The 57,364-nt window shown below is 62.8% G+C and carries 51 protein-coding genes and 1 riboswitch (2 of these 52 cut by a window edge); of the genes, 30 read left to right on the top strand and 21 right to left on the bottom strand.

Annotated elements, in window-relative coordinates; translation table 11 throughout:
• Window positions 1–2,307, top strand: the 3' portion of a protein-coding gene (locus tag FF124_RS06865) for a glycoside hydrolase family 94 protein (RefSeq protein WP_138747737.1). Its footprint begins 138 nt before the window's first position; only the last 2,307 of its 2,445 coding nucleotides appear in the window; the start codon falls outside the window, past its left edge; its stop codon occupies window positions 2,305–2,307.
• 185 nt (window positions 2,308–2,492) lie between these two features.
• Here FF124_RS06865 and rpmF read toward each other — a convergent pair whose 3' ends face one another.
• The 3 genes from rpmF to FF124_RS06850 all read right to left on the bottom strand — a co-directional run bounded on the left by rpmF (window position 2,493) and on the right by FF124_RS06850 (window position 4,282).
• A complete protein-coding gene (rpmF, locus tag FF124_RS06860) occupies window positions 2,493–2,675 on the bottom strand; it encodes a 50S ribosomal protein L32 (RefSeq protein ID WP_024709968.1) in 183 nt (60 codons plus the stop codon).
• Window positions 2,676–2,835: 160 nt separating this feature from the next.
• Window positions 2,836–3,483 (bottom strand): glutathione S-transferase family protein, encoded by a 648-nt coding sequence (locus tag FF124_RS06855; protein WP_138747736.1) that lies wholly within the window; start codon window positions 3,481–3,483, stop codon window positions 2,836–2,838.
• 79 nt (window positions 3,484–3,562) lie between these two features.
• Window positions 3,563–4,282, bottom strand: coding sequence for a biosynthetic peptidoglycan transglycosylase (locus tag FF124_RS06850; RefSeq protein WP_138747735.1), 720 nt, complete (start codon window positions 4,280–4,282; stop codon window positions 3,563–3,565).
• 122 nt (window positions 4,283–4,404) lie between these two features.
• Here FF124_RS06850 and FF124_RS06845 point away from each other — a divergent pair, with 122 nt between their 5' ends.
• A complete protein-coding gene (locus tag FF124_RS06845; protein WP_138747734.1) occupies window positions 4,405–5,313 on the top strand; it encodes a polyprenyl synthetase family protein in 909 nt (302 codons plus the stop codon).
• Window positions 5,314–5,315: 2 nt separating this feature from the next.
• The gene (locus FF124_RS06840; protein WP_138747733.1) at window positions 5,316–6,149 is read left to right on the top strand and encodes a glycerophosphodiester phosphodiesterase; all 834 of its coding nucleotides are present in this window, start codon (window positions 5,316–5,318) and stop codon (window positions 6,147–6,149) included.
• A gap of 300 nt (window positions 6,150–6,449) precedes the next feature.
• Here the strand turns inward: FF124_RS06840 and FF124_RS06830 are convergent, their stop codons facing one another.
• Window positions 6,450–7,457: a 2-hydroxyacid dehydrogenase gene (locus FF124_RS06830; RefSeq protein WP_138747732.1), complete on the bottom strand. Its 1,008-nt coding sequence runs from the start codon at window positions 7,455–7,457 to the stop codon at window positions 6,450–6,452.
• 173 nt (window positions 7,458–7,630) lie between these two features.
• Between FF124_RS06830 and FF124_RS06825 the strand changes: the two genes are divergently transcribed.
• Entirely contained in the window at window positions 7,631–8,170 is a 540-nt protein-coding gene (locus tag FF124_RS06825) for an SH3 domain-containing protein (protein ID WP_138747731.1), read from the top strand.
• Between the two features lie 24 nt (window positions 8,171–8,194).
• Here the strand turns inward: FF124_RS06825 and ubiG are convergent, their stop codons facing one another.
• The 7 genes from ubiG to infC form a co-directional block, all read right to left on the bottom strand.
• Window positions 8,195–8,944, bottom strand: a complete 750-nt coding sequence (ubiG, locus tag FF124_RS06820) for a bifunctional 2-polyprenyl-6-hydroxyphenol methylase/3-demethylubiquinol 3-O-methyltransferase UbiG (RefSeq protein ID WP_138747730.1) — start codon at window positions 8,942–8,944, stop codon at window positions 8,195–8,197.
• Between the two features lie 307 nt (window positions 8,945–9,251).
• Complete coding sequence (pheT, locus tag FF124_RS06815) at window positions 9,252–11,693, bottom strand: phenylalanine--tRNA ligase subunit beta (RefSeq protein ID WP_138747729.1); 2,442 nt, start codon at window positions 11,691–11,693, stop codon at window positions 9,252–9,254.
• Between the two features lie 72 nt (window positions 11,694–11,765).
• The gene (locus FF124_RS06810; protein ID WP_138747728.1) at window positions 11,766–12,188 is read right to left on the bottom strand and encodes an ASCH domain-containing protein; all 423 of its coding nucleotides are present in this window, start codon (window positions 12,186–12,188) and stop codon (window positions 11,766–11,768) included.
• The gene (gene pheS / locus FF124_RS06805) at window positions 12,185–13,267 is read right to left on the bottom strand and encodes a phenylalanine--tRNA ligase subunit alpha (RefSeq protein ID WP_138747727.1); all 1,083 of its coding nucleotides are present in this window, start codon (window positions 13,265–13,267) and stop codon (window positions 12,185–12,187) included. The genes FF124_RS06810 and pheS overlap by 4 nt, the downstream gene beginning before the upstream one ends.
• Before the next feature lie 149 nt (window positions 13,268–13,416).
• Window positions 13,417–13,821, bottom strand: a complete 405-nt coding sequence (gene rplT / locus FF124_RS06800; protein WP_024709980.1) for a 50S ribosomal protein L20 — start codon at window positions 13,819–13,821, stop codon at window positions 13,417–13,419.
• Window positions 13,822–13,871: 50 nt separating this feature from the next.
• The gene (gene rpmI, locus FF124_RS06795) at window positions 13,872–14,072 is read right to left on the bottom strand and encodes a 50S ribosomal protein L35 (RefSeq protein WP_024709981.1); all 201 of its coding nucleotides are present in this window, start codon (window positions 14,070–14,072) and stop codon (window positions 13,872–13,874) included.
• A 249-nt stretch (window positions 14,073–14,321) separates the two neighbouring features.
• Window positions 14,322–14,858: a translation initiation factor IF-3 gene (gene infC, locus FF124_RS06790; RefSeq protein WP_138747841.1), complete on the bottom strand. Its 537-nt coding sequence runs from the start codon at window positions 14,856–14,858 to the stop codon at window positions 14,322–14,324.
• 190 nt (window positions 14,859–15,048) lie between these two features.
• On the opposite strand from infC, the gene FF124_RS06785 reads away from it, so the two are divergent.
• The 5 genes from FF124_RS06785 to mbfA all read left to right on the top strand — a co-directional run bounded on the left by FF124_RS06785 (window position 15,049) and on the right by mbfA (window position 19,415).
• Entirely contained in the window at window positions 15,049–15,849 is an 801-nt protein-coding gene (locus FF124_RS06785; RefSeq protein ID WP_138747726.1) for an alpha/beta hydrolase, read from the top strand.
• A 131-nt stretch (window positions 15,850–15,980) separates the two neighbouring features.
• The gene (locus FF124_RS06780; protein ID WP_138747840.1) at window positions 15,981–16,574 is read left to right on the top strand and encodes a transglutaminase-like cysteine peptidase; all 594 of its coding nucleotides are present in this window, start codon (window positions 15,981–15,983) and stop codon (window positions 16,572–16,574) included.
• Window positions 16,575–16,715: 141 nt separating this feature from the next.
• Entirely contained in the window at window positions 16,716–17,423 is a 708-nt protein-coding gene (locus tag FF124_RS06775) for an NAD-dependent deacylase (protein WP_138747725.1), read from the top strand.
• 122 nt (window positions 17,424–17,545) lie between these two features.
• Window positions 17,546–18,310, top strand: coding sequence for a siderophore-interacting protein (locus FF124_RS06770; RefSeq protein WP_138747724.1), 765 nt, complete (start codon window positions 17,546–17,548; stop codon window positions 18,308–18,310).
• Between the two features lie 121 nt (window positions 18,311–18,431).
• Window positions 18,432–19,415 carry an iron exporter MbfA gene (gene mbfA, locus FF124_RS06765; protein ID WP_138747723.1) on the top strand — a complete coding sequence of 328 codons (984 nt, stop codon included), beginning with the start codon at window positions 18,432–18,434 and terminating at the stop codon, window positions 19,413–19,415.
• Here mbfA and rocF read toward each other — a convergent pair whose 3' ends face one another.
• Complete coding sequence (gene rocF / locus FF124_RS06760; protein ID WP_138747722.1) at window positions 19,416–20,339, bottom strand: arginase; 924 nt, start codon at window positions 20,337–20,339, stop codon at window positions 19,416–19,418.
• Window positions 20,340–20,691: 352 nt separating this feature from the next.
• Between rocF and FF124_RS06755 the strand changes: the two genes are divergently transcribed.
• From FF124_RS06755 to FF124_RS06725, 7 genes are all read left to right on the top strand, one after another.
• Complete coding sequence (locus tag FF124_RS06755) at window positions 20,692–23,646, top strand: diguanylate cyclase (RefSeq protein WP_138747721.1); 2,955 nt, start codon at window positions 20,692–20,694, stop codon at window positions 23,644–23,646.
• 264 nt (window positions 23,647–23,910) lie between these two features.
• Window positions 23,911–25,452, top strand: a complete 1,542-nt coding sequence (locus FF124_RS06750) for a sugar ABC transporter ATP-binding protein (RefSeq protein ID WP_138747720.1) — start codon at window positions 23,911–23,913, stop codon at window positions 25,450–25,452.
• Window positions 25,449–26,450 (top strand): ABC transporter permease, encoded by a 1,002-nt coding sequence (locus FF124_RS06745; RefSeq protein ID WP_138747719.1) that lies wholly within the window; start codon window positions 25,449–25,451, stop codon window positions 26,448–26,450. The genes FF124_RS06750 and FF124_RS06745 overlap by 4 nt, the downstream gene beginning before the upstream one ends.
• 96 nt (window positions 26,451–26,546) lie before the next feature.
• Window positions 26,547–27,476 (top strand): substrate-binding domain-containing protein, encoded by a 930-nt coding sequence (locus tag FF124_RS06740; protein ID WP_246072272.1) that lies wholly within the window; start codon window positions 26,547–26,549, stop codon window positions 27,474–27,476.
• Between the two features lie 261 nt (window positions 27,477–27,737).
• The gene (locus FF124_RS06735; RefSeq protein ID WP_138747717.1) at window positions 27,738–28,790 is read left to right on the top strand and encodes a sugar phosphate isomerase/epimerase family protein; all 1,053 of its coding nucleotides are present in this window, start codon (window positions 27,738–27,740) and stop codon (window positions 28,788–28,790) included.
• A 168-nt stretch (window positions 28,791–28,958) separates the two neighbouring features.
• Window positions 28,959–30,143, top strand: a complete 1,185-nt coding sequence (locus FF124_RS06730; protein WP_138747716.1) for a Gfo/Idh/MocA family protein — start codon at window positions 28,959–28,961, stop codon at window positions 30,141–30,143.
• A 293-nt stretch (window positions 30,144–30,436) separates the two neighbouring features.
• The gene (locus FF124_RS06725; RefSeq protein ID WP_138747715.1) at window positions 30,437–31,807 is read left to right on the top strand and encodes a GH1 family beta-glucosidase; all 1,371 of its coding nucleotides are present in this window, start codon (window positions 30,437–30,439) and stop codon (window positions 31,805–31,807) included.
• A 469-nt stretch (window positions 31,808–32,276) separates the two neighbouring features.
• Here FF124_RS06725 and phaR read toward each other — a convergent pair whose 3' ends face one another.
• The 4 genes from phaR to FF124_RS06705 all read right to left on the bottom strand — a co-directional run bounded on the left by phaR (window position 32,277) and on the right by FF124_RS06705 (window position 34,342).
• Window positions 32,277–32,834, bottom strand: coding sequence for a polyhydroxyalkanoate synthesis repressor PhaR (phaR, locus tag FF124_RS06720; RefSeq protein ID WP_138747714.1), 558 nt, complete (start codon window positions 32,832–32,834; stop codon window positions 32,277–32,279).
• Between the two features lie 384 nt (window positions 32,835–33,218).
• A complete protein-coding gene (locus FF124_RS06715; RefSeq protein ID WP_138747713.1) occupies window positions 33,219–33,407 on the bottom strand; it encodes a hypothetical protein in 189 nt (62 codons plus the stop codon).
• Between the two features lie 16 nt (window positions 33,408–33,423).
• On the bottom strand, window positions 33,424–33,579 hold the full coding sequence (locus tag FF124_RS06710; protein ID WP_081725892.1) for a DUF3309 family protein: 156 nt from the start codon (window positions 33,577–33,579) through the stop codon (window positions 33,424–33,426).
• 259 nt (window positions 33,580–33,838) lie between these two features.
• A complete protein-coding gene (locus FF124_RS06705; protein ID WP_138747712.1) occupies window positions 33,839–34,342 on the bottom strand; it encodes a DUF6622 family protein in 504 nt (167 codons plus the stop codon).
• Between the two features lie 81 nt (window positions 34,343–34,423).
• Between FF124_RS06705 and FF124_RS06700 the strand changes: the two genes are divergently transcribed.
• From FF124_RS06700 to FF124_RS06675, 6 genes are all read left to right on the top strand, one after another.
• Window positions 34,424–35,242 (top strand): LytTR family DNA-binding domain-containing protein, encoded by an 819-nt coding sequence (locus FF124_RS06700; protein ID WP_138747711.1) that lies wholly within the window; start codon window positions 34,424–34,426, stop codon window positions 35,240–35,242.
• A 365-nt stretch (window positions 35,243–35,607) separates the two neighbouring features.
• Window positions 35,608–38,649 (top strand): helicase-related protein, encoded by a 3,042-nt coding sequence (locus FF124_RS06695; protein ID WP_138747839.1) that lies wholly within the window; start codon window positions 35,608–35,610, stop codon window positions 38,647–38,649.
• Window positions 38,650–38,652: 3 nt separating this feature from the next.
• A complete protein-coding gene (locus tag FF124_RS06690) occupies window positions 38,653–39,045 on the top strand; it encodes an RNA-binding S4 domain-containing protein (RefSeq protein WP_138747710.1) in 393 nt (130 codons plus the stop codon).
• A gap of 158 nt (window positions 39,046–39,203) precedes the next feature.
• The gene (gene fdxA / locus FF124_RS06685) at window positions 39,204–39,542 is read left to right on the top strand and encodes a ferredoxin FdxA (RefSeq protein ID WP_138747709.1); all 339 of its coding nucleotides are present in this window, start codon (window positions 39,204–39,206) and stop codon (window positions 39,540–39,542) included.
• Between the two features lie 420 nt (window positions 39,543–39,962).
• Window positions 39,963–40,535, top strand: a complete 573-nt coding sequence (locus tag FF124_RS06680; RefSeq protein ID WP_138747708.1) for a CarD family transcriptional regulator — start codon at window positions 39,963–39,965, stop codon at window positions 40,533–40,535.
• A 244-nt stretch (window positions 40,536–40,779) separates the two neighbouring features.
• A complete protein-coding gene (locus FF124_RS06675) occupies window positions 40,780–41,643 on the top strand; it encodes an RNA polymerase factor sigma-32 (RefSeq protein ID WP_138747707.1) in 864 nt (287 codons plus the stop codon).
• Between the two features lie 10 nt (window positions 41,644–41,653).
• Here the strand turns inward: FF124_RS06675 and FF124_RS06670 are convergent, their stop codons facing one another.
• The 4 genes from FF124_RS06670 to thiB all read right to left on the bottom strand — a co-directional run bounded on the left by FF124_RS06670 (window position 41,654) and on the right by thiB (window position 46,571).
• Entirely contained in the window at window positions 41,654–43,147 is a 1,494-nt protein-coding gene (locus tag FF124_RS06670) for a M48 family metalloprotease (RefSeq protein ID WP_138747706.1), read from the bottom strand.
• Between the two features lie 100 nt (window positions 43,148–43,247).
• Complete coding sequence (locus tag FF124_RS06665) at window positions 43,248–43,901, bottom strand: thiamine ABC transporter ATP-binding protein (protein ID WP_138747705.1); 654 nt, start codon at window positions 43,899–43,901, stop codon at window positions 43,248–43,250.
• Window positions 43,898–45,538, bottom strand: coding sequence for a thiamine/thiamine pyrophosphate ABC transporter permease (gene thiP / locus FF124_RS06660; protein ID WP_187326841.1), 1,641 nt, complete (start codon window positions 45,536–45,538; stop codon window positions 43,898–43,900). Before thiP ends, FF124_RS06665 begins: the two co-directional genes overlap by 4 nt.
• Window positions 45,539–45,557: 19 nt before the next feature.
• Complete coding sequence (thiB, locus tag FF124_RS06655) at window positions 45,558–46,571, bottom strand: thiamine ABC transporter substrate binding subunit (protein WP_138747704.1); 1,014 nt, start codon at window positions 46,569–46,571, stop codon at window positions 45,558–45,560.
• 47 nt (window positions 46,572–46,618) lie between these two features.
• Window positions 46,619–46,735: riboswitch (TPP riboswitch) on the bottom strand.
• A gap of 266 nt (window positions 46,736–47,001) precedes the next feature.
• Here thiB and FF124_RS06650 point away from each other — a divergent pair.
• The 5 genes from FF124_RS06650 to FF124_RS06635 all read left to right on the top strand — a co-directional run bounded on the left by FF124_RS06650 (window position 47,002) and on the right by FF124_RS06635 (window position 52,723).
• The gene (locus tag FF124_RS06650; RefSeq protein ID WP_138747703.1) at window positions 47,002–47,439 is read left to right on the top strand and encodes an FKBP-type peptidyl-prolyl cis-trans isomerase; all 438 of its coding nucleotides are present in this window, start codon (window positions 47,002–47,004) and stop codon (window positions 47,437–47,439) included.
• A gap of 400 nt (window positions 47,440–47,839) precedes the next feature.
• Window positions 47,840–49,459, top strand: coding sequence for an OpgD/OpgG family glucan biosynthesis protein (locus FF124_RS06645; RefSeq protein WP_138747702.1), 1,620 nt, complete (start codon window positions 47,840–47,842; stop codon window positions 49,457–49,459).
• A 13-nt stretch (window positions 49,460–49,472) separates the two neighbouring features.
• On the top strand, window positions 49,473–49,622 hold the full coding sequence (locus tag FF124_RS20515) for a hypothetical protein (protein WP_187326840.1): 150 nt from the start codon (window positions 49,473–49,475) through the stop codon (window positions 49,620–49,622).
• A gap of 60 nt (window positions 49,623–49,682) precedes the next feature.
• Complete coding sequence (gene mdoH / locus FF124_RS06640) at window positions 49,683–51,509, top strand: glucans biosynthesis glucosyltransferase MdoH (RefSeq protein WP_138747701.1); 1,827 nt, start codon at window positions 49,683–49,685, stop codon at window positions 51,507–51,509.
• Between the two features lie 32 nt (window positions 51,510–51,541).
• Window positions 51,542–52,723, top strand: coding sequence for an OpgC family protein (locus FF124_RS06635; RefSeq protein ID WP_187326839.1), 1,182 nt, complete (start codon window positions 51,542–51,544; stop codon window positions 52,721–52,723).
• A gap of 6 nt (window positions 52,724–52,729) precedes the next feature.
• Here the strand turns inward: FF124_RS06635 and FF124_RS06630 are convergent, their stop codons facing one another.
• A complete protein-coding gene (locus FF124_RS06630; protein ID WP_138747699.1) occupies window positions 52,730–54,268 on the bottom strand; it encodes an MDR family MFS transporter in 1,539 nt (512 codons plus the stop codon).
• Between the two features lie 95 nt (window positions 54,269–54,363).
• On the opposite strand from FF124_RS06630, the gene FF124_RS06625 reads away from it, so the two are divergent.
• The 3 genes from FF124_RS06625 to FF124_RS06615 all read left to right on the top strand — a co-directional run.
• On the top strand, window positions 54,364–54,915 hold the full coding sequence (locus FF124_RS06625; RefSeq protein WP_138747698.1) for a MarR family winged helix-turn-helix transcriptional regulator: 552 nt from the start codon (window positions 54,364–54,366) through the stop codon (window positions 54,913–54,915).
• Between the two features lie 63 nt (window positions 54,916–54,978).
• Entirely contained in the window at window positions 54,979–55,641 is a 663-nt protein-coding gene (locus tag FF124_RS06620) for a thiamine diphosphokinase (protein ID WP_138747697.1), read from the top strand.
• 3 nt (window positions 55,642–55,644) lie between these two features.
• A protein-coding gene (locus FF124_RS06615; RefSeq protein WP_138747696.1) for an ABC-F family ATP-binding cassette domain-containing protein crosses the window boundary here: on the top strand, window positions 55,645–57,364 show its 5' portion. Its footprint extends 107 nt past the window's final position; the window shows 1,720 of its 1,827 coding nt (coding positions 1–1,720); its start codon is at window positions 55,645–55,647; the stop codon falls past the right edge of the window.

Genomic DNA, 57,364 nt, shown 5'->3' with positions numbered 1-57,364 from the left:
TACCGCGACGCGCGCCTGCGCCGCCTCACCCGCGGCCGCTACAACAACGTGCCTTATGACAATGGCGGCCGGTACGTCTATGTCCGCGACAATGAGGACGGCGATTTCTGGTCGCCGACCTGGATGCCGACGCAGTCGGCGGTCGAGGATTTTGCCTGCCGCCACGGCATGGGCTATTCGACGATCGGTTCAAAACGTAATGGCATCCGCGTGTCGAACCGCTATTTCGTGCCGCTTGGCGAGACGCTGGAAATCTGGCAGCTGACCGTGACCAATGAGCGCCTTGTGCCCGCCGACATTTCGCTGTTCTCCTCGGTCGAGTTCTGCCTGTGGGATGCGCTGGACGACCAGAGCAACTTCCAGCGCAACCTGTCGACCGGGCAGGTCGAGGTCGAAGACGAGGTTATCTACCACAAGACCGAATATCGCGAGCGCCGCAACCATTTCGCCTATTTCGCCTGCTCGGAGAAACTCGCCGGATACGATACCGCCCGCGAGGAATTCCTCGGCCCCTGGCGCGGCTGGGACAAGCCCGTTGCCGTTGCCGAGGGCAAGTCGCGCAATTCGGTTGCCCATGGCTGGTCGCCGATGGGCTCGCATCACGTCAAGCTGACTCTTCAGCCCGGCGAAACCCGCCAGGTGGTTTTCGTCCTTGGCTATCATGAGAACGACAAGGCCGAGAAGTTTGATCCGCCCGGTTCGCAGACGATCAACAAGAAGACGGTGAGGCCCGTCATCGACAAATATCTCGACGTCGAAAACGTGGAAGCGGCTTTTGCCGCGCTTGCCAGGCACTGGGACGACCTGCTCGGCGTCTATCAGGCCGAAACGCCCGATATCCATACCGACCGCATGGTCAATATCTGGAACGCCTATCAGTGCATGGCGACCTTCAACATGTCGCGCTCGGCGTCTTCCTTCGAAAGCGGCATCGGCCGGGGCCTCGGCTTCCGCGATTCCAACCAGGACCTGCTCGGCTTCGTCCATATGGTGCCGGCGCGGGCCCGCGAACGCATTCTTGATATCGCCGCAACGCAATTGTCGTCCGGCGGCGCCTATCATCAGTACCAGCCGCTGACGAAGAAGGGCAATAACGACATCGGCGGCGACTTCAATGACGATCCGCACTGGCTGATCATCGGCGTTGCCGCCTATCTCAAGGAAACCGGCGATTTTTCCATCCTTGAAGAGCCCGTCGTGTTCGACAACAAACCTGGCACGGAAGAGCCGCTTTACGTGCACCTGCAGCGCTCCATGCAATATGCGCTCGACCGCATCGGCCCGCACGGCCTGCCGCTGATCGGGCGTGCCGACTGGAACGACTGCCTCAACCTCAACTGCTTCTCCGACACGCCCGGCGAAAGCTTCCAGACCACCACCAGCAAGGATGGCAAGGTTGCCGAAAGCGTCTTCATTGCCGGCCTGATGGTGCTCTCGGCGAAGGAGCTTTCCGACATCGCGAAGGAAACCGGCAAGGCCGAGGACGCCGACTTCTACGCAAAGGTGTCGAAGGACATGGACGCGACGATCCGCGAACATGGCTGGGACGGCGAGTGGTTCATCCGCGCCTATGATGATTTCGGCCGACCGGTCGGCTCGAAGGAGAACGCGGAAGGCAAGATCTACATCGAAAGCCAGGGTTTCTGCACGCTCGCAGGCGTTGGCGTGGAAGACGGCAAGGCGCGCAAGGCGCTCGACTCGGTGGCAAAACACCTGGCGACGCCGCATGGCATCGTCGTTCTGCAGCCCGCCTATACCAAATACTATATCGAATACGGCGAGATCTCGACCTATCCGCCGGGCTACAAGGAAAATGCCGGCATCTTCTGCCACAACAATCCCTGGGTGGTGATCGGCGAGACCGTGCTTGGCAACGGCGATGCGGCGTTCGACTATTACACCCGCATCAATCCGTCGGCGCGCGAAGGCATTTCCGATACGCACCGGCTGGAGCCCTATGTCTACGCCCAGATGATCGCAGGCCGCGATGCCACCCGCCACGGCGAGGCCAAAAACTCCTGGCTGACGGGCACGGCGGCCTGGAACTACTATGCTGCGACCCAGTTCATCCTCGGCATTCGTCCGGAATATGAGGGCCTGCGCGTCGCGCCGGTGATCCCGGAACGCTGGACCGGCTTTTCAGTAAAGCGCACCTGGCGCGGCGTCACCTACGACATAACCGTTACCCGCAAGGGCCCCGGCAACGAGGTGGCGCTGACCATCGACGGTGCTCCGATCGAGGGCAATCTGATCGCCCCGCCGGCTGCGGGCGTCACCGGCGTGAAGGTCGAGGCCGTGATCGGCTGACCGGAATATGAGGGGCCGGCATCGGCGCGCGGCCCCGCATGATGATGCGGCATTTTGAGTGCCGCATTCATTTGGCCCGCATTCCGGTTCGTCCGGTGTGCGGGCTTTTTTGTTCTGCACCGCGGCGGCAACAAAAAAAGCCGCCCCGAGGGGCGGCTTTTTTCATAAGGTCTGCAAGAAACCGATCAGGCTTCCTTCGGCGTCAGAACCTGGCGGCCGCGATACATGCCGGTCTTCAGATCGATATGGTGCGGGCGGCGCAGTTCGCCGGAGTTCTTGTCCTCGACATAGGTCGGGTTCTTCAGAGCGTCTGCAGCACGGCGCATACCGCGCTTGGACGGGGTCGTTTTTCTTTTCGGTACAGCCATTGGACTACTCCAGTTTCGGCAAGGCTCAGTCACCGGCGGGCATGACCACCGCGATTTCGGCCTTAAAATTCATGAAATTTGGCGCGCTTATACAGGTCTTGCGCCCGTTTGACCAGTCCCTGCGGCATTTTTTTGCACCATGCGGCAGGAAGCCTCCTTCTCACACCTCGTCTTCGGGAACAACCCAGCTTTCGGCGAGCGCTCCGTCGCGCCAGCGCTGGAAGGCGGGCAGGCTTTTCACCGCGTTCATATAGGCAAGCGTCGGCGTTGAATCGGCCAGTTCATAGATCTCGAAGCGGTTGACGACCGGCGCATACATGGCGTCTGCCGCCGTGAAAGACCCGAACAGGAAAGGCCCGCCGGAGGCTTCCAGCGCATCGCGCCACATGGTCTTTATCCTTGCAACATCGGCCTTCACCGCATCATCGATGGCAAGCGGAGCCGGTTTGCGGCCGAAATTCATCGGGCAGGCGCCACGCAGCGCGCGGAAGCCCGCATGCATTTCGGCGGAAAGCGCGCGGGCGGCGGCGCGTTCGATCCGGTCTTCCGGCCAGAGCTGGGCCTCCGGATAAAGCTCGGCGACATATTCGATGATGGCGAGCGATTCCCAGATCCTCGCCTTGCCGTGATGCAGCACGGGAACCATGCCGACCGGCGAAATTTCCCGGAAACGCGGATTGCCGGCGGGAAAATCAAACGGGATCAGCACTTCCTTGAAGGGAATGCCCGAGGCCTCCATGGCGAGCCATGGCCTCAGCGACCAGGATGAATAGCGCTTGTTGCCGATAAAAAGCGTCAGATCGCTCATCAGGGTATCCTTTTCGATACTAAACCGCGGCGGGAGTTAACCTCAAATGCTCGCAATACGCCAATGGATTTATCGGATGTCAGTCATAAAGACAGCTAATATAGGCGCCGGATCGCGCGGCCAGCCGTTCAACCCGGTCGGCAAGCCGGTTCATGTGGGCGCTCGGGGCTGCCGCCTGCCGGCCCGTAGGGTTCGGCAGTGAGACGGCAAGGAGCGCCGCCTGGCGGCGCGAGAGGGCGGAGGCGGGGATGCCGAACTGTTCGCGGGCGGCCGCCTCGATGCCGAAGGTTTCCGGACCCCACTGGGCGATGTTGAGATAGATCTCCATCATCCGCTCCTTCGACCAGAAGGCGTCGGCGGCAACGGCGAGCGGCAGTTCCAGGACCTTGCGCACATAGGAGCGCCCGTTCCAGAGGAACAGGTTCTTCACCGTCTGCATGGGAATGGTGCTGGCGCCGCGCGTCTTCTCGCCGGACAGCGCGTCTTCGATCACCGCCTTGTATTCGCGCCAGTCGACGCCGTAGTGATTGCAGAACTGCCCGTCCTCCGACATCAGCACCGATTGCACCAGAACCGGGGCGATGTCGTCGAAGGTGACCCATTGACGGTCATAGCCGGTCAGTGCCCGCGTCATCATCAGCGTCGACACCGGATGGACGAAGGCCGGGCGGTAGAGCGGCAGGAACAGGTAGGGCAGCAGCACGAATACGGCGAGCGCAAGGAGCGCGATACGGAGCCACCGGCGGAGAAGGCCCTTTCGCGGCAGCGCCTCCTCGTTCAAATCCGGCCTCTCGCCCATATATCAACCAGTCCTCATGAATGCTCCCCTCTCCATAGCGCGAAATCGGCTTGCTTGAAAAGAAGGCAGAGGCTTGATCATTGCGGCTTGAATGGCGCCGGGCGGCATGCCAAGACAAGCGCATGACCGCACCGTTTTTCACCGACCGTCTTGATGACGCGCGCGCCCGTGTCGAAGCCTGCCTTGCAGGGCTTCTCGGCCCCGATCCGCGTGCAGGAGAAACCACGCGACCGCCGACGCTGATGGCGGCGATCCGCCACGGCGTGCTGAACGGCGGCAAGCGCTTTCGCCCGTTTCTGGTGATCGAGAGCACAAGGCTCTTCGACGGTCCTGCGCAGGCCGCGCTGAGGGTCGGCGCGGCGCTGGAATGCATTCATTGCTATTCGCTGATCCATGACGACCTGCCGGCCATGGATGACGATGATCTGAGGCGCGGCCGACCGACCGTGCACAAGGCCTATGACGAGGCAAGCGCGATCCTGGCCGGCGACAGCCTGTTGACGCTCGCCTTCGATATTATTGCCGATGATGAGACGGCGCTTTCCCCCGAGGCCCGGCTGAAGCTCGTCGCCGCCCTTTCGCGTGCGGCCGGCATTGGCGGCATGGCCGGCGGTCAGGCGCTGGATTTGGCGGCGGAAAAAACGCCGCCTGACGAGGAAGGCATTGTCACGCTACAGGCGATGAAGACCGGCGCGCTGATCCGCTTCGGCGCGGAGGCTGGCGCGATGATCGCCGGCACGGGCGAGGACGAGCGCCGGCGGCTTCACCGCTATGGCGCGGTGATCGGCCTTGCCTTCCAGCTTGCCGATGATCTGCTGGACCTGACGGCGGATGCTGAAACCATGGGCAAGGCAACCGGCAAGGATGCCGGGCGCGGCAAGGGCACGCTGGTGGCGCTTCACGGGCCGGAATGGGCGGAAAGGCGCCTCGGCGAGCTGGTGACGGAGGCAGAGAGCTTGCTATCGCCCTTCGGCGCGAAAGCCGAGGTCCTGGTGGAGGCGGCGCGTTTTGTCGCCAGGCGGAAAAGCTGAGCATGACCGCACCCGTCGCCATCATCCGCAATGGTCACCGCACAGCCTTGAAGTGGCATCGCGGCAGGCGCTTTCCGCACGACACCGCATTTTCGCGCGCGCGCATCGCCGAGGGCTTGAAGGCCGGCGCCAGCAGCGAGATAGACCTGCTACTGACCGCCGATGGCGCGCTCGCGGTGCTGCATGATGAATTGCTGGAACAGTCGACCACCGGCACGGGACCGGTTGCCGCGGCAAGCGCCGATCAGGTCCGCGCCGCCTGTCTCCTCGATCCCGCAGGGCGCGATACCGGTGAGAGCGTGATGCTGTTCGAGGACCTGGCGCGGCTGGTGCGCGAGGCCGGAGCGGATGAGGCGGCGGTCCTGCAGCTCGATCTCAAGGAAAGTCTTTCCGCCTTCGCGCCGGACAGCATTGCCCGCTTTGCCGAAACCGTCCGTCCGGTCGCGCGCCACATGATCCTCTCGGGCGGCGATGCGGCTGCGGTGAAGCGCCTTTCCGATGCCGTGCCCGGCCTTGCCACCGGTTATGATCCCTGCCTTGACGGGGCGATGGAGCGGGTGATGGAAAACGGGCGTTATGCCGAGTTCGTCGCCGAAGCGCTTCAGACCGCGCCTGACGCGCGGATGGTCTATCTGCACTACGAACTGGTTCTTGCGGCGACGGACGCCGGTTTCGACATGATTGCCGCCTTTCACGAAGCCGGAAAGACGGTCGACGCCTGGACCATCACGGGCAGCGACGCGGTAAGCCTCGCCCTGGCCGAACGGCTTCTGGCGCTGAAGGCCGACCAGATCACCACCGACGATGCCGACGGGCTTTTTGCGGCGCTCACATGAAGGGTCAGCAGCCGATCTGGCTGCGGATGCGCCTGACTTCTGCAAGCGACCTGCAGACATTTTCACAGGGGATGACGTCGCTGTCGCCGTCAGCGCGGCTGTAGCCGTTGCACCATTGCCGGACAGCCTCTGCGCAGCTTGATGCCTGACTGCAGGTCCATCCGGCCGCCTGTGAGATCGTCGGCAGAACCGCGGGCGTCATCGGCACTGGCGTGCCTGAAGCCACGCTGATCGGCGTGGCGGCAAAGGCCACAAAACCGAAAAAGAAAAGGTTTTGCAGGCCTTTCGTGGCTTTGGGCCTCAATCCCGCCCCGGCAGCACCCGGTTCGGCGGGCGATGGCCGTCGAAGAATGTGCGGATGTTGATGATCACCTTGTCGCCCATGTCGATGCGGCTTTCGAGCGTGGCCGAGCCCATATGCGGCAGAAGCACGGCCTTGCCCTTTCTCGCCAGTTCCAGAAGGCGCGGATTGACCTCCGGTTCGTTTTCGAACACGTCCAGCCCGGCGCCGGCGATCCGGTCTTCCTCAAGGCATTTGATCATCGCCTCCTCGTCGATCACGTCGCCGCGCGCGGTGTTGACGATATAGGCCTCCGGCCGCATCAGCTGCAAGCGGCGGGCCGAGATCAGGTGGTAGGTGGCGGGCGTCGAGGGGCAGTTGACCGAGACGATGTCGACGCGGGCGAGCATCTGGTCGAGACTGTCCCAATAGGTCGCCTCGAGTTCCGCTTCCGTTTCCGGGCTGATGCGGCCGCGATTGTGATAGTTGACCGAGAGGCCGAAGGCCTTGGCGCGCCGGCCGACAGCCGTGCCGATGCGGCCCATGCCGACAATGCCGATGCGCTTGCCCCAGATGCGCCGCCCCAGCATCCAGGTGGGGCTCCAGCCCTGCCATTCGCCCGGCTCGGCTTGCGAGAGAAAGCGCGCGCCTTCCGCCAGCCGGCGCGGCACGGCGAGCACCAGCGCCATGGTCATGTCGGCGGTGTCCTCGGTCAGCACGTTCGGCGTGTTGGTGACGGTGATGCCCTTCCTGGCCGCCGCATTAACGTCGACATTGTCGACGCCGTTGGAAAAGCTCGCGATCAGCTTCAGCCGGGGGCCTGCCTTCTCGATCAGATCCTTGTCGATCCGGTCCGTCAGCGTCGGCACCAGAACATCGGCCCGGGCCATGGCGTCTCCCAGTTCATCGCGCGAAAGCGGCCGGTCGTCGCGGTTGAGCGTGACCGAGAACAGTTCCTGCATGCGCGCCTCAACGGGCGCTGGCAGTTTCCGCGTGACAAAGACATCGGGTTTCTTCGGGTGGGTCATCGTTTACAGCTCATTAAACATGTCCGGCGATAATGCACATATTGCAGGCTTTTTTCCACCTGAAGCGGAGGGCAGGGGGCCGAAATCGGCGTTGCGGCCCAAAGACCGCCGTCCGGGTGGCCGATCAAGGCCGTGCCAAGCCCTGAGAAAGGGCGGAATTTCAAGGGAATGCCATGCGTCGCATCGTCAGTCTGGTTATGAGTGTGCTCGTCGTCCTCGCCGTCGTCATGCCGGTTTCTCCGGTTCAGGCGCAAAGCGAACGGCGCGGAGCCTCCGGCGCGCCCCTGCCACGCTTTGCCATCATCAAGCCGGATCGCGCCCGCATGCGCGTCGGTCCCGGCTTCAACTACGCCACCAAATGGATCTACAAGCGCCCCGGCCTGCCGGTGGAAATCATCGAGGAATATGCCGTCTGGCGCCAGGTGCGCGATGCGGACGGCACGGAAGGCTGGATGCATGTCTCGGTGCTGTCGTCCGTGCGCAATGCCATGGTCGCCCCCTGGCTGCGCGGCAACAGCGCCGAGGACACCTATCTCGACGTGAAGGCCAGCGACGATGATTCCGCCCGCGATGTCGCCAAGCTCGAGCCCGGCGTGATCGTCCACCTGTCCGAATGCGACGGCACTTGGTGCGAGCTCGAGGTCAAGGGCGTTTCCGGCTACATGCACCAGAACGATCTCTGGGGCGTCTACCCCAACGAGGTCTTCAGATAGATCGCCTCGGGCTCGGGCTCGGGCTCAGGCCTCGGGTTTCGTGGTCAGCACCATGTAGTTGACGTCGGTGTCCCTCGAGCGGTTCCAGCTGTCGGTCAAGACGTTGTAGAACACGCCCTGGCGCTCGACGATCTCCATGCCGGCGGCCTTGAGCGGCTTTTCGACTTCCTCAGGCCGTACCAGCTTCTCATACTGGTGCGTGCCGGGCGGCAGCCAGCGCAGCACCTGTTCGGCGGCAAAGATCGCCAGGGCCCGCGCCTTCAGCGTGCGGTTGATCGTGGCGACGAACATCATGCCGCCGGGCCGGACAAGCGAGGCGCAGGTGGTCAGGAAGAAATCGACGTCGGAGACATGTTCGACCACTTCCATGTTGAGGACGATATCGAAGGTCTCGCCGGCCTCGGCAAGGGCTTCCGCCGTTGTCGCCCGGTAGTCGATCTCAAGGCCCGATTCGGCGGCATGGGTGGAAGCGATGCCGATATTCTTTTCCGCCGGATCGATGCCGGTGACGCTCGCGCCCATGCGCGTCAGCGGCTCGGCCAGAAGCCCGCCGCCGCAACCGACATCGAGGATCTTCAGGCCGGCGAGCGGCCGCGCCGATTTCTCATCCCGGGCGAAATGGGCGCAAGCCTTTTCGCGGATATAGGAGATGCGCACCGGATTGAACTTGTGCAGCGGCTTGAACTTTCCGGTCGGGTCCCACCACTCGGCCGCCATTTTCGAGAACCACTCGACCTGGCTGTCGTCGATCGTCGTCTTTTCGGCGTTGCTCATTGGCCTCATCTCCGGCGTGGCGAGCGGCATTCAGGGCCGCTCATTCATGTTTTGCTGCGCATGCAAGCCCGGATGGAACTCCGCTCTCAAATCGCCTGCATCTGTCATCCGCTTATAGAAGCGGGCGTGGCGAGCGGCAAGCAAGTCCGGCGCTTTCTGCATTTTCGCTCCGGGCGCACGGCCCGTATTCTTGAGATGTAAGGCGGATAGCCGGATTTCCAAGACCGCCCCGTGGCCGTGACCGAACGCGAAAACGGCCCGGGCGAGGCCGGGCCTTTGACGGGTTCTGGCCCTAATGGCGAGTCGATCAGGCGCGGATGACGCCGCCGGTCGCCTTTTCGACATTGGCGACGATCTTCTTCGTCAGCGTCTCGAAATCCTCATCCGTCAGCGTGCGATCGCTCGGCTGGATCGACACTTCGACGGCAACCGACTTCTTGCCTTCGCCCAGCGAGGCGCCGGCAAACACGTCAAAGACGGTGACGCCGGTGATCAGCTTGCGATCTGCGGTGGCCGCCGCGCGCTCGATGGCCGCAGCCTCGACATCACGGTCGACGACGAAGGCGAAGTCGCGGGTGACCGCCTGGAAGGGCGACAGCGCCAGCGCCGGCTTGGTGCGGGTCGCCTTCTTCTTCGGCTCCGGCATGGCATCAATGAAGATTTCGAAGCCTGCCAGCCTGCCGGAGACATCGAGCGCTTCCAGCACCTTGGGATGAAACTCGCCGAAATATCCCAGCACGATCTTCGGCCCCATCCTGATGGTGCCGGAACGGCCCGGATGATACCAGTCCGGTCCACCGGCGACGATCTGGACATTGCTCATCGGCACGCCGCAGGCCTCGATCACGGCCAGCGCATCGGCCTTGGCATCGAAGACGCCGACGCCGCGGCCGGCCCCGGTCTCGCCGTTCGACCACATGCGGCCGGCGCCCGAAAGCGTGGCGGTGCCGCGACGAACGCCGCCGGCAACGCGGCGCTGGCCTTCCGGCTTGTCGTTCTCATAGGTCGCGGCAACCTCGAACAGCGCCACATCGCCATGGCCGATCGCGGCATTGCGCTTTGCGGCCGCCAGAAGACCTGGCAGAAGCGAGGGGCGCATATCGGACATATCGGCCGCGATCGGGTTCGAGAGTTTCAGAGCGGGGTCGCCGCCGCCGAAGAGCTTCGCCGCTTCTTCCGAGATGAAGGACCAGGTGACAGCCTCCATCATGCCGCGAGCTGCGAGTTCCCGCCGCGCCGAACGCGAGCGGATCTGCAGTGTGGTCAGGATCTTTTCGTTGACCGCGCCGGCCGCCGGAAGCGCTTCCGGGCTGATCTTGTCCACGCCGAAAATGCGCATCACCTCTTCAACGAGATCGGCCTTGCCTTCCACATCCGGACGCCAGGAGGGGACGGAGACGGAAACCGTCTCGCCGCTGCCTTCGACCTCGAAGCCGAGCCGGGTGAGGATATTGCGGCTTTCCTCGGGCGAAACCGCGAGCCCTGTCAGCCGTTTGACTTCGGAAAACGGGTAGTCGATCACCTTCGGCGTGTGGCCCTCATAGCCGGTGACCGTCTTTTCGCTGGCCACGCCGCCGCAGATCTCCAGCACCAGTTCGGTGGTCCGCTCAAGGCCGGGCACCATATATTCCGGATCAACGCCGCGCTCGAAACGATAGCGGGCATCGGTGATGATGCCGAGGTCACGGCCCGTGCGGGCGATGTTCATCGGGTCCCACAGCGCCGACTCGATCAGCACGTCGGTGGTGGTCTCGTCACAGCCGGAATGCTCGCCGCCCATGACGCCGCCGATCGATTCCACGCCAGTGTCATCGGCGATGACGACATTGTCATGATTCAATTCATACTCGCGTTCATCAAGCGCCAGGATCTTCTCGCCGGCCCTGGCGCGCCGCACGGTCAGCCCGCCCGCGACCTTGGCCGCATCGAAAACATGCATCGGCCGACCCTGATCGAAGGTCATGTAATTGGTGATATCGACCAGCGCGTTGATGGGGCGAAGGCCGATGGCGATGAGCCGCTGCTGCATCCATTTCGGGCTCGGCCCGTTCTTCACACCGCGAACCAGACGAAGGGCAAAGCCGGGGCAGAGGTGCTTGTCCTCATCGGCAAAATCGAGCGTCAACGACACAGGCATGTCACCCTTCGCCGCGAAGGAGGGCGCAGGCTTCGTCTTCAGCGTGCCGAGGCCGGAGGCCGCGAGATCGCGGGCGATGCCGTAAATGCTGGTGCAGTCCGGCCGGTTCGGCGTCAGGTTGATCTCGATGACCGGATCGTCGAGCCCGGCATATTCGGCGAAGCTTGCGCCGACCGGCGCATCCTCCGGCAGATCGATAATGCCGTCGTGATTGTCCGACATGTCGAGCTCTTTTTCCGAGCACATCATGCCGTGGCTCTCGACGCCGCGGATCTTGCCCACGGCAAGCGTCACGTCGATGCCCGGAACATAGGACCCCGGAAGCGCAAGCGCGCCGACAAGCCCGGTGCGCGCATTGGGCGCGCCGCAAACGATCTGCAGCGGCTTGCCGCCATTGACCGCCGGCCCGCCGTCAACCGTCAGCACCCGCAACCGGTCGGCATCGGGATGCTGCTTCGCCTCGATGACCTTGGCGATGGTGAACGGCTTGTAGGCCGCCTTGTCATCGACCTCCTCAACCTCAAGCCCGATCGTCGTCAGCCGCTCGCAGATTTCCTCGAGCGAGGCCTCGGTTTCCAGATGGTCCTCCAACCAGGACAGTGTGAATTTCATGTCTCTCGTCTCGCCATTTCACTCGACTGCAAACCGGATGGATAAACCCAGAGCCGTCGATTTTTGTTCTCATCAAGCGTTTTCGTCGTCACCCAGCGTTTCCACTAGCCGGAACCGTTCGCAGATCAGTTCCATGTCGGGCGAAAAACCGCCATTGCGGGCAAAGAAGGCCTCATGCCCTTCGCGCCAGTCGGCAAGCGACAGGTCGCCCTCGCCCTCGTCGCGGGCGAAGTCCTCATCAACCTCGTCGAACCGGCGGATCGTCACCTCGGTGGTCTCGATCACCGCCGCGGGCTTTCCCGCACCGTCGAGCACCACATCGCGGCGGCCGACTTCGGGCATCGGCTCCCCGGCATCCTTCACGTCCCGAAGCGCGCCGCAGGTGGCCGTCTTCTTGCCCGACAGTACCAGCGCCAGAAGTTCGTCCTTCAGCGCCGGCGTATCGCCAAACGCAAACTGGACGGCATCCCTGTAGCGCTCCGGAAGATCGGTCATGACGACAGACCGCCGAACAACGTCGGGATATCGAGCGGACGGAAGCCGTAATGGCTCGTCCAGCGCTCGTCGGCGGCGAAGAAGTCGCGCAGGTCCGGCATTCCGTATTTCAGCATGGCAATGCGGTCCAGCCCCATGCCCCAGGCGAAGCCCTGATAAACGTCCGGGTCGAGGCCGCAATGGCGCAGCACGTTGGGATGCACCATGCCGCAGCCGAGAATTTCCATCCAGTCCGTGCCGGTTCCGAACTTCACCTGATCGCCGGAACGGTCGCACTGGATGTCGACCTCGAAGGACGGCTCGGTGAACGGGAAGAATGACGGGCGGAAGCGCATGGTCACGCTGTCGACCTCGAAGAACGCCTTGCAGAACTCCTCCAGCGTCCAGCGAAGATGGCCGACATGGGTGGTCTTGTCGATCACCAGACCCTCGAGCTGATGGAACATCGGCGAGTGGGTGGCGTCGCTGTCCTGCCGGTAGGTCTTGCCGGGCGCGACGATGCGGATCGGTGGTTCCTGGCTTTCCATCGAGCGGATCTGTACCGGCGAGGTGTGGGTTCTGAGCACCTTTCGCTCGCCGTTCTCGTCCGGATTGAAGAAGAACGTGTCGTGCATCTCGCGCGCCGGATGGCCTTCCGGGAAGTTCAGCGCGGTGAAATTATAGTAATCGGTCTCGATCTCCGGCCCTTCGGCGATCGAAAAGCCCATATCGCCAAAGATCGCAGTGATCTCATCGATCACCTGGCTGACGGGATGGATGCGGCCCGACAGCGATGGCGAAGGGCGCACGGAAAGCGTCACGTCAACCGTCTCGGCGGCAAGCCGGGCGGCGATTGCGGCATCCTTCAGCGCGGCCTTGCGGGCGGCAATTGCGTCGGAGACCTCGGTCTTCAACGCGTTGATGGCCGCACCCCGGGTCTTGCGCTCTTCCGGGTCCATCCTGCCGAGCGTTTTCAGGAGCTCGGAGACCGATCCCTTCTTGCCGATGGCTGCAACGCGCACGGCTTCGATCGCCGCTTCGTCCTCAGCACCGGCGATTTCGGCCATCAATTTGGATTTCAGATCCTCAAGATCGGACATCTTTATCTCTTTCTTGCCGGAGCGTTCATCGCTCCCCCAACCGGTCAGATATAGGCTTTATGTGATTTCAAAATGAAAAACCCGCACTGGTCCTGCCAGCGCGGGTTTCCCAAAAGGTAGAATTTCAAAAGAGCTTGGGAAGCGCTGGCTTATGCAACCGCGCTTTCAAACTCATTGGCCGTGCCCTCTTTCTTGAGGTACTCGAGGCCCTTCTTCGCAGCGGCAACCAGGCTTGCGAATGCTTCCGGCTCATGGATCGCCATGTCGGACAGGACCTTGCGGTCAACTTCGATGCCAGCCTTGTTCAGGCCGTCGATGAAGCGACCATAAGTCAGGCCGTGTTCACGCACGGCAGCATTGATGCGCTGGACCCACAGAGCGCGGAAATTGCGCTTGTTGACCTTGCGGTCGCGGTAGGCGTACTGCTTCGACTTGTCGACGGCAGCCTTGGCTGTGCGGATGGTGTTCTTGCGGCGGCCGTAGAAGCCCTTGGCCTGCTTGATGACTTTCTTGTGCTTTGCGTGTGCAGTCACGCCACGTTTTACGCGAGCCATATCGGTTCTCCTTGAAATCTATCGGAATGCGTTGGGATAAAGTGCGGGCGTTACTTGCCGTAGGGCATGAACTGCTTGACGATCTTGGCGTCCTGATCGGACAGGACCATCGTGCCGCGCGCATCACGGATAAATTTGTTGGAACGCTTGATCATGCCGTGCTGCTTGCCTGCAGCCGCGACCTTGACCTTGCCGCTCGCGGTCAGCTTGAAACGCTTCTTGACCGACGATTTCGTCTTCATCTTGGGCATTTTGCTACTCCGTTGTTGTTGATTGGGGCTACCGGGCGACGAACCCGGGCCACATTGCATTTTCGAGCAGACACGGCATGCCCTGCCGGCCTGCTCCATGGCGGTCCGCCGAAAGGCGATCCGTCAGGACGGCGCGCTTATACGCGGTTTGTCTGAAAAGCGCAACCGGTTGTCTTGCCACGCACGCAATTCGCCGTCTCGGCCAGTTTTTCTGACCGGACGGCGTGTCAACAGCGTGTGCCCGAAGGCTTATTTCGGTGCAAGCACCATCAGCATCTGGCGGCCTTCGAGCTTGGGCTCGGCCTCCACCTTCGCGATCTCTGCGGTGTCTTCCTTGACCTGGGAAAGAAGCTTCATGCCCAGTTCCTGGTGGGCCATCTCGCGGCCGCGGAAACGAAGCGTCACCTTGACCTTGTCGCCTTCCTCGAAGAATTTGTTCATCGCCTTCATCTTCACCTGATAGTCATGGGTGTCGATGTTGGGGCGCATCTTGATTTCTTTGACTTCGACGACTTTCTGCTTCTTGCGGGCCTCGGCGGCGCGCTTCTGGTTCGCGTATTTCAGCTTGCCGAGGTCAAGAATCTTGCAAACGGGCGGCGTCGAGTTGGGGGCGATCTCCACAAGATCAAGCCCGGCTTCCTCAGCCATTCTCAACGCTTCTTCAGTCAGAACGACGCCCTGGTTCTCCCCTTCGGCATCAATCAGCTGAACTTCGCGGATGCGAATGTCGCGATTGGCGCGGGGACCTTCCTTGGTCGGGGGAGCGGCTCTATGGGGTCTGCGAATGGTCGTGATCTCCTCAGTGATTGAAAATCGGGTTTTGAAGTGCCAAGTCTTGTGACCTGGAGCACTGATCGGACACAAATGGTTGTTAAGCCCGTCCAATGTCAATAACACAGCCCAAAAAGAAAATCACCTCTTCATCGCGAAATCGGCGCGATTGCGGGCTTTTGGAGCGAAACCGGCGGAGACTATCATGCAGCAGGACGTTGCCCTGACCTATACGGAAATCGATCATGGCGAAGGACCGCTGAGGATCGCCATGCGCCTTCGTCCCGGATCGGGCGACAAGCCGGCGCTGGTCTGGTTCTCCGGTTACGGTTCTGACATGCTCGGCACCAAGGCGGAGGCGCTCGATGCCTATGCGGGCGCAGAAGCGCTTGCCATGGTCCGCTTCGACTATACCGGGCATGGCGAGAGTGAAGGCGCGTTCAAGGACGGCACGATCTCGCGCTGGCTTGCCGACGCGCTCAAGGCCATCGAGCAGGCGGCCCACGGGCGGATCATCATCATCGGCTCGTCCATGGGCGGCTGGCTGGCGCTTCGGGCGGTGCAGGAGCTGAAGAAGCGGGCCGGCGGACCGAAGGTCGAGGGGCTTCTTCTGCTGGCCCCCGCGCCGGATTTCACCAGCGAACTGATCGAGCCGGACCTCAAGGATGCCGAATGCAAGGCGCTGGCCGAGCAGGGCTATTTCGAGGAAGTCTCACCCTATGGTCCCGAGCCCACCGTCTATACCGCGAAGCTGCTTGATGACGGCCGGCGCAACCGCGTGCTGAACGGCATCATCGAGACCGGATGCCCGGTTCATATCATCCAGGGAAAGAAAGATGCGGATGTGCCCTATGCCCATGCGCTGAAGCTGATGTCGCATCTGCCGGCCGACGACGTGTTGCTCACCCTGGTGCAGGACGGCGACCACCGCCTGTCGCGGCCCGAGGATATCGAGCGCATGCTGAAGGCCGTCGGCGATCTTGTCGCCTCCGCCGGCGCCGGTTAACCATTCCTTAAGATCTTGCCGCCGGCAAAGCCGTGATTGATTGACTCCGTCCGCCTTATCTCCTTAACTCTTTGTTAAGAATTCAACAGGCGGATGGGTATAGCGTGCCTCGTTTCAATCAACTGGCTTATATGGTTTTCGGTGCGATCGCGGCCATGTTCTCGGCCGGTCTGCTTGCGCCGGCGCTTTCCGCCGGAATGCCCGCCATGCCGATTGGCGGCATCACATCCCAGCCCATCGGGCACTTCGAATTCTGCCAGCAGCACCGTCGCGATTGCGAGCCGTATTCCGGCCCGACCGGTCCGGCCCGGCTGACATCTTTCGGCTGGCAGTCCGTCGAGGCGATCAACCTTGACGTCAACGCCGGGATCGAGCCGATGACGGACGAGGAGCTTTACGGCCGCGAGGAAGTCTGGGCCTATCCGAAAAGCGGCGCGGGCGATTGCGAGGACTTCGTGCTTGAGAAGCGCCGGCGGCTGATGAAGGCCGGCTTTTCGGCCTCGGACCTGCTGATCACCGTCGTGCGCAAGCCCAATGGCGAGGGCCATGCGGTGCTGACGCTGCGCTCCAGCAAGGGCGATTTCATCCTCGACAATCTGAGCGACGAGATCCTGCCCTGGGCCGAGACGCCCTACACCTTCCTGAAGCGCCAGGCCTCCTTCGATGCCGGTCGCTGGGTTAAGGTCGAAACCGGCACGGACCTGCCCGTCGCCTCGCTGCGGTGAACGACCTGCGACGGGCGCAGAGCCCGCCCGAAAGAGAAATGCACTGTGCAGCGCTTCGGGTGATCCTTTCTTCCCGCAAATGCTGTAACAAGGACGCTGAGCAGGCCGGAAGCGCCTGAAAGAGAGGCTCGGACGGTTTTCATGCATATCCCGCCAAAGGCATCGATCGTCGTTCTGACCGGCGCGGGCATTTCCGCGGAGAGCGGCCTTGCCACCTTCCGCGACAATGGCGGTCTGTGGGCCGAGCACGATATCCGCGATGTCGCCACGCCGGAGGGTTTTCACCGCAATCCGGACCTCGTCTTCGATTTCTACAACATGCGTCGTCGCGAGGCGGCAAAGGCCAGCCCGAACGCGGCCCACAATGCGCTCGCCAGGCTGGAAAACGCCTGGGACGGTCCGTTCCTGCTGATTACCCAGAATGTCGACAATCTGCACGAGAAGGCCGGCTCGAAAAATGTGCTGCACATGCACGGCAAGCTGAATTCGGCGCTCTGTTCCGAGTGCGGCAGCCACCAGCAATGGGACGGCGATCTCGATGACGGCGAGGTCTGTTCCAGCTGCGCCCGTGCCGCCCTCCGGCCCGATATCGTCTGGTTCGGCGAGATGCCCTATGACATGGAACGGATCGAAGCGGCGCTCGGCGGGGCCGAGCTTTTCGTGTCGATCGGTACGTCCGGCACGGTCTATCCGGCGGCGGGCTTCGTCATGGAGGCAGCCGGCAATGGCGCCCGGACCGTCGAGGTCAATCTTCAGGCGACCGGCAATCCTCTGTTCGAGGACTGTTACGAGGGACCGGCCGCGACCTCGGTTCCAGCCTTCGTGGACACCCTGCTGGCGGGCCGCTGAACCGTTTTGACGCGCCGTGCGACGAAGGGTCATTTGACCATCGTCACTTAATCATGACAAAAGAAATCATGTTTTAATTTCGCCGGCTGACATCGTCAGCGCGGCCTTCTTGGAGTTTCCCAATGTCTCAAGTCCCGGATGATATTGCCCCGCCGGAAATCGAACGCGTCCGCCACGAACTGAAGCGCCGGACGCTGACGGTGGCGGCGGCGGACTATATTACGCCCGCCATGCGGCGCATCACCTTCGAATGCCCCGAACTTGCCGATTTCATCAGCGCGGCGCCCGACGATCATATCAAGCTGTTCTTCGACACGGGCGAGGAGAAGCCGGCAATGCGCGACTATACGCCGCGCCGCTACGACAATGCCGGGCGATCGCTCACCATCGATTTCGCCATCCACGATGCCGGCCCCGCAACCGCCTGGGCGGTTGCGGCAAAGCCCGGCGATTGGCTTGAGATCGGCGGGCCGCGCGGTTCCTCCGTGGTCAGGGGGCCGGTCGCCCACTGGCTTCTGATCGGCGACGAGACCGCGCTTCCGGCAATCGGCCGGCGGATCGAGGAACAGGAGCCCGGAACACGGATCACTGCGGTCATCGCCGTGCCGTCGTCCGATGACCGCCAGACATTCAAGACAGAGGCCGATGTTGAGCTCAGCTGGATCGATCGGGCCGGGACCGATGCGACAGATCCCGCGCCGTTTCTCGAGGCGCTAAAGGCGGTCGCGCTGCCGTCGCGGACTTTTGCCTGGATCGGCGCCGAGGCCCGTGTGGCGCGTGCGGTCCGCACTTTTCTGGTCGAAGAGCGCGGCCATCCGCTGACCTGGATGAATGCCTCCGGCTACTGGGTCGCCAGCCAGGCGGGCACCAGCGAAAAGAACATGTGAAGCCGGCCGCTTGTCGCATGATTGCAGCAAAAGCCTGCAATCATCGCGACGGACAAGCGGGATTTGACCTTCTCCCGATGTTAGTTTAGAAGAATTCTAAATTCATATCGGGATGATGATCATGGCATTCAATCTGTTCTCAAGGCCCCGCCGCGCCTTTTCCTCGCTTTCCGAGCAGGAGATCCTGGCGCTTGCCATCTCCTCGGAAGAGGATGATGCGCGCATCTACAAATCCTATGCGGAGCATCTGCGCCCCGAATATCCGGATTCAGCGAAGATCTTCGATGACATGGCGATGGTCGAGGACAGCCACCGGCGCATGCTGATCGACATGCACAAGCGCCGCTTCGGCGATGTCATCCCGCTCATCCGGCGCGAACATGTGCGTGGTTTCTACGAGCGGCGCCCCGACTGGCTGATGAAGAGCCTGCCGCTCGACAAGATCCGCGACCAGACGGTGACGATGGAAGAACAGGCATGCCGGTTCTACCGGGCGGCTGCCGCCCAGGTCAGCGATGCCGACACCCGCAAGCTGCTCGGCGACCTTGCCATGGCCGAAGAGGCGCATGAGGAAACCGCCGTCGCGCTCAGCGAAAAGCATGCGCCGGAGGATGTCCGGGACGAGGAAAGCATGAAGGAGCGCCGCCAGTTCGTGCTGACCTGGGTGCAGCCCGGCCTTGCCGGACTGATGGACGGTTCGGTCTCCACGCTTGCGCCGATCTTTGCCGCCGCCTTTGCGACGCAGGATACCAAACAGACCTTCCTGATCGGCCTTTCGGCGGCCGTCGGCGCCGGCATTTCCATGGGCTTCACCGAGGCCGCCCATGATGACGGAAAGCTTTCCGGGCGCGGTTCGCCGATCAAGCGCGGCATCGCCTCGGGCGTCATGACCATGGTCGGCGGCCTCGGCCACGCGCTGCCCTATCTGATCCCGGAATTCTGGACGGCGACGATCGTTGCCATCATTGTCGTGTTCTTTGAACTCTGGGCGATCGCTTTCATCCAGAACAAATATATGGAAACGCCGTTCATGCGGGCGGCCTTCCAGGTCGTGCTCGGCGGCGGTCTGGTGCTCGCCGCCGGCATGCTGATCGGCAGCGGCTGATCAGCCGTAACTGCGCGTCGGCCGGTCCATGACCCGCCGGCCGAACAGGCTGGCTGTCAGGTCCGTCATCAAGATGGCCGCCTTGCCGCGTTCATCGAGAAAAGGATTGAGTTCCACAAGGTCGAGCGAGGTGACGAGTTCGCTGTCATGCAGCATCTCCATCACCAGATGAGCCTCGCGGAAGGTCGCGCCGCCCGGAACCGTGGTGCCGACGCCCGGCGCCACCGATGGATCGAGAAAATCGACGTCGAAGCTCACATGCAGCATGCCGTCCTCAGCGGCGACCGTATCGAGAAACGACGACAGGAGGGCGGCAATGCCGCTTTCGTCGATAGCGCGCATGTCGTGAACGGTGACGCCGCTTTCCTTCAGCGCCGCGCGCTCGGGAGGATCGACGCTGCGGATACCGAGCATGCAGACATTTCTCGGGTCAACCGGCGCATCGAGCGGCGGGAAAATGCCGCCAAACCCTGGCCTGCCGGTGAAATAGGCAGCCGGCGTGCCGTGGAGATTGCCGCTTTCGGTGCTCTCAAGCGTGTGAAAATCAGGATGGGCGTCCAGCCAGAGGACAAAGAGCGGTCGTCCCTGTTCCTTTGCCCGCCGGGAAACGCCGGCAACGCTTGCCGCCGCCATCACATGGTCGCCGCCCATGAAGATCGGCAGGCCGTTCCCGGAAATCTCGAACGCCTTGTCATAAAGCGCATCGAGCCAGGAGACGGTCTCGCCAAGCGCCTTGAGCTTGGCGTTGGGGTGGGAAACCGCGCGCCGGGGCGCAGGCTCAAGATCGCCGAGATCGACGACGTCGTGACCCAGTCCGGCAAGCGCTTCGCCCAGGCCGGCGGCTCTCAACCCGTTCGGCCCCATATTGCAGCCCTTCCGGCCCGAGCCGGACTGGACGGGAACGCCGAGCAATGTGCAATGCATGAAAAACTCCGTTTTCGGTTTCCGTCTTCGACAAAGGTCGCCAATAATAACCGCCCTTCAGGGCGGCCCAGGCGCGTCGCAAGCCAGTATAGACCCTTGTTATCCTCGCTTTGAAGGGCGGCAGGAAGACCGATAAATACGGTAGCGCTGCCATTTGTGCCTTTCAATTTCGCGCAAGGGGCGTTTGACTTGCCGAAAATTGTGCTATGCCTTGCTATTGGTTGAGAGGAACCGGGAGGCTCCATGCAGAGAAAACCGGCAACTGCCCAGTCCCGTCGCAGGGCCGGTGTTGACGTCCGCCTGCCTGCCTCCGCCCCTTTTGTCCCTTGGGTTTTCGCATGAGACGATCGTGATGGAAGAGGTTGAAACGGCGCGGTGGTTTCGTGCCGCCATTGCTTGGGTGTCGTCCTGCCTGGCCGTGCTTGCGGTTATGCTCCTTGGCGCTGTCCCGACGGCAGGGGCGCAGGACCTCGAACTGAGCGCCGACGAGCGTGCCTATATTGCCGCGCGCGGTCCGGTCAGCGTCGGCGTTGTTGCCGACAACGACCCCTATTCCTTCTATCGCAACGGCAATATCATGGGCTGGACGGTCGATCTCATCGGCGTGATCGGCACCATGACCGGGCTCGACTTCAAGCTGCGCATGGGCTCTTGGTCGGACGTCTACGGCCAGTTCCGCGCGGGTGGACTCGATGTCATCGCCGATATTTCCGAGACCGAGGAACGCAGCCGTTTCATCACCTTCACCGATCCCTACCATCTGCGCCGAACGGTGCTTTACGAAAATGTCGATCAGCCCTTCGACAGGCCCCTCACGCTCGATCAGCTGAAACAGAAGCGCATCGGCATCATCCGTGACATCTATTATGCCGATGCGCTGCGCGAGATCGGAGTGACACCCGTCACCTACGCCACTTACCGCGACCTGATGGCGGCCGTCGCCTTCGGCTGGGTGGACGGCGTGCTGGCAGCGGAGATGACCGGGAATTTCTTCCTGCGCGAAAACGGCTTCACCAATGTCGCGAATGCCGGAACGCCGCCGCTAACGGCGGTGGCGCTCGAGGATTTCCGCCTTGGCGTCCTGAGCCGCGACGGCAGCGAGGACGCGGCGATGCTCGCCGACATCCTGGAGAAGGCCATCACGGCGATGCCGACGGATACGCTGGATGCGATCACCACGCGCTGGCTTTCCTATCGCTCCGAGCGGTCGATGAGCACGGGGCCGCTTCGCCTGCTGCCGGAGGAGCAGGCCTTCGTCAAGGGCGCGCCGCCGTTGAAAATCGGGTTTTCGCTTGACTACGAACCGTTCAGCTATCTTGACAATGGACGCGGCAAGGGGTTTGCGGAAGACATAACCCAATATATCGCGTCCGCCACTGGCCTCGTATTTGAGCGCGTCTATGACAACTGGTCGGGATTGCTCCGCCGCTTTCGCGAGGGTGAACTCGACGTTGTCACCAATATCTCCTACACGGATGAGCGGGCCGAGTTCACGCTTTATTCCGATCTTTACCACCGCGTGCCGAATGCCGTCTTCCTGCCCTCCGGAGCGGGTCCCTATGAAGGCCTCGAGAGCCTTGAAGGCAAGTCCATCGGCATCAGCCGCGACATCTACTACGCGGACGCTCTCAAGGCTCGTTTCGAGGATGTCCGCGAGTTTGATAGCCGGGAAGAGCTGATGCAGTCGCTTTCCGACCGCGAGATCGATGTGGTTATCACCTCGCTGAGCAATGGTACCGCGATTATCCGCCAACAGGGGCTGATCAATATCCAGATCGGCGGCGAGTTCCTGATGGACGGCGTCGAGCGCGAGGACCTTCGTTTCGGCGTCTCGCCGCGCTATCCCTATCTCAGGAGCATCATCGATCATGCCCTGGAATCGATCTCCCTGTCGCGCTGGGAGGAAATGGAGCGGCGCTGGCTCGGTCCGCCGATGGCGGGGATGGAGACGGACCGCGATCTTCTGAGCGGCGAGGAGCGAAAATATCTTGCCGACAAGGGGACGATCCGTGTCTGTGTGGAACCGCGTTCGCCGCCCTATACGGTCATTGACGAGGAAGGCTATTTTAGCGGCGCGATCGCCGAAATCATCGGTCTGATGGGAGAGCGCGGACGTTTCGACCGCCAGATCAAGCCCGTCGCGCTGCCGACAGCCGATGCCGAAAGCGCGCTTGCGGCCGATTGTGACGTGCTGCCCTTCGCTGCCCGCGAGAACATGCGCGACACAATTTTCGACCTTGCGCCGCCCTATCTCGACATTGCGCTCGCCGTGGCCGCACCGCTTCAGGCGCCCTTCGTCAGCAGCCTGCGCGAGCTTTCGGGTCAGCGCGTCGGCATCGTTCCCACCCATGTGCCGGCGGATATGCTGAAAACCCGTTATCCGGATGTCGAACTGGTCGAGATCGACAGTGAGCGCGAGGGGCTTGATGCCATCGAGGACGGAGACCTTGATGCCGTCGTCGGGCCGCTTGACAGCCTGGCCTATCTGATCGCCGGCATGAACAGCAATGATGTGAAGATTTCCGGCCGCATTCCGGAGGGGTTGCAGGTGGTGGTCGCCACCGTGCCGGACGAACCCTATCTCGGCCGCATCTTCGGCAAGCTGGTCGTCAATCTCGATCCGGAAGCCATCGAGCGGATCATCAGCGGGCAGAAACTCGCGCCCTTCAAGCGCGCGATCGATTACCGGCTTCTGCTTGGCACCGCCGCGATCGGCCTTTTCGTACTGCTGCTTTCGCTCTACTGGGTGCGCAAGCTCAGATCGCTGAACCGCGCCCTCAACAAGGCCAACAGCAAGCTGCATGAGGTCAGCATCACCGATGGCATGACCGGGCTCTACAATCGCAGCTATTTCGTCGAACGCGGCGAGGCGGAGTTCGATCTGTCCCGGCAGCGCGGTGTACGCTTTACCGTCGCCATGCTCGATGTCGATCACTTCAAGCCGATCAATGACCGGATGGGCCATGTCTTCGGCGACGCCTGCCTCAAGCATCTGGCCGACATCCTCAACGCCCATTTCCTGCGCTCCGGCGATCTCGTTGCCCGCTATGGCGGCGAGGAATTCGTGGCCTATACGCTGTCCGGCGAGGCCGATCAGGTGCGGGCCTTTCTCGAAAGGCTGCGGGAACGTGTGGCGGTAAGTCCCGCCGAGGTCAACGAGGTGATCCTCAGCCTGACCGTCAGCATCGGCTTCTATTCCGCCGTGCCCGGCGTCGCCGACACGCTCGAACAATATATCGACAGGGCCGATTCCTATCTCTACGAGGCCAAGCGAAGCGGGCGCAACCGCGTCAACGGCAATCTCTGATTCCTGCCGCCTTTGTGCCCGGCCTGACCCCCGCGCCCTTGCCGTTTGTCAGCCGGAACGGCGCAAAAACGTCACATCGGGCCGCGTTGCGCAAGAATATGGTTTACGTACATCATGAACGCCGCTAACCTCGCTACCAATGGGTAGGCACTTGTCGCGGCAAAGAATACGCCGCGCCGTGAGACCCGGCCGGCGCGGTGGAGCGTGCCCGGGAGGAAAGACGACGTCGGATGAAGCGCATTTCCGGCGGAGCGGGGGGAGGCCATGCGCGACGACACCGAACGCGGCGGGAAAGACATCATTCTCGAAACCGCGGGACTGACCAAATCCTTCGGCCCGATCGAGGTGCTGCACGGCATCGATCTCACCGTGCGCACCGGCGAAATCCACGCGGTCATCGGCGAGAACGGCGCCGGCAAGTCGACGCTGATGCGGCTTCTGGCCGGCAATCTCAAGCCATCAAGCGGCGATATCAGGATCGACGGACTGCCCGTTTCCTTTTCCAATCCGATGGAGGCCGAGGCGAAGGGGATCGTGCTGGTGCACCAGGAAATCCTGCTCGCCCCCGATCTCACCGTCGCCCAGAACATCTTTCTGGGCCGCGAGATCAACCGCGGCCTCGCCGTCAACGACAAGGTGATGAATGCCGAGGCGCTGAAGGCTGTTGGCGAACTCGGCGCCGAAATCGATCCCGACACGCCCGTTTCCCGGCTCTCGATCGCAAAGCGCCAGCTTGTGCAGATCGCCCGTGTTTTGCTGACGCCGCACAGGGTGGTGATTTTCGACGAGCCAACCGCCTCGCTGACGCCGGTGGAAACCGACGCGCTGCTCAAGGTCATGCGCGCGATCCGCGACCGGGGTGTGGCGGTGTTGTTCATTTCCCATCGGCTGAACGAGGTCAAGGAGATCGCGGACAGGGTGACGGTGCTGCGCGATGGCCACACAGTAGCAAGCCATGATGCCAGCGAACTGGAGCCTGCCGACATGGCGCGCTTGATGGTTGGCCGCGATGTCTCCAAGCTCTATCCCGACCGCAAGCAGGACGATACCGGTGAGGCTGTGCTCGAGATTGAGGGCTTCACCGTACCCGGTTACGCGAAAGACGCGTCTTTCAAGCTGCGCAAGGGCGAAATCCTTGGGTTTGCGGGTCTCGTCGGGGCAGGGCGCACGGAGCTGATGGAGGGCATTCTAGGCCTCCGCCCGGGGCGCGGCACAGTCCGGCTCAAGGGCGAGGCGGTGCATTTCAACGCGCCGATTGCGGCGCTGAAAGCCGGTATTGTCTATCTCTCCGAAGATCGCAAGGGCAAGGGCCTGCTACTTTCCAAGGATCTGCGGACCAATCTGACGCTCGCGGCGCTCGACCGCTTCACCCGGGCGACAATGGTCGACCGTGGCGCGGAAGACCGGGCGCTCGACGATGCGATCCGCGATTTCGACATCCGAACCGGCTCAAAGGAGCTGGCCGCCGGCGAGCTTTCCGGCGGCAACCAGCAGAAACTTCTTCTGGCCAAGATGATGCTGCTCGACCCGGAGATCGTCATCATCGACGAGCCGACGCGCGGCATCGATATCGGCAACAAGGAGCAGATCTATAAATTCATCGCCGACCTTTCGAAGGCGGGTCACTCGATCATCGTCATCTCCTCGGAAATGCCGGAACTGATCGGGCTTTGCGACCGGATTGTGGTGATGCGCTCCGGCGAGATCGCCGGCGAGGTGACGGGCGAGGGCATGAACGAGAATGAAATCGTGGTTCTGGCGACCGGGGTTTCCGGCAACAAGCATGAGATGGCAGACGCAACATGAATGACAGCGTGAAGGCAGGGGCCGGCTCCGGCCTCATGAACAAGATCGACCTGCGCGTGATGGCGCCATTTCTGGCGTTGGCGCTGCTTCTGGTGCTCGGCACGTTTTCAAACCCGAATTTTCTGACCGTCAACAATCTGATGAATGTCGCCACCCGTTCGGCCTTCATCGCCATCATCGCGGTCGGCGCCACCTTTGTCATTTCGGCGGGCGGGCTTGACCTTTCGGTCGGCGCCATGGTCGCCTTCGTCGCCAGCCTGATGATCATGTTCATCAACTCGGCGGCGATCGCCAACCCCTACCTTCTTCTGGTGGCGGCGATGGTGCTGGCGATCCTGATCGGCATGGGATGCGGGCTTTTGAACGGCGTGATCACCACGGTCGGGCGGATCGAGCCCTTCATCGTCACGCTCGGGACGATGGGCATCTATCGCGGGCTGACGACCTGGCTGTCGCAGGGCGGCGCGATCACCGTGCGCGATTTCGAGGTGCAGCAGATCTACCGCCCGGCCTATTTCGGCACCGTGCTCGGCGTCCCGGTGCCGGTGATCGCCATCATCGCGACCGCGCTGATCGGCGCCTTCGTGCTCTACCGCACGCGCTATGGCCGGCATGTGATCGCGGTCGGATCCAACGAGGAAGTGGCGCGCTATTCCGGCATTTCGGTGCGCAATGTGCGCATCATCACCTATCTGATCCAGGGGCTCTGCGTCGCCGTTGCCGTGCTGTTCTACGTGCCGCGCCTCGGCTCCACCTCGGCGACCACCGGCATGTTGTGGGAACTGCAGGCGATCACCGCCGTCGTCGTCGGCGGCACGGCGCTTCGCGGCGGTGTCGGGCGCATCTGGGGCACGATCTGCGGCGCTTTCATTCTGGAGATCGTCGGCAACATCATGCTGCTGTCGAACTTTATCAGCGAATATCTGATCGCCGCCATCCAGGGCGCGATCATCATCATTGCCATGCTGGTGCAGCGTTCGCTGCTCCGCAGGCAATAGAAAAGCGTTCGCGGGCATTGCGGACCGCCCGCGCGTCTCGCTTTACGGCTTGAACGGTTCGCCATTTTGGGAGGAATGCGTATGAAAAATCTGGTTATGGGCGCAACATTGCTGGCGGCGACCTCGCTTGCCGGCGTCACCCAGGCTCAGGCGCTGACGGTTGGCGTCTCCATTCCGGCAGCCGACCACGGCTGGACGGCGGGCATCGTCTACCATGCCGAACGCGTGGCTGAGAAACTGATGGAGGAATATGACGACCTCAATGTGATCGTCAAAACCTCGCCCGATCCGGCAAGCCAGGCGAATGCCGTACAGGATCTGGCCGTGCAGGGCATTGACGCGCTGGTCATCCTGCCGACCGACCCGGATCCGCTGGTCAACGCCATCATGCAGGTCAAGATGGAAGGCACTTTCGTCACGCTCGTCGACCGCGCCCCCTCCAACAACGACAATTCGGTGCGTGACCTTTATGTTGCCGGCAACAACCCGGCGCTTGGCGCGGTTGCCGGCGAATACATCGCCGAAACCACGCCGGACGCCAAGGTTGTCGTCATTCGCGGCCTGCCGATCCCGATCGACCAGCAGCGCCAGGACGGGTTCGATGCAGCCCTTGAAGGCACCAATGTCGAGGTCATGGAAAAGCAGTTCGGCAACTGGAACCGCGACGACGCCTTCCGGGTGACGCAGGACTACCTGACCAAATATCCGGAGATCGACGTGATCTGGGCACAGGATGACGACATGGTCGTGGGCGTGTTGCAGGCGATCCAGCAGGCCGGCCGCGACGACATCCAGTATGTTATCGGCGGGGCCGGCTCCAAGGACATGATCAAGAAGGTCATGGACGGCGATCCGATGATCCCGGTTGACGTTCTCTATCCGCCGGCAATGATCGGCACGGCGATGGAACTGACCGTTGCCGGCATGATCGACCAGGTGCCGGTTGCCGGCAGTTATATCCTCGACGCCACGCTGGTGACGCCGGAAAATGCCGAGAACTACTACTTCCCGGATTCGCCCTACTGAGGCCCGGGAAGCGGCCGGCCCGGCTTCCCGTCGGGCCTGCAGGGATCGGCGGTCCCGGAGAGACCTTTTCCGGGATCGCTTGAAAATGTGAAAGCCGTCCGCACATCCATCTGAGGCGGGACGGTTTTCGACCGGCGGACCGTCTCGGCCCTGCGGAGCGCGCGGGGCCGTTTCGCCGGCCATTTCGTAAGGCCGTTCCGGGTGGACTTCGCCCGGGTTTGCGGCACAATCAGCTATCCAGTCTTTCCGGGAGAAAGCACCATGAAAACGATTAAGGGGCCGGGCCTTTTCCTCGGCCAGTTCGCAGGCGACGAGGCGCCGTTCAACAGCTGGGACGCGATCACGAAATGGGCGGCCGATTGCGGCTACAAGGGCGTGCAGGTGCCGTCCTGGGCCGGACAGTTGTTCGACCTGAAGAAGGCAGCCGAATCGAAAGACTATTGCGACGATTTCAAGGGCCAGGCGCGCGAGAACGGCGTCGAGGTCACCGAACTGTCAACCCACCTCCAGGGCCAGCTCGTGGCCGTGCATCCGGCCTATGACGAAGCCTTTGACGGGTTTGCGGCGCCGGAAGTGCGCGGCAACCCGAAGGCGCGGCAGGAATGGGCCGTCAACCAGGTGATGATGGCGATCACCGCCTCGAGGAACATGGGCATCGGCGCGCATGCGACCTTTTCCGGCGCGCTGGCCTGGCCCTTCCTCTATCCCTGGCCGCAGCGCCCGGCGGGCCTGATCGAGACCGCCTTCGAGGAGCTTGCCCGCCGCTGGAAACCGATCCTCGACCATGCGGACGAGAACGGCGTCGATATCTGCTACGAGATCCATCCCGGCGAGGACCTGCATGACGGCGTGACCTTCGAGATGTTCCTCGACCGGCTCGACCAGCATCCGCGCGCCAACATGCTCTACGACCCGTCGCATTACGTGCTGCAGTGCCTCGACTATCTCGACAACATCGACATCTACAAGGACCGCATCAAGATGTTCCACGTCAAGGATGCGGAGTTCAATCCGACCGGGCGGCAGGGCGTCTATTCCGGCTATCAGGGCTGGGTCGACCGCGCCGGTCGTTTCCGTTCGCTCGGCGACGGGCAGGTGGATTTCAAGGCGATCTTTTCGAAGATGGCGGCTATCGACTTCGACGGCTGGGCCGTGGTCGAGTGGGAATGCTGCCTGAAACACCCGGAAGACGGGGCCCGCGAAGGCGCTCAGTTCGTCAAGGACCACATCATCCGCGTGACCGAGAAAGCCTTTGACGACTTCGCCGGCGGCGGAACGGACGAGGCAGCCAACAAGCGGATGCTGGGGCTTTAAGTTCACCCCTCAGCCCAACCCTCTCCCCTCCGGGGCGAGGGGGCCCGCTGGTCGGGGTGATGGGCAGAGAACCAGCCCCACGGTCCCTTCTCCCTGCCGGGGAGACAAGTGGCGGCGGCCGGATGAGGGGTATACCCCAAAACCAAAGACAATTCAGGAGACATGTCCATGGCAATCGAAGGCAAAGACGAAATCTATTCGGGCCGCATCCGGCTCGGCATGGTTGGCGGCGGGTCCGGCGCCTTTATCGGCGGCGTGCACCGCATGGTGTCGCGTCTTGACGACCACTACACATTCGTCGCCGGCGCGCTGTCGTCAACGCCGGAAAAGGCGCTCGCCTCGGGCAAGGAGCTCGGACTGGATCCCGAGCGCATCTATGGCTCCTATGAGGAAATGGCCGAGAAGGAAGCCGCGCGCGAGGACGGCATCGAGGCGGTGGCGATCGTCACGCCCAACCACATGCATTTCGGCCCGGCCAAGGCCTTTCTCGAAAAGGGCATCCACGTCATCTGCGACAAGCCGGTGACGTCCAGCCTCGCGGAGGCCAAGGCGTTGAAGGAAATCGCCGACAAGGCCGATGCGCTGTTCATCCTCACCCACAATTACACGGGCTATCCGATGATCCGGCAGGCCCGCGCCATGATCGAAAACGGCGACCTCGGCGATATTCGCCTGATCCACGCCGAATATCCGCAGGACTGGCTGACGGAGCCGGCCGAACGCGCCGGCTCCAAACAGGCCGAATGGCGCACCGATCCGAAGCGCTCCGGCGCGGGCGGCGCGATCGGCGATATCGGCACCCATGCGCTCAATCTGGCGCTCTTCGTCTCCGGCGCGGAACTGGAAAGCCTTGCCGCCGATCTCGACAGTTTTGTCGAGGGTCGCCAGCTTGATGACAACGCCCATATCATGCTGCGCTTCAAGGAAAAGAACGGAGTGAAGCCGAAGGGCATGCTATGGGCAAGCCAGGTGGCGCCCGGCTTCGAGAACGGCCTGCAGATCAAGATCTGCGGTACAAAGGGCGGCATCCAGTGGGCGCAGGAAAACCCGAACTATCTGTGGTACACGCCCTTCGGTGAGCCGAAGCGCCTGCTGTCACGCAACGGCGCGGGCGCGCTTGACGCTTCCACCCGCGTATCCCGCATTCCCGCCGGCCACCCGGAGGGCTATCTGGAGGGCTTTGCCAATATCTATACCGAGGCCGCCCTGGCGATAAAGGCGTTCCGCGACGGCAAGACGGCGGATGACGTGGTCTATCCGACGATCGAGGACGGCGTTATTGGTCTTGCCTTCATCGAGGCCTGCGTTGCCTCCTCGAAGGCTGACGGAAAATGGGTCGGGCTCGACGTCTGATCCGGCAAGACATACCCGCGCCCCGCCGGACGACCTTGCGGGCGGGGCGTTTTCTTGACAGCCGTCAGGCGATGACGCAAATCGGCAACGCCGGACATCGAACTTCTGCAACGTTTCAGATTCGCCTTTGCGTTTATGTACAAAGCCGCCGAACTCCTCTAGATCACGCTTCGAAAGACCGGTGCGCCATGCGGAGGGACCCTAGTTCCGCGCGGCGCGCCGGCGAAACGACAATGACGCGGTCCGGCGGCAGACAGCTTTTCGCCGGGCTGTTATGTGAAGGATGACCGGCCATGATTGATCCGAAACAGCTCGCCCGCCGCTTTCCGGACGATTTCATTTTCGGCGTTGCCACCGCCTCCTACCAGATCGAGGGCGCGGCGCGCGAGGACGGGCGCAAGCCCTCCATATGGGATGCCTTTTCCCATATGCCCGGCCGCGTGCACAATGGCGATACCGGCGACGTGGCCTGTGACCATTACCATCGGCTCGACCAGGACCTCGACATGATGAAGGACCTTGGCGTCGAGACCTACCGGTTCTCGATTGCCTGGCCGCGTATCATCCCGGACGGTCGGGGGCCGGTGAACGAGGCGGGTCTGGATTTCTACGACCGGCTCATCGACGGCTGCAAGGCGCGCGGGCTGAAGACCAATGCGACGCTCTACCACTGGGACCTGCCGCTGACGCTTGCAGGCGAGGGCGGCTGGACGGCGCGCTCAACGGCCTATGCCTATCAGCGCTATGTGCAGACCGTGATGAAGCGGTTCGGCGACCGGCTGGACCTCGTTTCCACCTTCAACGAGCCCTGGTGCGTCGTCTGGCTCAGCCATCTCTACGGCATTCATGCCCCGGGCGAGAGGTCCATGGATGCCGCCCTTGCGGCGCTCCACACGGTCAACCTCGCCCACGGCCTTGGCCTTGAGGCGATCCGTCAGGAAGCGCCGGAGGTCAAGGCGGGCATCGTGCTCAACCTGCAGGCGATCTATCCCGTCAATGACACGGATGCAGACCGGGCGGCGGCCGAACGCAGCTTCCAGTTCAACAACGGCGTCTTCCTCGATTTGATCTTCAAGGGCGCCTATCCGGACGGTTTCATCGCCGCGCTCGGCGCGCGGATGCCGGCAATCGAGGATGGCGATCTCGATCTGATCAGCGGCAAGCTCGACTGGTGGGGGCTAAACTACTACATGCCGGCACGCGTTGCCGATGACAGCGCGTCAGGCGCCGAATTCCCGGCGGTCAAAGCCGGCTCGCCGGTCTATAACGTCATCACCGACATCGGCTGGGAAACCCACGCGCCGGCGATGAAGATGCTGACCGAGCAGGTCTACAAGCGCTACGATATGCCGGACATGTACATCACCGAGAACGGCGCCTGCTATAATATGGCGCCTGCTGACGGCGTGGTCGATGACGCGCCGCGCACGCAATATCTCTCCGACCATATCGCCATTGCCGCCGACCTGGTGGAAGCCGGCATTCCGCTTAAAGGCTATTACGCCTGGAGCCTGATGGACAATTTTGAGTGGGCGGAAGGTTATGAAATGCGCTTCGGCCTGATCTATGTCGATTACGAGACGCAGGAACGAACGCTGAAGAATTCCGGAAAATGGTACAAGGCGCTCGCCGAGGAGTTTCTCGAAAGGGCGGGCCAGGACTGAGACGGCGGCAGGACCCGGCCTTGCCGCAGGAAGCAAAGCGCTTTCGGCCCCGTCCCGTCACCTTCAGGTCAGTCCATTCCTGCCCGGTCTCAAATCGCGAGAGCGTTGAAAAATGCTGAAATCGCTCAGTTTTTTTGTTTTCTGGACTTGCACGTCATCGCCTTGCGCTCTGTAACTTCGGTTGAAGAAGCCCCTATCTACCCTATTCGGCGTCATCCTCGGGCTTGACCCGAGGATCCAAGCACCTCGCCCGGCGACAGGCGTCTGCGGCGTGATGAAGCTCTTGCAATTCCACACCAAACAGCCCGCCAACGCTTCTCGCGTCAGACGTGGCTAGATGCTCGGGACAGGCCCGAGCATGACGTTGGTGGGTGGCGTAGCGGCCACCAAGGAACCGAATTCCCAAGGAAGCCTGTCCGCACCTCGCCTCGGGCGTCATTCTGTTTTCCGGCTGTTCTCCCGACCCGCTTCAGAGATTGTCGATCCGGTCCTGGAGAACGCGCAACTGGCGGCGCAGGTCGTCGAGATCGCCGCTCACGGCGTGGACGGCCGTTGCCGGTTCCTCACTGTCATCGTTTTGAGCGCGGTAGCTGCCGCTGGCGCCGACGGGCACGCGACGGGCCGTTTCTTCCTTGCGGTAATATTCGCGCTTCAGCGGGTTTTCATAAAGCGCCTTGTCCATCTGCTCGCGCATATGGGCCTGCTGTTCGGAAAACGCCTTCATCGCGTTGTCGAGAAAGCCCGGCAGCATGGCCTGCATCTGGTCGCCGTAATAGCCGATGATTTCGCGCAGGAACGAGACCGGCAGAATGCCCTGGCCGGATTTGGCTTCCTGTTCGAAGATGATCTGCGTCAGCACGGTGTGGGTGATATCCTCGCCCGACTTTGCGTCCTGGACGGTGAATTCCTCTCCCTGCTTCACCATGTCCGCCAGATCCTCGAGCGTCACGTAGCTGCTGGTGCCTGTGTTATAGAGCCGGCGATTGGCATATTTCTTGATCGCCGTCGGTCCGTCTTTTACGGGCATGTTATGTCTCCTCCCCGCGTTTTCGTTTCCTCTTCCCGTCTTGGATGTAACCTCAAAAAACACCGGGTTACAATCGTTTTATCGCAGCGCAGCGATACGAAACCGGGTCGCGAGCGCCCGATCCCGGCCGAATTGTCGTATCGCGAGCCCCGTGACACTGGCCGATCCGGCGCACACTTTTGCGTGATAGACGCTTCCGTCCGGCTTTTTGATACGCTTTGGCCCCGCTTCTGTTATCGCACCTGCAAACCGCCGGTCGGCGGACGTGCGGGCATAAAGAAAGGCGCCGCCCGAGATGGCGGCGCCTAGACCGGCGAGCGGTGCTGCGAGCCGGTCTTGACGCGACAGCCATTCAGCGCGCGCCGCTTCCGATGGCCGTTGACGTTATCGGTTGGCCGTTGCCGCACCGACGCCGCCGCCGATCAGGCCGCCGGCAATCGCGCCGGTTGCGTCTCCGGTAATCGCTGCACCAGCGGCCGTGCCAACGCCGGCGCCGATCGTGGCATTGCGTTCCTGCGTGGTGCAGGCGGCGAGCGGAAGAATGAATGCAATGGCGAGTACTGCTTTCTTCATGATCTTGGTCTCCAGGTTACACATAGCCTGCGATGAGCAGGATGATGACGATTAGCAGGACAAGACCCAGACCGCCAGACGGTCCGTAGCCCCAGGTCCGCGAATAGCCCCAGCGCGGCAGGGCGCCGATCAGAAGCAGGATAATGATGATGAGCAGGATTGTGCCGAGCATGGTCTCTCTCCGGGAAATCAGTTGGACAAAGAACGCCGGCGCGACGAGATTTGTTCCCGCGCGCCGAGAACAGGGCTTTTGGAAAGGATCGCGACCGCCTCGGAAAGCCAGCCGCAAAGCCTTGAAAAATATGGTTAAGGCTTTGTAAATCCACGATATATAGCGGTGAACAAAACAGGAAAACGAGGCTGTCAGCGATTCGTCGCTGATTCGTTCCGGCTTTGGTCCCGGCGCGGAAAAAAGCCTGGGAGTGCCCGGCTCACGCCTCCGCCGTCACACGCCGCGCCTTCGCCATGTAGACGGCCGAGCGGGCGACCGAGAAACCCGTGGCAAGGCCGACGAAGAGGTTTACCGGGATCATGAAGGCGGGATGCTTGGCAAGGTCCGGGTTGATGGCGAGACCGGCATTTTGCACATAGAGCGCGGCAAACAGCATCAGCACCATGGCGAGGGTGTGCCATTCGCCCTCGATCAGCACCCTGTCGGCGCTGACCGGGTGCAGTTTCCTCTGCGGCCGCAGCAGCCACACGGCAAGACCGCCGAGAAGGAGCCCGAGGCCGAGTCCCTGCAGGGCGGGCGCGGCAAATCCGAGAGAGACCACCCTGTGCGCCGCAAGGATCAGGAACAGGAGCGGCAGGATGAAGAGCCGGTTGACCGACACTTCCTTGTCCTGGAACCGCTTCGCGCCGCGCAGGACGAGTATGACGAGGATGACCCAGACATAGATCGGCGTTCCGGCGATGATCGAGACGAGCATTTCCATAACGTGACCTTCCTTTCGAATTTCGCTCGGGATAAACTGGAACCTTCATGACAAACGTGAAGGGTGCGTGAAAAGCGGGAGATGAACGAAGTCCGGAAAAACTTCGCAAAACGCAGCGGATTGCAGTTCACGCTTCGCGAAATGCACAGGGATTTCACCCACTGGCGGACCTACGGGCTTCTGGCGATCGTCATTCTCGTCGCTGCATGGTCCGGCCCCTTCGGTACGGAGCGGGAATTCCCCTTCTTCCTGCGCTTGGTCTATTGGGCGGCTGTGGTTCTTCTGACCTTTTCCGCCGCGCATTTCTTCGGCGCCTGGACAAGTTTTCTGCTGCGCCGGCGGGGCCTGCATGCGTTTCCTCGCATCCTTCTGGTCACGCTTGCGGCGGGGCTTGCCAGCACGGCCGCCGTGCTGCCGGTCACCATTGTCGTCTCGGGCAAAGAGGCGCTTTCGCCAGTCGCGCTCTTCTCCACGGCCTACCACGCGCTGCTGATCGCGGCTGCCGCTGTTGGCGCCATGGAGCTTCTGCGCGGCAAAAAGGGCGATGCCGTTGTGACCGGGCCATCGGGCGAAGCAGAGCGCCCGCCGCCGCTGCTCGCGCGCCTGCCGCTGGAAAAGAGAGGAAGGCTGATCTCGCTCTCGGTTTCCGATCACTATGTCGACGTGGTCACGACGCGCGGACGGTCCATGGTGCTGATCCGTCTGAAGGACGCGATCGGGGAGACCGCGCCAGAGCCCGGGATAAGAATTCACCGCTCGCATTGGGTGGCGCTTGCGGCTGTCGAGAGAGTGGAGCGGAGGGACGGGCGTCTTGCGATCGTCACCGGCGCCGGCGAAGTGCTGCCGGTCAGCCGCAGCTATCAGGCGGATGTGAGGGCCGCCGGCCTCACCCCAGGCTGATCGTCCGCGTTCATCCTTTGTTTACGAAGGTTAACGTGCCCCTTCCGTTCACCGGGAAGGCGACGATGGCGTTTCCACATCTAGGGTGTTCGTGCGCTGATATCCCAATATATAGCCGTGAACAAACCGGGAAAACGGCAGAGTCAGCGATTCGTCTGTGATTCGTTCGCATCTGTTCCAAATCTTAAGAAAAGCCGGTGTTTCGGGCAAAATCCCTGTCCCCCTTGCTTGCGGGCGCAAGCCGGTCCATCTATAGAGAAAGCGCGCGCCGGCGGTTTTCCGACCGGGCGATTTTAGCAATGGACGGGGGCAGAGATTTTGGCCCCGGCCAGGGAATCGGGACCGGGACATTGAATTCTGAAGCAATGATCTTGAGCGGACGCGGTGTTACCGCCATGCTCGGTCCGACCAATACCGGCAAAACCCATTTTGCGATTGAACGCATGGTGGCCCATTCCTCGGGCATCATCGGTCTGCCGCTGCGCCTTCTTGCCCGCGAAGTCTATACCCGCCTTGTCGAGCGCGTCGGCGTCAATCGCGTGGCGCTGATCACCGGCGAGGAGAAGATCGCGCCGAAGACCGCCCGCTACAGCGTCTGCACCGTCGAAGCGATGCCGCGCGAGACCGATGTCGCCTTCGTGGCGATCGACGAGGTCCAGCTGGCCGGCGATCTGGAGCGCGGCCACATCTTCACCGACCGGATCCTGCATTTGCGCGGGCGCGAGGAGACCCTTCTTCTGGGCTCGGCGACGATGAAGCCGATCCTCAGGCAATTGCTGCCGGGCGTCTCGATTATCGAACGACCAAGGCTTTCCAGCCTGTTTTACGGCGGTCAGAAGAAGATCACCCGCCTGCCGCGCCGGTCGGCCATTGTCGCCTTCTCCTCTGACGAGGTCTATGCGATTGCCGAACTGATCCGCCGCCAGCGCGGTGGCGCGGCCGTCGTGCTCGGCGCGCTTAGCCCGCGCACGCGCAATGCCCAGGTCGAGCTTTATCAAAATGGCGATGTCGAATATCTGGTGGCAACCGATGCCATCGGCATGGGGCTCAATCTCGATGTCGACCATGTCGCCTTTGCCCAGGACCGCAAGTTCGACGGCCATCAATACCGCAATCTCAACGCCGGCGAACTCGGCCAGATCGCCGGCCGCGCCGGTCGCCATATGCGTGACGGCACGTTCGGCGTGACAAGCCGCGTTCCGCCCTTTGACGAGGAACTGGTCGAGCGTCTGGAGACCCACCAGTTCGACCCGGTCAAGGTGCTGCAGTGGCGCTCCAAGGCGCTCGATTTCTCATCGCTTCATGCGCTGAAGGCGAGCCTTGACGAGGTTCCGCGCGTGCAGGGGCTGACGCGGGCGCTGCCGGCCGTCGACCAGCGTGCGCTCGAATTTCTCGCCCGCAACCCGGCCGTGGCCGGCAAGGCGGATCGTCGCGACAGGATCGAGACCCTTTGGGAGGCCTGCGCGCTGCCGGATTATCGCCGGATCACGCCGGCCCAGCATGCCGACCTGATCGCCTCGCTTTATCTCGACCTTGTCGAGCATGGCACGGTGGATGAGGATTTCCTTGCCAAACAGGTCCGCCATGCCGATAGGACCGATGGTGAAATCGATACGCTGTCGGCGCGTATCGCCCAGATCAGAACATGGACCTATGTGTCGAACCGGCCCGGATGGCTTGCCGATCCGACACACTGGCAGGAAAAGACACGGAAAATAGAGGATCGGTTGTCGGATGCCCTGCATGAGAGGTTGACGAAACGCTTCGTTGACCGCAGGACTTCCGTGCTGATGAAGCGCCTGAGAGAGAATGCGATGCTTGAAGCTGAAGTGAGCGTGAACGGGGATGTCTTTGTGGAAGGACATCATGTGGGGGAACTGGCGGGCTTTCGTTTCAAAGCCGTGACCGGCGCCGAAGGTCCGGATGCCAGGGCGATCGAGGCTGCGGCGCTGAAGGCGCTGGCGCTCGAATTCGAGGCGCGCGCGGCGCGTCTGCATGCCTCCGGCAATTCCGATCTGGTGCTGGATTCCTCCGGCACGGTGCGGTGGCTTGGCGATCCGGTGGCCCGGCTCGTCGCCTCCGACAATATCCTGAGGCCGCGCATCGTGCTGCTGGCCGATGAACAACTGACCGGCACGGCGCGTGATCATGTGGCGGCCCGCATCGAACGTTATGTGGCCCACCAGATCCAGACGGTTCTGAAGCCGCTCGACGATATTGCCAATGCCGACGATATCGAGGGGCTGGCGCGCGGCCTCGCCTTCCAGCTCGTCGAAAATTACGGCGTGCTGTTCCGGCGCGATGTCGCCGCAGAGGTGAAGGCGCTGGACCAGGACGCGCGTGCCTCGCTTCGCCGCTACGGCGTGCGCTTTGGCGCCTATCACGTCTTCATGCCCGCGCTGTTGAAGCCGGCGCCCGCCGAGATGATCACCCTTCTCTGGGGCCTTGCCAATGACGGCCTCGACAAGCCCGGCTATGGCGAACTCATTCCGGTTCTCGCCGCAGGCCGCACCTCCGTCGTCACCGACCCGGGGTTCGAGCGGGCCTTCTACAAGCTGGCCGGTTTCCGCTATCTCGGCAAGCGCGCCGTGCGCATCGACATCCTCGAACGCCTCGCCGACATCATCCGCCCGCTGACCCAGTGGAAGCCGGACGCTGGCGGCGCGCAGCCGGAGGGCGCCTTCGACGGCCGCCGCTTCGTCACCACGCCGGCGATGATGTCGATCCTCGGCGCGACGCCGGACGACATGGAAGAGATCCTGAAGGGCCTCGGCTACCGCGCCGATGTGGCAACGCCCGAGGAAGTCGCGGCGCTTGAGGCCGCCCAGGCCGAGCGCGACGCCGAAAAGGCTTCAAGACAGCATGCCGGCGTCGCCGTCGAGACGGTCGCCAAGCGTGCCGAGAAGCCGGCAGCCGAGCCTGAAGCGACGGAAGCGCCGGCCGCTCAGGCTGCTGAAGCGCCCGCTGAGGACAGCGGCACGGTTGCGAAAGCCGATGAGCCCGAAGCCGAAGCTGAAAAAGCGTCAACCGAGCCGGTCGAGGCCGATGCATCGGCGCCGAAGGAAGAGGAAGAGCCGAAGCCCGTCCTGCTGTGGCGTCCGGGCGCGCTTGGCCATAATGATCGCAACCGCCAGAACCATCAGGGGCGCGGCCAGCGTCATGATGGTCAGCGCCATGAGGGCCGCGGTCGCGGCCAGCAGAACCGCAAGGGCGGCGACGGCGAGCATCACGAACGCTCCGGCAAGCCCGGCGGCAAGGGCGGTAAAGGCGGCAAGGGTCCGCGCCGCGATCGTGGAGAGAACGAGGGCAACAAGCCGCGCGACCAGCGCCGCGAGCGCGACAAGCCGATCGATCCGGATTCGCCCTTCGCCAAGCTCGCCGCGCTGAAGGCGCAGATGAAGCGCTAGCCGATGGCGGACGGCGAGGCAGCAGAGCGCCAGCGCGTCGACAAATGGCTGTTCTTCGCGCGCATCGTCAAGTCGCGTTCGCTGGCGCAGAAGCTGGTGCGCGACGGCCAGGTGAAACTCAACGGCGCGCGCATCGTCCGCCCGAGCGTCGATGTGGCGCCCGGCGACAGGCTGGTCGTCGCCCTTGAGCGAAGGGACGTGCATCTCGTCGTGCGCGCGCCCGGTCATCGTCGCGGGCCTTATTCGGAAGCCCAAGAGCTTTACGAGGATGTGAGCCCGCCGCCGGAGGCGCGCGAGAAGCTGACGGCCTTCGAGCAGGCGCAGCGCGTGCCGGGCGCAGGGCGTCCGACCAAGAAGGAGCGCCGCTCGCTGATGCGCCTGCGCGGCGAGGAATAGGCAATTCCTTCGCACTTTGGAAACTTCTACCCGAAGCCGCCCGGTTTCTGGAATGAAATCATCTTGCGGCAGGCGCGGAAAGCCGTTACCTCACGGTTCGATTGCTGCCCGGCGCTGCCGGTGGCCCACCGGCCTGAAACTGATCTCTGGAGCCTTTCATGACCTATGTCGTGACCGATAACTGCATCAAGTGCAAATATACCGACTGCGTTGAAGTTTGTCCGGTGGACTGTTTCTATGAGGGCGAGAACTTTCTGGTCATCCATCCCGACGAATGCATCGATTGCGGCGTCTGCGAACCGGAGTGCCCGGCCGAGGCGATCAAGCCGGATACCGAGCCGGGCCTCGACCAGTGGCTGAAACTCAATGCCGAATATGCGGAAACCTGGCCGAACATCACCATCAAGAAGGACCCGCTGCCCGACGCCGATGCCATGGACGGCGTTGAAAACAAGTTCGAGCAGTTCTTCTCCGAAAAGCCCGGCGCCGGCGACTGAGCGCGGCCGGCGGGCCGCGCGGCGCTGCCCCGGCTTTGCCAAGATTTTTTGGGCGCGCGCGCAATTTGGGGCTTGGCGAAGCCGCACAATTCGGTTAGGTCTCGGCCAAGCTTCCCTCTCGCCGGCGACGTCTTGTCGCGGGTGCATGGCTCATTGATTTCTGCTGCTTAACGTGCTATATACTGGTCACTGACCCAGAAAACGGCATTTTTGCCTTATAGCCCAAGAAAGCAATCAACCCTAGCGTCGACAAAATCATTCGAACTGCGGATGCCTTTCGAAACAAGGAATTCGTCGCGCTTTTCGTTGTCCGTTTGATGGTTACAGTGGGTGCGACCCTCCAATCCGTCCCACCCGCCGGATCATGCATGTCCGGGACCGGCGCCCGCCGGATGCGTAACAGGGAGTTTTTAAAAGCCTATGACAGTACAACAGAAAAAGTCTGCCGGCCGCCACGGTTTCAAGACCGGTGAGTCCATCGTCTACCCCGCTCATGGCGTTGGCACGATCAATGCGATCGAGGAGCAGGAAGTGGCCGGCATGAAGCTCGAGCTTTTTGTCATCGATTTCGACAAGGACAAGATGCGCCTGAAGGTGCCGGTTGCCAAAGCCATGAGCATCGGCATGCGCAAGCTTTCGGAAACCGATTTCGTCGAGCGCGCTTTGAAAGTTGTGCAGGGCAAGGCCCGCGTGAAGCGCACCATGTGGTCGCGCCGCGCCCAGGAATACGACGCCAAGATCAATTCCGGCGACCTGATCTCGATTGCCGAAGTCGTTCGCGATCTTTTCCGCGCCGACACCCAGCCCGAGCAGTCTTATTCCGAACGTCAGCTTTACGAAGCAGCGCTTGACCGCATGGCGCGCGAAATCGCCGCCGTCAACAAGCTTTCGGAAACCGAGGCTGTCCGTCTCATCGAGACCCACCTTGCCAAGGGTCCCAAGCGCGGCAAGGGTGCGGACGAAGAGGACGACACCCGCGAAGAGGCGGCCTGAGGCTTTTCTGCCCGGCCTCTCGCCGAAGCCCAGAGATGAATGAGAAAAATCCGGCCCCGGCGGCCGGATTTTTGCGTTTTGGCCGCCCTTCACGTTTTTGTGCACGAAAACCGACTGATGACATTGAACCAAACAGGCACCCGAGGCGTTTGAATTGTTGAGGAGTGCTGGGGCGGTTGCGGTTCTGACCGGACCTTCCGGCGCTCATGGCCTTGATCGTCTTGCCTTTTTTGGGAGTGGTGCCATGAATGTCGACGCACAGGATCATCGGATAGCCAGCGCAGCAATGGCCGCGCCCTACCTGACCCGCGAACAGGAAACGGAACTGGCGGCGCGATGGCGCGGCAGCGATGACAGCGACGCGCGCAATGATATCGCCATGGCCCATCTCAGGCTGGTGGTCGCCATGGCCGGCAAATTTCGCGGCTTCGGCCTTCCCAAATCCGATCTCGTCCAGGAAGGTTATGTCGGCCTTCTGGAAGCGGCAGCCCGGTTCGACCACGAGCGCGGCGTCCGTTTCTCCACCTATGCCAGCTGGTGGGTGCGCGCCTCGATGCAGGACTACGTGCTGCGCAATTGGTCAATCGTTCGCGGCGGCACGAGCTCCAGCCAGAAGGCGCTTTTCTTCAAGCTCCGCCGCCTGCGCGCCAAGATTGCCGCACGCGATCGCGAGATGAGCTCCCAGTCGATCTACGAGGAAATCGCGAAGAGCCTCGGCGTTGCCGTCTCCGATGTCCAGGTCATGGATGCCAGGCTCTCCGGCAGCGACGCCTCGCTGCAGGCCCCTGTCGGCGGCGAGGGCGAGGAAGGCACCGAGCGCATCGATCTTCTAGTCTGCGACCAGCCCTTGCCGGAAGAGCAGGTCTCCGGAATGATCGACGGCGAGCGCCTGAGCGCCCGGCTGAAGCGCGCGCTTTCCAAACTGTCGCCGCGCGAAAACCGGGTGATCCGCGCCCGCAAGCTGGCCGAAGACGGGGCAACGCTTGCCGAGCTCGGCGCCGAACTCGGCATCTCCAAGGAACGGGTGCGCCAGATCGAGACCCGCGCTTTGGAAAAGCTGAAATCGGCGATGACCACCGATGGCGGCATGATTGCCGTCACGGCGTGAGCCTTTTGGCCTATTGCGAAACGATTTTCACGTCCTGACCGGCCGACAGCGTCGCGCCGGGCCCAAGCGCGTTAAGCACCCTGAACAGCGCAAGCTTGCGGCTCGTTCCCATCATTTTTTCGGCGAGGCTCGCCATCGTATCGCCAGGTTGAACCTTGACGATCCTGATCCTCAGCGGCTTCAGACCGGCCAGTTCCTGCGGCGACATCTTGTGGAAGGACGACCGCACCGTGCTGGCGATATCCTCCAGATAGCCGCTGCCGCGCGGCGCGGCTGTCAGCAGGCGATAGATCTCGTTGCCGTCATGGATCACCGTCACGTCGAAGGACCAGTCTCCGGCGACCGCGCGCGCCGTGGCAGCCGGCATGCCGTTGACGCTGGTGGTCTCCACCGAACCGGGCACGAGGCCCGTCACCCAGCCGCTCTGGATATAGTCCTGAAGATCGCGTCGGCCCTTCGCCTTCACCCCGTCAAAGCGGATCGCGACATCATTGGGACCTGTCGCCACCACGGCATTGGCCTTGTCCGTCATTGAGAAGCCCGGCGGTACCTCGAAGGCGATCTCAAGCTTTGGATGATAGAAGTTCCGGTCGCGGATATAGCCTTCATCGGCATTGCTGCCATAGAGCAGGCCGTTGATCCCGTTCAGGAAATAATCGCGCCCGACCTCCTTCGCGCCGACATTCGCATAGAGGGCGGCCTGCTCGTCGGCAAGCTGCACACGGCGCGGCGTATTGGGATGGCTTGAAAGAAAGTCGAGGCTCGCATCCTCCGCGCCGGCGGATTCGTATTGGGCAAAGGCGGCCATGGAGCGCAGGAACCGCGCCGCCGCCGTCGGGTCATAGCCGGCTTCCGCCAGCATGCGGATGCCGATCGCATCCGCCTCGAGCTCCTGCTGGCGCGAGAAGGCGGCAAGCCGCATCTTGCCGCGCGCGGCAATCTGCTCGACCGCGGGCGTATCGGGCAGAACCTCGGCGATCACCTCGTTGGAAATGGCCTCGGCCTCTTCGCGGCGCTGGCGCTCGATGCCGTGATTGGCAGTGACGTGCGCCATTTCGTGCGACAGCACGGCTGCGATCTCGGAGGCGTCATTGGCAAGCGCCAGCAGTCCGCGGGTAACGTAGAGATAGCCGCCGGGCAGCGCGAAGGCGTTGATGCTCGGCGAGTTGAGAATGGTGATGCGATAGGTCTGCTGCGGGTTTTCCGAAACCGCCGTCAGCGCGCCGGCGATGCGGGCGACGAGTTTTTCCACCTGCGGATCGCGGTATTGCCCGCCATAGGTTTCCAGAATGCGCGGATGTTCGCGCGCGCCCATGGCGGCATTGGGGTCGTTGCGGGTCAGCGCCTCGACGGTCTGCTCGCTGCCGCCCGTATCCGGCACGATGAAATAGGTGTCGGTCGTCGTGCAGGCCGAAAGCGCAAGCATGGCGGCAAGGGCGAGCGCAGCGCGTCGCCCGCCCGTCCGGCGTCGGTCCGTTTTCAGGCGGCCAGGATTGTTGTTCATGCTTGTTGCGCCTGTCAAAACGCGACCCTTGTCCGGTATTTTCGTGACGGCCGTCAAGCCGCTTTTCCACTGTCATATTTGGCGTTCGCGGCCGCAAGGGTCAATAGCGCACCGAAATCGCCTCATTCTCGATGACAAGGCGATGATCGGCGATCTGCTCGACCTCGCCGGGCTCGTGCGAGACGATCATCACGGTATTGCCGGTTTCCGCGTGCAGTTCAAGCAGGAGTGTGCCCATTTCCCCGCGCATCTCAGGGTCGAGTGCGGCAAAGGGCTCATCAAGCAGCAGGACCGGGCGATTGCGCACCAGCGCCCGGGCAAAGGCGGCACGCTGGCGCTCCCCGCCGGAAAGCGAGGCGGGCATGCGGCGTTCAAAGCCTTCAAGGCCGACGCGGGCAAGCGCCTCGCTGATTCTGATCCGGTCTTCGCGGTCGAGCCTGAGGCCGGCATTCACGCCGAGGCCGGTATTGGTGAAGATGTCGAGGTGGGAAAAGAGGTTGTTTTCCTGAAAAACGACCGTGACCGGACGTTTGGCCACATGAAGATCGTTCATTGTCTCGCCGCCGATCAAGACGCGGCCGCTGTCTGGTTTCTCGAAACCGGCGATCAGGTTCAACAGCGTTGTCTTGCCGGAGCCGGAGCGGCCGGTCACCGCCGTCACGCGCCCGCCGGCGATCTCGCCTTTGAAACGGAAGGTCTTGTCGCCGAGCGAAAGGACCGCCGCATCCATAATGATTGAAGGCGATTGGGTCATGGGGTCTTTCCCTCCCGGGTTCCGCTCGCCGGCGCGCGGGTGCCGGCAATCATCAGGATCAGGCAGAGCGCCCCCAGGATCAGCGCCAGCCCGATGGCATCGTCGGTGCGATAGCTGCCGAGCCTGCTGTAGAGCAGCCATGGCAAGGTGGTCAGTTGGTCGCCGCCGAACAGGGCGACCGCGCCGAGATCGCCGAGCGACAGCGCCATGGCAAAGGCAAGCGCCGTCAGAACCGGTCTTTTGAGCCCCGGCCAATCGACGATTCTGAGGCGGGCAAAGCCGGAAAGCCCGAGGCTTGCGGCGAGCCGTGCCGTGCGGGACCGATGGACGGCAAAGGCCGGCTGCAGCACGCGCAACACGAACGGCAGCGCCATCAGCGCGTTGATCGCGGCGACGATCAAGGGAGCGGCGGCATCTGTCAGCCCGAAGGGGCGCAGAAGCAGAAACCAGCCGGTGCCAAGCACGATGGGCGGCACCAGAAGCACAAGCGAACCCATGGCCGACATGGCGCCGGCGCTGCCGCGAAAGAAGGGGCCGGGCTCCCTCAATGCCCGGATTGCCCCGATGGCCGTAATGAAGGAAAGCGCCACGCCAAGCGAGGCCAGCGCCGCCGACAGGGCTATGGCAAGGCTTGTGGCCGTTGCCCTGAGGAAGACCGGTTCGACGAGAAGCCCGAGAAGGTCCGCGCCTGCGCCCTTCACCACGATGACGGCGAGCGGCAGGAGCAGCCAGAGGGTGAACAGCGCGATCAGCGCGAAATCCATGCCGCGTGATGCGCGATGGTCTGCGTCCGGTCGCCGGCCCGGCTCGCTGCTGGCGCTTGTGCCGGGGTCGCCGGCGCGCGGCAGGAAGGCGAGTGCTGCCAGCACCAGCGCCGTCAGCGAGATCTGCAGGCCGGAAAGAGCAACGGCGCGGGCGGGATTGAAATCAAACCGCAGCGCCTGGTAGATCGCGACCTCGATCGTGGTCGCCGCCGGCCCGCCGCCAAGGATCAGCACCAGTGTGAAGGATGTGGCGCACAGCATGAAGATGAGGCCGGCCACGCCCGCGATCAGCGGCGCGATCACCGGCCATTCGATCAGGCGAAACACGGTGCGCTGCGGCATGGCGAGCATCGCCGCCGTCTTGAAATATTCCTGCGGCACCCGTTCGAGCCCCGCCAGAACGAGGCGGGCGGCAAGCGGCAGGTTGAAATAGACATGCGCGATGAGGATGCCCTGCAGGCCGTAGATCTGCAGCGGCCGGCCGAGCGTCGCAAGATCAAGCGCATCGTTGAACAGGCCCTGTCGTCCCCATATGCCGATAATCCCGAGCGCTCCGATCAGTACGGGCAGTCCGAGCGGCACGGCCATCAGCCGGACGATCCAGATGCGACCGGGAAAATGCGGACGCCTCGCCATGGCAAGCGCCACGGGAATGGCCAGAGCGACTGAGATGAGCGTCGACAGAAACGCCTGATAGAGCGTGAAGCGCAGGATGCGCCAGACATAGGGCTCGTGAAGAACCGCCGCCGCGTCGGCGAGCCGTCCGAACCCGGCAAGCGCCGCCACTGCCACGGCAATGAAGCCGAGGACGGCGAGGAGGGCGATAAGGCCGACGGAAAGGCTGCGGCGGAACTCCGTTCCTGACAGATACACTTCTGTTATCCCGACGCCGTCACCGCGCGCTCATGGCGTTCAGCCATTCGTCGATCCAGGCCTGGCGGTTTTCCGCCACCACATCGGGCGCAAACTGCAGGGTCTTGTCCGGCGTGACCGCGTTCTGGAATGCCGCAGGCAGCGGATCGGAGGTGGCGGCCACGGGCATCATCCAGTTATGCGTCGGGATTGCATCCTGAAAACCGGGCGTCAGGATGAATTCAAGGAAGGATTGCGCCAGCGCCGGATCATCGGCCATCGTCGTCATGCCGGCGACCTCGATCTGGATATAGAGCCCGTCTTCGATATCGGCGGCCTTGTAACGGTCGGTCTTTTCGGCAATCTCGTGATAGGCGGGCGAGGTGGTATAGGACAGAACCATCGGCGCCTCGCCGCTGGTGAAGAGACCATAGGCCTCCGACCAGCCGGGCGCGACCGTCAGGATGCGTTTCGACAGCGTCTCCCACTTTGCCGCTGCCTCGTCGCCGTAGACTGCCTTCATCCACAAGAGCATGCCGAGGCCGGGGGTCGATGTGCGCGGATCCTCGATCACGATCTTTTCGTCTTCCGGTCCGTTGACGAGCGCATCGAGCGTGGTCGGCGGTGTGGCGATGCTCTCACTGTCGTAGACGATGTCGAAATAGCCGTAGTCGAAGGGCACGAAAATCTCGTCGTCGAAGCCGCCGGGAATGTCGAGGTTCTGGGTGGAAACGCCGGATGCGGCAAAAAGTCCCGTCTCCTTCGCTTCGTGAATCAGATTGTTGTCGAGACCGAGCACGATATCGGCGGGGCTCGAGCGGCCCTCAAGCTTCAGCCGGTTCAACAGCGCGACGCCGTCTTCCGCGCCGACGAATTTGACGGTGCAGCCGCATTGGGCCTCGAAGGCGTCCTTCACCAGGGGCCCGGGGCCCCATTCGGTGTTGAAGCTTTCATAGGTATAGACGGTCAGTACCTTGCCATCCTGGGCATGGGCGCTGCCGGCTGCACCGAATGCCAGTGCCGCAATCGCGATTTTCATATGGTGGGCTGACATGACGCCTCCTTCGTGCTGTCGCAATCAAAAAGGGAAAAGGGCGTCTTCTGGTTCACGCGTCTAATCCCTCCGCCGGTGTTAACCGGATCAGGTTCCTCGGGTTGGCTGTTGACCTCTCAGCGGTTGACGCAAGAATCTCGCGTTCCGCACCCCGTTAGAGCTTCACGACACCTATCGCGGGCCTGCCTTGATTTCAAGGGCTCGCGCATTTGAAAAAACAAGCGAAAGTGACTAGGTATGAGGCACATTCGGATTTTCCGGATGTGCCCGCCAGTCGTCATGCAGGAAAGTGTGTCGGCTCAATCCTCTGCAAGCGCGAAAGCGAAGGCCTCGCCCGCGCTTCAGGAAAGAGAAACGGCGCTCCGGCGTGGGTCGGGCCTTTGCCTGTCTTTCGCCGTCGCGCTCGGTGTTCAAGGAAGGAGCACACGAAATGGCAGAAGCAAAGAGCGGGGACACCGTTCGTATTCACTATACCGGAACGCTCAACGACGGTTCGACCTTCGATTCCTCTGACGGTCGCGATCCGCTGGAATTCACTGTCGGCGCCGGTCAGATCATTCCCGGCCTTGATCGTGAGATTGCAGGCATGAATGTTGGCGACAGCCGTCAGGTTCAGGTTTCCTCCGACGAGGCCTATGGGCCGCATGATCCGCAGAAGGTTCAGGTCGTGCCGCGTTCGGCCATGCCGGCCGAGGTCGATGTGGCGCCCGGCATGCAGCTTCAGGCCCGCACGCCCGATGGCCAGACCGTGCCGCTGATCGTCACCAAGGTCGAGGAAGAGCAGGTCACCGTCGATGCCAATCATCCGCTCGCCGGCCAGGATCTGAACTTTGCGATCGAACTCGTCGAAATCGTGAAAGCCGCCTGATAAAAAAGGCGTTTTTCGGCAGCGCCGCCATCTTGACGTCGTCCTCGGGACGGTCGAAAATATTGCGGCGCGAAGAAGGCGAATTGCCATGATCTTGCCATTCTTTGGTTGAATGGCTGCCTTATAAATGGGGCTGGAATGCAACGCGGCGTTCCAGCCCCTTTTGGTGCGCGTAACAACGGGACCTGTCTGCAATCGCATGGAAATTTGCATTTGTTTTTATCTGGGCGTGGAACCGAAGCGGCGTTGTGTCGTTACGGACTTGGCCTCGCATACCAGAAAGGCAACTTTCGCGCGACTTCTCGACTGGAGCAGGCTTTTTCAAAGAAGATGGCGCGGCATAGATTCTGCTGTCGTGCAACATTCGGGAACCTTCTTTTTTCAACCGACGGGAATTTGAATGAAGAGACGTGTTTTTCTGGCGCAAACGGCAGTCGGCGCGCTGGCCTTTTCCGGCATTGCAGGGCGCGCATTCGGGCAGGATGCGGCCGTCGAGCCTGCCAAGGTCCCGGATCAGAACGAGGCCGTTAAGGCCGAAACGCCGCAGCCCGATGCCTTCACCTTCGATACGCTGACGGCCAGGATGAAGGCGCGCGCGGCCAAGCCCTATCAGGAACCGGCCCAGAATGTTCCCGCACCTTTCGATGCGCTCCATTACGATGACTATCGCGCGGTCCGCTACGATCCCAACAAGGCGATCTGGCGCGACCAGTCGGATTTCCAGCTGCAGGCCTTTTCGCTTGGCTGGTTGTTCAAGACGCCGGTCGAACTCTACGAGGTCGCCAACGGCAAGGCCGAGAAACTGGCGTTCTCCGCCAATGATTTCATCTACCGCGCGCCGCTTGATGTCGAACAGTTCAAGGATATCGAACTGCCCGGCGTTGCTGGCTTTCGCATCAACTATCCGCTGAACCGGCCCGATGTTTCCGACGAGCTGATCTCCTTTCTCGGCTCGTCCTATTTTCGCGCGCTCGGCCAGGGCAATCTCTACGGACTTTCCGCGCGCGGGCTTGCGATCAACACCGCGACGAACGAGGGCGAGGAATTTCCGCGCTTTTCCGCCTTCTACATCGTCCGGCCGGCAGCCGAGGGCGAGAAGATCACCGTCTTCGCCGAACTCGACGGCCCGAGTGTGACCGGCGCCTACCGGTTCGTGATCACGCCCGGCAAGAACACCCGCATGGATGTCACGGCGCGGCTTTTTTTCCGGAACGATATCGCCCGCCTCGGCGTTGCCCCCATGACGTCCATGTTCCTGTTCGGGCCGGCCAATCACCACGCCTTCGACGACTACCGGGAACGCGTCCACGACAGCGAGGGCCTGAAGATCGTGCGTGCGGACGGAACCGAATTGTGGCGCAACCTTCAAAACGCGAAGAAGCTCGCCAATTCCTTCTTCACCGAGACCGATCCGCGCGCCTTCGGTCTTTACCAGCGTCATCGGGATTTCGAGGATTACCAGGATGCCGAAGCCCATTATGAGCGCCGGCCGTCGCTGCTGGTCGAACCGCTCGGCAACTGGGGCAAGGGCTCGATCTCGCTGGTCGAGATCCCGACCGACAAGGAGGTCAACGACAATATCGTGGCCTTCTGGCAGCCGGATGCACCCGCCAAGGCCGGCGGTTCGGCCGAATACGCATATCGCCTGACCTGGGGGGCGATCGAGGAAGACCAGGCCCGCATAGCGCGCGTTGTCGACATCCGAAGCGGCGAAGGCGGCGTATCAGGAACTGAGGGCGACGATGACGTGCGCAAGCTGGTCGTCGATTTCGCCGGCGGCGCGCTCGATGATCTCGGCGGCGGTTCGGAACTTCAGGAGCGCCTGCACATTACCAATGGCGAAATCGTCCATTCGACGGTTTCGGCCATCAGGGGCGAAGGCGTCTGGCGGCTTGCCATCGATGTCCGCCCGGCCGGCGATGCCCCGGTGGAACTGGTCGGGGCGCTCTCCGACGGCAGCCGCGATTTGAGTGAAGTATGGCTTTATCAATGGAGAAGAGGCGATGACCAGCCAGAGTGACGGAAACAAGGATATGACCCGGTTCCTCCCGGAAACGGCGCCCTTGCCGATGCCCGACCAGATGATCGAGCGTCCGCGTCGCCAGGGCCTGGTCGCGTTTCTGCTGTCGCCGGTCCTTGTCCGGCAGCGTCCGCGCGCGGCGCGATCGCTTTCCAAGGGATAAGGGTCCGAACCGAAAGGCCAGCACGGGTTTCCGGCGCCGGCGTCAATGCGAGGATGAGCGATGCTGGCTCTCAGGCGAACCATTTCCATTCTGTTTGCGGCTTTCGTGGCGGCGGTCGCCTCGCGGCTGGCGATGGATGTGTTCTTCGCCGATGGCACCGACTGGGTGGATTTCGTCAGGATCGCGCTTTGCGCGGCCACGGCCGCGTGGATCGCATGGGGCGCATCGCTGGCGCTTGGCGGCCTGTTCGGCGCGCCGATCAGGACGCCGCCGCGTGCCAAGCTGTCGGAGGGCGGGCATGCCGCCCGCACCGCCATCCTGATCCCGGTCTATAACGAGGATCCGCGCGCGACCTTTTCATCTGCCGCCGCCATGGCCGAAAGCCTTCAGGCGACAGGGCACGCCGATCTATTCGACATTGCCATCCTGTCGGATACCCGCGATCCGGAGATCGCGGCCGAGGAAGAAGAATGGTTTCTCAGGCTTCACGCCGAGGTCGCGCCGCCGATGGAGGTGTTCTACCGTCGCCGCACCGACAATTCCGGCAAGAAAGCCGGCAATATCGGTGATTTCGTTCGCCGCCACGGCGCCCGCTACCCCTATATGCTGATCCTGGATGCCGACAGCCTGATGGAAGGCCAGACGATTGTCGAGATGCTGCGCCGCATGGAGGCGCAACCGAAGCTCGGTCTGTTGCAGACCCTGCCGAAAATCGTCGCCGCCCGCTCATGGTTTGCCCGCGCGCTGCAGTTTTCCGCCGGCCTGTTCTCGCCGATCTTCACACGGGGGCTCGCGCGCATGCAGGGGCATGAAGGCCCGTTCTGGGGCCATAACGCCATGGTGCGCACGGTTGCCTTTGCAGAAAGCTGCGGCCTGCCGGCGCTGACCGGCGCGCCGCCCTTTGGCGGCCACATCCTCAGTCATGATTATGTCGAGGCGGCGCTTCTGGCGCGCAAAGGCTGGATCGTCCGCGTCGATGCCGATCTGGAGGGCTCCTTCGAGGAGGGGCCGCAGAACGTCATCGACTATGCCAAGCGCGACCGCCGCTGGTGCCAGGGCAATCTCCAGCATATCCGCCTCGTCCATGCGCCGGGGCTGAAGGGCTGGAACCGTTTCACTTTCGTGCAGGGCGTGATGGCCTATGTCAGCTCGCCGCTGTGGATGGCCTTCATCGCCGCCTCGATCGTGGCGCCGCTCTTCGCCCCGCCGCCGGAATATTTCCCGAGCCCCTATCTGCCGGCGATCTTTCCGCGCGCGGAGACTGCGCTCGCGGTGACGTTGCTCGTCGGCGTCGGCGGTTTGCTGATCGGCCCGAAATTGTTGATCGCGCTGCGTTCCGGCCTCACCGGCGAGGCGCGCCGTTTCGGCGGTTTCCTCGCGGTGTTCACCTCGACGCTCGCGGAAATCATCTGGTCGTCGATCCTGGCGCCGATCACGCTGATGTATCAGAGCCGCTCGGTGATGCAGATCATCTTCGGCATGGATGGCGGCTGGCCGTCCTCCGACCGCGAGGGGCAGACGATCGGCTATCGGGAAGCCTTCAAGGCAAGTTGGTGGATTGTCCTGACCGGCATCGTCATGCTGGCGGGCGCCTTCGTGCTCGCGCCGGCGCTGTTCTGGTGGCTGACGCCGATCGCCGTGCCGCAAATGCTTTCGCCGCTGCTGATCGCCGCCAGTTCCTCGCCGGCAAGCGGGCGCATTGCCGCGCGCTGCGGCCTGCTTTTGACGCCCGAGGAGCGCGAGCGCCCTGCGGTCATGCAGTTGCGCGATGCGGTGCTGGCGCGCTGGCATCACCCGCTTGCCGAGGAAGATGCGGCGCGCGAGGGTTTTGCGGAGGACCCGCAAACGGGCAAGGCCGAACCCGCCTTTTCGGCCGCTCGGGGATAATGGATTTGAAAGAGGGAGGAGCGCACGCCGTCGTGCGCGTACCGTCGGAGAGAAGCCGTCGCGATCCGCGCCTCGACGTGCTGAGAGGCCTGGCCCTGATCATGATCTTCATCGATCATGTGCCGGAGAACCTGTATTCGTTCTACACCATCCGCATGATCGGCTTTTCCGATGCGGCCGAGGCCTTCGTGCTGATCTCCGGCATCTCGGCCGGGCTTGCCTATAGCCACCGCTTCGCCGGCGCGATGATGAGCACCGCCAGAGCGATCTGGCGGCGGGCGCTGACGATCTATGGCGCCCATGTGCTCTCCACCGTGCTGGCTCTCGCGATGACCCTGCCGGCCGTCTTTGCCTTAGACCTGTTCGAATTCGGCGCGGTGAACGGCGTCGACTGGGCATGGCGACAGCCTTTCGCCACCGCCATCGGCATCTTCACGCTCTCCTATCAGGTCAGCTATTTCAACATCCTGCCGCTCTACGTGGTGCTGTTTGCCGCCGTGCCCGGCCTGTTGTGGCTCGGGCGCAAAAGCGTCGCGCCGATGCTCGTCGTCAGCGCCGCGATCTGGCTTGCCGGGCGCTGGAGCGGGCTGAAAATGCCGGCCCATCCGGGCGACTGGGCCTGGTACTTCAATCCCTTCTGCTGGATCCTGCTGTTTGCGATCGGCCTTGCCGTGGGGATGACGGCGCGCCGGGGCAGGGCGCTGGTGCCGTTTTCGCCCGTTCTTTATGCCGCTGCCGTTGCCTTTGTCGCCTATTCCGCCTGGTGGCGGCTGACCGGCCACTACGAATTCCCCTGGCCTGCGGGCCTGACGCCGGCCGTCATTGCCGATACCAGCAAGGAAACGCTCGGACTGCCGCGCATCGCCCATATTCTGGCGCTGGCCTATATCGTCATCTACCTGCCCGGCTTTCGGCGTTTTTTCGAAACGCCCGTGTTTCATCCGGTCAACATCATGGGACGGGCAAGCCTTGTCACCTTCGTCACGGGGTCGCTGATCGCCTTCGCCCTGCAGATTTTCCGCACGGTTTATCCGACGGGGCTTCTTGAAGATACGTTGCTGCTTGCAGCCGGGCTGGTGGTCCAGTATTGCGCCGCCCGCTATGCGTTGCAGCGGGCCGGCCGGCTTGTCTCCCCCGATCAGGCAGGCGAGAGCGAAGAGCGGCGGGCCTTGGAAAACCTCGTCATCACGCCGCCGCGCAAGGCCAACCGGTAGAACCGGTCAGGCCGGCGATTTGACTGCGCCCGGCCCGTGGTGCGCTGCGCCGAGCGCCACCGGCTTCAGGCTGATGGCGGCGATGAGGCCGGCGAAAGCGAGGCAGGCGGCGAAGGTGAAGATGGCGGAAAAGGTGTCGCCATAGCCGGCAATGGCGGCCGCATGGGCGGGGCCCGTGAGGTCGTGAATGGCGACTGGCGTCAGGTCGGCAAGCGGGCCTGCGCCCGGCACTGGCGGGGATTGGTCGAGACCACGGGCGAGAAGCGCGCCATAGATGGAGATCGCGGTTGCAGCACCGATCATGCGCGACAGCGTGACGGTGCCGGTCGCAGCCCCGACATCGCCGCCGCGCGCCGCGTTCTGCACGCCGAGCACCGGCACCTGCTGGCCGAGGCCGACGCCGATTCCCTGAAGCCCCATTATGACGGCAATGGCATAAAGCGGCGCTTCACGGCTGTAGAGCGCCAGCAGCGTGAAACAGAGCGTCGAGAGCGCCAGACCCATGATGGCATAGGGCTTGTAGCGCCCGGTCATCGACATCAGCCGCCCGCTGCCGATCGAGCCGATGACGATGCCCGAGGTGATCGGGATGAAGAACAGGCCGGCGGTCGTCGGCGAAAGGCCGTAGACGGTCTGCAGATAGAGCGCGAGATAGTTGACCATGCCGATGGCGACCGCGCCGCTGGCGATCGAGATGAAGATCAGCAGGGCAACCGTGGGGTTGGCAAGGAGCGACAGCGGAATGATCGGCTCCGGCGCGCGGCGTTCGGCCAGCACGAAGGCAAAGCCGCAGACAAGCGCGACTGCCACCACGCCCAGGCTCGCGGGTGCAACGAGCGATCCGAAGATCTCGCTCGAGTCGCTCCAGAGCACGATGGACGTGACCGCGACGGCAAGGAGGATTGCGCCGGCAAAGTCGATCTTCGGTTGACGGTTCGGCTTTCGGTTGGGGAGCAGGAAGAACAGGCCGCCAAGGACGATGAGGGCAAGCGGCAGGTTGATGAGGAAGATCGAACGCCAGCCGAAGGCCGCCGTCATCGTGCCGCCGAGAAGCGGCCCGAGCGCCCCGGAGGTCATGATCACCAGGCTTGCATAACTCTGGTATTTCGGCCGTTCGCGCGGCGAAAACAGGTCGGCGTTGAGCGCGAAGATCGAGACCATCAGCCCTCCGCCGCCAAAGCCCTGAAGGGCGCGCGCGGCAATCAGCGTGTTCATCGAAACGGCCAGTCCGCAGGTCAGCGAACCGATGAGAAAGATCACGATCGCGGCCATCAGCACATATTTTCGCCCGATAAGGTCGCCAAGCTTGCCGTAAAGCGGCATCACGGCGCAGGAGGCGAGCAGATAGGCCGAGGCCACCCAACCGAAGCGCTCGACCGCGCCGAACTCGCCGACGATCGTCGGCAGGGCGGTGGAGACGATCTGGTTGTCGAGCGTTGCCAGGAACATCGCCATCAGAAGAAACAGAAAGGCGACGATCCGCAGGCGGGGATTTTCGACCAGCGAAACGAAAGGCTGATCGGCGCGGGACGAGTTGTTTGTCATTGTGCAAATATGTGATAAAAGCAAATATATGTCAATAACACTGAATTGCCTTTGGCATATTTCAAGTTGGCAGGAAATCGGGTATAGAAAAAGACATGACGAACAGCAGCACCCAAACGCGTGACAACGCCGACAATGATGCCATGGACCGGATTTCGGGCGCGATGACGCGCAACCGGCTGATGACGCGGCGGCGCATTCTCGGCCGGCTCGCCATCGCGAGAGTCGCGCCGGCGCTGGAGATCACCCATCTCGATGTGCTTGATGTCGTCTCCCGCGTCGAGCCGCCGGCCAAGGCCACGATCGGCGCGGTTGCCGAGGGCATGCGCATCGATCCCTCGCGCGCAAGCCGCATCGTCGCCGAGCTCGTCGCCCAGAACGTGCTTGAACGGCGTGTCTGCCAGAGCGACGCCCGCCGCTCGATCCTCGTCATCACCGCCAGGGGCTCCAAGCTTCTGGACGAGATTCATGCGGTCAAGCGCGGCCTCATCGAAAGCGTCACGGAAAGCTGGTCGGCGGAGGAACTCGATGCCTTCTCCAGGCTGTATGAACGCTTTGTCTGCGGCATCGAAGATTTCATCAGCGAACATGCCGGTGAGGACGAGCGCGATGCCGTCGACGCACCGAAGGCCCGTTCGGCCGGCTGAAACCGGCGGCCCTTGCCTGAATCCGCTTTTGTTTGGCCGTGACATTCGATATGGCCTTAGCCCATGAAAGCAGCAGAAACCTTCACCCTTCTCCTGGGCGGCGCGCTTGCCGTGGACGATCGCGTCAGACGGCTTGTCGGCGGCAGCCGCGTCATCGCCGCCGATGGCGGCATGGTGCATGCCGAAGCGCTCGGCGTGTCGCCGGAAGTCTGGGTCGGCGATTTCGATTCCACCGATGCGGCGCTCATCGAACGGTTTCCGGATATCGAGCGCAAGAGCTTCCCGCCGGCCAAGAACGCGACAGACGGCGCGATCGCGACTGAGGAGGCGATCGCCCGGGGCGCGGCGCGGATCATCATGGCCGGGGCGCTGCAGGGCGAACGCACCGACCATGGTTTGATGAACCTGCTCCTCGCCGTCCGCCTGGCCGAAGCCGGCTACGACATGGTGCTGACCTCGGGCGAGGAAGAGGCGCGGCCGCTCCTTCCGGGCGCAAGCGAAATCGACATGCCGGCCGGCGCGCTGTTTTCCGTGCTCGGCATTTCCGACCTCTTCGGGCTTTCGATCGAAAATGCCGTCTATCCGCTGGATGATTTCGAGGCCCCCTTCGGCCTGCCGCGTACGGTGTCGAACAAGGCAGGCAATGGCGACGGTCCCGTCCGCTTCGGGTTGAAAAGCGGCCGCGGCATCGTCATCTTCCGTCCTCATGATTTTTCGGGAGTTTGAGGCATGGCGCCTCCGATATTGAAACTGGACGACATTCATCTGAGCTTCGGCGGCACGCCGCTCCTGTCCGGCGCCGGCCTGCAGGTCGAGCCGGGAGACCGCATCTGCCTTGTCGGCCGCAACGGGTCCGGCAAGTCGACGTTGCTGAAGATCGCCGCCGGTCTGGTCGAGCCGCAGTCGGGCGAAATCTTCCGTCATCCGTCGGTCACCATCCGCTATCTCGAACAGGCCCCGGATTTTTCAACCTATGCCACGGTGGAAGACTATGTAGCGGAAGGGCTTGCGCCGGGAGACGCGCACTATCGCGCCGACTATATGATGGAGCATCTGGGCGTCGATCCGAAGGCCGATCCGAAGACGCTGTCCGGCGGCGAGGCGCGCCGCGCCGCGCTTGCGCGCGTTCTCGCGCCCGAGCCCGATATCCTGCTTCTCGATGAGCCCACCAACCATCTCGATCTCAACACCATTGAATGGCTGGAAGGCGAGCTTGCCGCCACCCGTTCGGCGCTGGTGCTGATCTCGCATGACCGGCGGTTTCTGGAAAACATCTCCACGGCCACGGTCTGGCTCGATCGCGGCACGGCGCGACGCATGGACCAGGGCTTCGCCGCCTTTGAGGAATGGCGCGACAAGGTGCTGGAGGAGGAAGAAGCCGAACAGTACAAGCTGGCCCGCGCCATCGTGCGCGAGGAGCACTGGCTGCGCTACGGCGTTACCGCCAGGCGCAAACGCAATATGCGCCGGCTCGGCGAGCTGCACGACATGCGCGCCCGTCATCGCGGCCATCGCGGGCCGCAGGGCACGGTGAACGCGACGGTTACCGAAGCCAGGGACAGCGGCAAGCTGGTGATCGAGGCCGAGGACATCACCAAATCCTTCGGCGAGCGCCAGATCGTCAAGCCGTTCTCATTGAGGGTGGCGCGTGGCGACAGGATCGGCCTTGTCGGCCCCAACGGGGCGGGCAAGACGACGCTGTTGAAGCTCCTGACCGGCGAACTGGCGCCCGACAGCGGCTTTGTCCGCCTCGGCGTCAATCTCGAGATCGCCGTTATCGACCAGAAGCGCGAAGACCTCGATCCCGACGACACGCTTTCCCATTACCTCACCGACGGGCGCGGCGACACGCTGCTGGTCAACGGCGAACAGCGTCATGTGACCGGCTACATGAAGGATTTCCTGTTCCAGCCCGAACAGGCGCGCACCCCGATCCGCAATCTTTCCGGCGGCGAGCGCGCGCGGCTGATGCTGGCCCGCATTCTGGCCAAGCCGTCAAACCTCCTGATCCTCGACGAGCCGACCAATGATCTCGATATCGAGACGCTCGACCTGTTGCAGGAGATCGTCGCCGGCTTCAAGGGCAGTGTCATTCTGGTTTCGCATGACCGTGATTTTCTCGACCGAACCGTGACCTCGACCATCGCGCCTGCCAATCCGCTGGCACCCGATGGCGCCTGGCTCGAATATGCCGGCGGCTATTCCGATATGCTGGCCCAGCGGAAAGGGGCGGCTGCGGAGGCGAAGGCCCAGGAAAAGCGGGAGAAACAGGCCGCGCAGGACGAAAAGGGATCGGCCGAGCGGCCGGCGAAGAACAAGGGAAAACTCTCCTTCAAGCAGAAATTTGCGCTCGAAAACCTGCCGAAGGAGATGGAAAAGCTCGAGGCCCAGATCGCGACGCTGGAGGAGAAGATGGCCGATCCCGCCTTCTTCCAGCGCGACCCCGAAG

The sequence above is a fragment of the Martelella lutilitoris genome, from assembly GCF_005924265.1.
Taxonomy (GTDB): domain Bacteria; phylum Pseudomonadota; class Alphaproteobacteria; order Rhizobiales; family Rhizobiaceae; genus Martelella; species Martelella lutilitoris.
This window is presented reverse-complemented; position numbering and strand designations above follow the sequence as displayed.

Coding starts and splice junctions, on each gene's coding strand:
- FF124_RS06665 (WP_138747705.1), bottom strand. CDS start 43,901: ATGACCCAATCGCCTTCAATCATTATGGATGCGGCGGTCCTTTCGCTC.
- FF124_RS06780 (WP_138747840.1), top strand. CDS start 15,981: ATGGTTTTCGGTGCGATCGCGGCCATGTTCTCGGCCGGTCTGCTTGCG.
- phaR (WP_138747714.1), bottom strand. CDS start 32,834: ATGCCCGTAAAAGACGGACCGACGGCGATCAAGAAATATGCCAATCGC.
- FF124_RS06650 (WP_138747703.1), top strand. CDS start 47,002: ATGGCAGAAGCAAAGAGCGGGGACACCGTTCGTATTCACTATACCGGA.
- pheS (WP_138747727.1), bottom strand. CDS start 13,267: ATGTCCGATCTTGAGGATCTGAAATCCAAATTGATGGCCGAAATCGCC.
- FF124_RS06750 (WP_138747720.1), top strand. CDS start 23,911: ATGCGCGACGACACCGAACGCGGCGGGAAAGACATCATTCTCGAAACC.
- FF124_RS06830 (WP_138747732.1), bottom strand. CDS start 7,457: ATGACCCACCCGAAGAAACCCGATGTCTTTGTCACGCGGAAACTGCCA.
- FF124_RS06840 (WP_138747733.1), top strand. CDS start 5,316: ATGACCGCACCCGTCGCCATCATCCGCAATGGTCACCGCACAGCCTTG.
- FF124_RS06630 (WP_138747699.1), bottom strand. CDS start 54,268: ATGACAAACAACTCGTCCCGCGCCGATCAGCCTTTCGTTTCGCTGGTC.
- FF124_RS06730 (WP_138747716.1), top strand. CDS start 28,959: ATGGCAATCGAAGGCAAAGACGAAATCTATTCGGGCCGCATCCGGCTC.
- FF124_RS06785 (WP_138747726.1), top strand. CDS start 15,049: ATGCAGCAGGACGTTGCCCTGACCTATACGGAAATCGATCATGGCGAA.
- thiB (WP_138747704.1), bottom strand. CDS start 46,571: ATGTCAGCCCACCATATGAAAATCGCGATTGCGGCACTGGCATTCGGT.
- rpmF (WP_024709968.1), bottom strand. CDS start 2,675: ATGGCTGTACCGAAAAGAAAAACGACCCCGTCCAAGCGCGGTATGCGC.
- FF124_RS06620 (WP_138747697.1), top strand. CDS start 54,979: ATGAAAGCAGCAGAAACCTTCACCCTTCTCCTGGGCGGCGCGCTTGCC.
- FF124_RS06850 (WP_138747735.1), bottom strand. CDS start 4,282: ATGGGCGAGAGGCCGGATTTGAACGAGGAGGCGCTGCCGCGAAAGGGC.
- pheT (WP_138747729.1), bottom strand. CDS start 11,693: ATGAAATTCACACTGTCCTGGTTGGAGGACCATCTGGAAACCGAGGCC.
- FF124_RS06695 (WP_138747839.1), top strand. CDS start 35,608: ATGATCTTGAGCGGACGCGGTGTTACCGCCATGCTCGGTCCGACCAAT.
- FF124_RS06825 (WP_138747731.1), top strand. CDS start 7,631: ATGCGTCGCATCGTCAGTCTGGTTATGAGTGTGCTCGTCGTCCTCGCC.
- fdxA (WP_138747709.1), top strand. CDS start 39,204: ATGACCTATGTCGTGACCGATAACTGCATCAAGTGCAAATATACCGAC.
- FF124_RS06810 (WP_138747728.1), bottom strand. CDS start 12,188: ATGACCGATCTTCCGGAGCGCTACAGGGATGCCGTCCAGTTTGCGTTT.
- FF124_RS06675 (WP_138747707.1), top strand. CDS start 40,780: ATGAATGTCGACGCACAGGATCATCGGATAGCCAGCGCAGCAATGGCC.
- FF124_RS06725 (WP_138747715.1), top strand. CDS start 30,437: ATGATTGATCCGAAACAGCTCGCCCGCCGCTTTCCGGACGATTTCATT.
- FF124_RS06690 (WP_138747710.1), top strand. CDS start 38,653: ATGGCGGACGGCGAGGCAGCAGAGCGCCAGCGCGTCGACAAATGGCTG.
- FF124_RS06845 (WP_138747734.1), top strand. CDS start 4,405: ATGACCGCACCGTTTTTCACCGACCGTCTTGATGACGCGCGCGCCCGT.
- FF124_RS06740 (WP_246072272.1), top strand. CDS start 26,547: ATGGGCGCAACATTGCTGGCGGCGACCTCGCTTGCCGGCGTCACCCAG.
- FF124_RS06700 (WP_138747711.1), top strand. CDS start 34,424: ATGAACGAAGTCCGGAAAAACTTCGCAAAACGCAGCGGATTGCAGTTC.
- rocF (WP_138747722.1), bottom strand. CDS start 20,339: ATGCATTGCACATTGCTCGGCGTTCCCGTCCAGTCCGGCTCGGGCCGG.
- mdoH (WP_138747701.1), top strand. CDS start 49,683: ATGCTGGCTCTCAGGCGAACCATTTCCATTCTGTTTGCGGCTTTCGTG.
- FF124_RS06755 (WP_138747721.1), top strand. CDS start 20,692: ATGGAAGAGGTTGAAACGGCGCGGTGGTTTCGTGCCGCCATTGCTTGG.
- rpmI (WP_024709981.1), bottom strand. CDS start 14,072: ATGCCCAAGATGAAGACGAAATCGTCGGTCAAGAAGCGTTTCAAGCTG.
- FF124_RS06855 (WP_138747736.1), bottom strand. CDS start 3,483: ATGAGCGATCTGACGCTTTTTATCGGCAACAAGCGCTATTCATCCTGG.
- mbfA (WP_138747723.1), top strand. CDS start 18,432: ATGGCATTCAATCTGTTCTCAAGGCCCCGCCGCGCCTTTTCCTCGCTT.
- FF124_RS06745 (WP_138747719.1), top strand. CDS start 25,449: ATGAATGACAGCGTGAAGGCAGGGGCCGGCTCCGGCCTCATGAACAAG.
- FF124_RS20515 (WP_187326840.1), top strand. CDS start 49,473: ATGACCCGGTTCCTCCCGGAAACGGCGCCCTTGCCGATGCCCGACCAG.
- FF124_RS06710 (WP_081725892.1), bottom strand. CDS start 33,579: ATGCTCGGCACAATCCTGCTCATCATCATTATCCTGCTTCTGATCGGC.
- FF124_RS06645 (WP_138747702.1), top strand. CDS start 47,840: ATGAAGAGACGTGTTTTTCTGGCGCAAACGGCAGTCGGCGCGCTGGCC.
- FF124_RS06775 (WP_138747725.1), top strand. CDS start 16,716: ATGCATATCCCGCCAAAGGCATCGATCGTCGTTCTGACCGGCGCGGGC.
- FF124_RS06670 (WP_138747706.1), bottom strand. CDS start 43,147: ATGAACAACAATCCTGGCCGCCTGAAAACGGACCGACGCCGGACGGGC.
- rplT (WP_024709980.1), bottom strand. CDS start 13,821: ATGGCTCGCGTAAAACGTGGCGTGACTGCACACGCAAAGCACAAGAAA.
- FF124_RS06680 (WP_138747708.1), top strand. CDS start 39,963: ATGACAGTACAACAGAAAAAGTCTGCCGGCCGCCACGGTTTCAAGACC.
- FF124_RS06625 (WP_138747698.1), top strand. CDS start 54,364: ATGACGAACAGCAGCACCCAAACGCGTGACAACGCCGACAATGATGCC.
- ubiG (WP_138747730.1), bottom strand. CDS start 8,944: ATGAGCAACGCCGAAAAGACGACGATCGACGACAGCCAGGTCGAGTGG.
- FF124_RS06715 (WP_138747713.1), bottom strand. CDS start 33,407: ATGAAGAAAGCAGTACTCGCCATTGCATTCATTCTTCCGCTCGCCGCC.
- FF124_RS06735 (WP_138747717.1), top strand. CDS start 27,738: ATGAAAACGATTAAGGGGCCGGGCCTTTTCCTCGGCCAGTTCGCAGGC.
- FF124_RS06705 (WP_138747712.1), bottom strand. CDS start 34,342: ATGGAAATGCTCGTCTCGATCATCGCCGGAACGCCGATCTATGTCTGG.
- FF124_RS06770 (WP_138747724.1), top strand. CDS start 17,546: ATGTCTCAAGTCCCGGATGATATTGCCCCGCCGGAAATCGAACGCGTC.